The following is a 57,671-nucleotide window of genomic DNA, read 5'->3' on the forward strand; positions in this document are numbered from 1 at the left end:
CGGTCAGCCATAAAAAAACAGCCATCGACGGAATCCGATGGCTGTTTTTGAACCGAAGCCGAAACGAGCGCGCCGGCTTTGTTGAACCCGCGCGCCGGATCTGACTTTAGAACTTGTGACGGATACCGACGATCACGAGTTCCTGGTTGCTCGTACCCGCGAAGCCATACGAACCGATCGAAGCTTGTGCAGCCTGATCGACGCGAACCGTCTGGCCTGCTGCGTTCGTCGTGTACGTAGCTTGCGTGCCGCTTGCGTGCTGATAAGCCGCCACAGCGTACAGGTCCGTACGCTTGGACACCGAGTAGTCCGCGCCAAGCGAAGCCTGGTGGTACTTGGCCGACGTATCGCCGCTTGCCTTCTCGTACGTGTAGCCTGCGCCCAACAGCAGGGCCGGCGTAGCCTGGAAGTTCACGAACGCGTTGCCGATGTTGTACTTCTGCGTTTCCGTGTAAGCCGAGAAACCGTCCGGCTTGTACTGCGCATTGCTGTACGACGCGCCGACCGTTACCGGGCCGATTGCGTACTGTGCAGCAGCGCGAGCGATACCGATCGAGTGAGCCGTGGTGTAGCCGTTGTTGATCGGGCCATCGAACAGCGAATCCGACGACGGGCTGTTCCATGCCGGTCCGCGGCCAGCGCTCGGGTTGCTCGAGTAGAAGTAACCCGCAGCCAAGCCCAACGGGCCGTTGTTATACGCAACGGCGCCCGACCACGTCTGGCCTTGGCCCGTCGTGCCAGCCAGGTTGCTGAAGCCGTACAAACCTTCGACTTGCAGGCCGGCCCAGTTCGGGGACACGTACTTCACAGCGTTCGACGTACGCAGGCTGTTGTCGTAGTTGTCCACGTCGCCCGGGGTTGCGAAAGCCGAACCGAAGTAGTTGTCAGCCGTGATGCCTTGCACCATGTCGACCAGCGGGTCGTATTGACGACCGATCGTGACCGTACCGTACTGGTCAGCGGTCAAACCGACGAACGCCTGACGACCAAATTCGCGGCCGCCTTGGCCCAGACGGCCGGTGCCGATGTCAAAGCCGTTTTCCAACTGGAAAATCGCCTTCAGGCCGCCGCCCAGGTCTTCTTGACCCTTCAAGCCCCAACGATCGCCCGACAGGTTGCCGTTGATCATGCCAACCAGCTTCTCGTTGCCTTGTGCGTTGTGCACGTAGCCGATGCCGGCGTCGATCACGCCATACAGCGTCACGCTATTTTGCGCTTGGGCTGCGCCGGCTGCGCCGAGCAGTGCCAGCGAAAGGGAAGTCAGTGCGATACGTTTCATCGAGTTCTCCACGCGAAGATTTAAATTCGTTGTTGCCGGCGCAGAGAATAACGCAGCGTTACAAAAGTGAAGAACCAGAAAATTAAACATGTCTCGAAAATCAGACACTTTGCGAGCCATGCAGGGGGAAGCCTTGTAGTCAAGCCTGTCAAGGGTTTAGAGCGGTATTCATCTATTGAAATGTGCACGACCGGGTCCGCGAATGAAAGTTCCCATTAATGAACTTTCAGTGGAAGTTGCATCCGAACTTTATTAGTTTTTTACTAATTCGGCGTTATAGCAACGCGTTATGGAGGATTACCAAACCGGGTGTGTTATTGACTGCCCGCGCAATGGGCTTTGCGGGCCAGACGCACTGGCCGAGCACCTGTACGACGCGACCTAATCCATGCGCGGCGGCTGGTCCCGCCCTGATAAAAGCGCGAGTGCAAGACCGGCGCCGCCAGCCAGCAACACGGCACGCCATGGATGGCGCCGCACCAGATCGTTTGCCTGCACAGCCTTTTTCCCGCAACCGAGCATGGCCTGGGCCGTTGCCTTCGTGGCGGTCGTTTCGGCCCGAGCCAGTTTTCGGCTGACCGCGAGCGCCGTACTGATTGCGGAGACTTTTTTCCGCGCCTGTTGAGTCAGCTTTTGTGAGCGCTCGGTGCGTTGTTCTATCGAGGTGCGCGCCGATCCGGGTACGGGCGGGGACACACGGGTTGCAACGGAGATATCGGCGGGGCGCCCGGCAATAGTCGATCCGGCGAGCATTGACCCGATCTTGGCGCGGCTTCCAGGCGGCACGCGCCCGCTTTGTTGGCCCCATGCCCCGCGCGGGTCGTGCAGGCGAGCCCGCGCGGCTGAGAATTCCGCGCCAAGCAGCAACACCGCCGCCGAGAAATACAGCCACATCAGCAGTACCGCGAGAGAGCCCGCGGCGCCGAATGAATTGGCCGTGCCCGCGTGCGTCAGGTAGAACGCAAACAGCTTCTTGCCGACCGAGAACAGGATGGCCGCGACGACGCCGCCCACCAGCGCGTCACGCCATTGCACGCGGGCATCGGGCAGGAATTTCAGCAGTGCGCCAAACGCCAGGGACAGTATGACGAGGCCTACGGCAAGCTGAATCAGGTCGCCGATTATCACGAACGACGAATCGCCCCACAGCCATTTGCCGATAGCCTGGATAGCGGTATCGAGCACGAGCGAGACGATCAGGAGGAAAGCCACGCCCAGCACGAGGCCAAACGAAATCAACCGGACCCGCACCATGGCGAAAACGCTCGATTTTTGCTCGCCGGTAAGCGGCCAGACAAGGTTCAGCGCGGTATTGAGCGATGAAAATGTGGCCGATGCACCCACGGCAAGCAATACGAAGGAAATGATCGCCGCTATTCCCGTACCGCCGCTGCGATGCGCATTTTCGACAATGCTTTGCACGCTCGCCGCCGCCTGATCGCCGAGCATGCCGTTGACCTGGTGGAACAACTGGCCGCGCGCCGCTTCCGCCCCGAACACCCACCCTGCCACCGCGATCACCATGACCAGCGTGGGCGCGAGCGAAAACGCGGAGTAGAACGCGATGCTTGCAGCCATTGCCGCGCATCGGTTCTCGCCAAATTTCTTAAGCGCGCCCATGACCCAGGACGCATCCTTCTTCACTACAGCCTGGATTTTCTCGGTGGACAACGTGCTCATGGCAGCCTCGAATTCATTTGACGATGTGATCTGACGGTTTGTAATGCCTCAGAGCACATTGCGTTCCACCGGTTGATCAGCGGACGTGCGCCGTCGCTGAGGTGGCCTGTGAAGCATCCGTCAGAAGAACACGCGTTGCAATGGGCAAGTGGACGCATCGGCCATTCGGACGAGTCTTTGGCCAGTTTCGACGTGAACGGGAAACGTATGAGCCTGTCGCGCTGGGCCGACCGTCGGTTTGTAGCCGATTCGTTTCGCGTTTCACGCGCGCAGCGTGAAACCGTCGAGATAGGCCGATGGATCCTGTCCGTCCCATTCGCGGCCATCGATCAGACGATCGGCACGGATTTCTTGCGGCACGTGAACGTCCATCAAGGCCGCCGCCTCGCGATACAGCGCCGTCTGGCAGAGCGCGGCGGCGATGGCCGCGTCGTCGTGATCGCCCGCAAGCATGGCCCAGCGGCGAAATTGCGTGAAGAACCAGAGACCATCGGAGGCGCGCGGATAATTCACGGCGCCGTCGTTGAAAAAACTGACGCCTGGAGGCTGCACTGGAAATTGCGCCGGATCGTAGTGGCCGAGCAGCCGCTGCGCGATCAATTCCTGAGGCGCGCCGACCACTTCGGGCGCGGCAAGCCACGCCGATATATCGGTTCGATGCGCGGGGTCGTCGAGCCATCGGCAGGCTTCCAGCATGGTCTGGATCAACGCACGCGATGTATCCGGATAGCGGGCCACAAAGTCGCGGCGGCTCGCGAGCACTTTCTCCGGATGTTCCGGCCAGACCTGGCTCGTGACCGCGACCGTTTTGCCCGCGCCGCGCGCGTCAGCCACCGCGTTCCACGGTTCGCCTACACAGAGGCCGTCGAGTTCGCCTTCTATCAATGCATCGACCATTTGCGGCGGCGGGATCACAACGCTGCGAATATCGCGCAATGGATGCACGTCTTGAGACGCAAGCCAGTAGTACAGCCACATGGCGTGTGTGCCGGTTGGGAAAGTCTGCGCGAACACAGGACGGCGGCCAAGCGTGGCAAGCGCGTCTTTCAGGTTGCCGCGCTGTTCCAATGCTTGAGCGAGCCTGTTCGATAACGTGATCGCCTGGCCGTTGCGGTTGAGCACCATGAGCACGGCCATGTCGCCCTGTGGCCCGCCGATACCCATCTGCACGCCGCACACGAGACCATAGAGCGCGTGAGCGGCGTCTATCTCGCCCGACAGCAGCTTGTCGCGCACCGCCGCCCACGACGGCTGCCTGCACAGTTCGAGCGTCAGCCCGTGACGATGACCGAACTCGAGGACCTTCGCGGCGACGAGCGGCGCGGCGTCGCTCAGCGCTACGAAGCCGAGGCGGATATGGGTCTTCTCGGGCTTGCCAGTGGAAGAAGAGGGCGAGGAAGTGTTCATGTCGTGCGGGCTACCCTAGTAAGTCAGCCATCGATACCAACTGCCGGGCCACTTCAGCAAGCTTCATCCCGTGGTCCATTGCGCGTTTGCGAAGCAGCGCGTATGCGTCCTGCTCGGACATCTTGCGCCGGTCCATCAAGAGGCGCTTGGCCCGGTCGATGTGCTTGCGGTCCGCGAGTTCCGTTTCGGCGTCGGCGAGGCGGCGGCGCAACTGCACTTCGCGCGCGAAGCGCGCAAGCGCCACTTCAAGAATGGGCGCAAGCCGTCCGGCTTCGAGCCCTTCTACAAGGTATGCGCTGACGCCGGCGCCGACTGCGTCGCGGATCAGTTGCTGGTCGGCGTCGTTGCTGAACATGAGGACCGGGCGCGGCGCGGTCTCGTTCATCACGGCGAGCTGTTCGAGCGTGTCGCGCGAAGGCGATTCCGTATCGATGATCACCACATCCGGGCGCTGCTCTTCCACCACTCGCGGCAGCGCAGCCGGCGTCGCGACTTCGGCGAGCATGTCGTAGCCAAGGCGTGCAAGCGCCTGGCGCAGATCGCCGATGGGTTTGTCGGTGTCGGTGACGAGAAGCACGCGAAGCATGGGGCGAGTGCCGGTATTTTTGTTCACGGACAGCGCAGGCACTTCATGGGCGGACCCATCCGGTCAGGCGGCGCGCTGGGCGTCAAAGGGTTCTTGGTTGATCTGGTGAATGGGTGCCGGTTGCGCGACCCATTGCATGGCTTCGCCAATCGCCGGCCCTATGAGGATCACGGCAGGACTGCCGAGGCCGGCATCGGTTGCGTCGATAGCCAGCCGATCAAGCGTTCCGAGCCATCTGCGCTCAGCCTGCGTGCCCGCCCATTGAACGACGGCCGCGGGCGTGCATGCGGGCAATGCGCTCATGAGCGAAGTGCAAAGGCGCTCGATGCGCGTCATGCCCATATAGATGACGAGCGTGGTGCCGGTTGCCGCCAGCGCGGACCAGTCCGGTTCGCCATGATCCTGCTTGTGGGCGGTGATGAAGGTCACGCCCTGGCAATGCTCGCGATGCGTAAGCGACACACCCAGGCTCGCCGCGGCCGCGAAGCCCGACGAGATTCCATTGACGATATCGACAGGAATCCCCGCACGGCGCAACGCAGCGAGTTCTTCTCCTGCGCGGCCGAACAACAGTGCCTCGCCACCTTTCACGCGGACTACGTGCAGGCCCTTGAGCGCATAGCGCTGCATCAGCCGCTCGATAAAAGCCTGGGGCGTCGACTTGCATCCGCCGCGCTTGCCCACGCGAATCACGCGTGCGCGCGGTGCGAGCGACACGATCCCGGGATTCGCAAGATCGTCGAGCAGAACGATGTCGGCGAGCGCGAGCGCTTTCGCTGCCTTGATCGTCAGCAGGTCGAGGTCTCCTGGGCCTGCGCTTAGCAAAGTAATCTTGCCGGTAGTCATGATGGATGATGTCCTTTGGCGGGGTTTCAAAACAAAACGGCATCCGCTCGTGCTCGTGCACGAAGGGACGCCGTTGTCCTGGATCGCCGATGCGCATGTCCGTTCAAAGGACATGCGCAAGAAAGTCAGCGCGCGACGTCGTTGTCAGGCGCTGCTATCCAAATGCAATATCCAGGCCAGAGTTTGGTCGCGAAGCGTTTGTGCCTGCCGCGCGTGCATGCCCGCTTGTACACCTTTCAATGGCCGCACGCGCACAGTGCTGCGGCGCACCGTAGCTGTGCTTTGGTGCATCAAAAGGCGTCGGCGTTAATTGCCAAATTTCCTTCGGAATCCCGGAAAGCCTTGTCATACGGTGCGTTGCTTTGCATGGCATACGCCTTGCATTTGACGTTGCTTGCGGATCAACGGCGATCCGGTCTCCTTGCCTCAAGCACCACCTTATTGCAGCGGCCCTAACGGGCTTCCTGGACAACGGCGTCCCCTGATTCAGTCAAGCGACTGGAATCACGGGACGCCTTTTTGTTTTTGTGGAAACGGCCATGTCAGATAAAGCAACGCGGATCGATCTCTTCAGTTTTCGCACGGCGCCAATGCGCGCATTCCACCTCACGTGGATGGCGTTCTTCGTGTGTTTCTTTGCATGGTTCGCCTGCGCGCCGCTGATGCCGTTGATCCAGCGCCAGTTCGGTCTTTCGATCGACCAGGTCGCGAACATCAACATTGCGGCGGTCGCGGCGACGATCGTGGTGCGGCTGATCATCGGTCCCATGTGCGATCGATACGGCCCGCGCAAGGTCTACACGGCGCTGCTCGTTCTTGGCGCATTTCCCGTGCTCGGCGCGGCGCTCTCGGGCGGCTATACGAGCTTCCTGCTGGCACGCCTCGGCATTGGTGCCGTGGGCGCGAGCTTCGTGATCACGCAGTACCACACGTCGGTCATGTTTGCGCCGAACGTGGTTGGAACCGCCAACGCGACGAGCGCTGGCTGGGGCAACGCGGGTGCAGGCGCAGCGCAGGCGCTCGTGCCGCTGCTGCTGGCGGCAATGCTCGCACTGGGCGCAAGCGATGCATCGGCGTGGCGCTACGCACTCGTGGTGCCGGCTCTCGCCATGCCGCTCATGGCGGTGTTTTATTGGCGCCTGACGCAAGACTGCCCGCAAGGAAACTTCGCGCAATTGCGTGCGCAGGGCATAGCCATCGATGGCGGCAAGAAAGGCGGCTGGGCGAGCTTTCGCGCGGCCTGCGCGAACTATCGCGTATGGATGCTGTTCGTGACTTACGCCGCATGCTTCGGCGTGGAAGTGTTCATTCATAACATCGCCGCGGTCTACTACGTCAATCATTTCCATCTCTCGTTGAAAACCGCGGGTCTCGCAGCAGGCAGCTTCGGCTTGCTGGCGCTGTTCGCGCGCGCGTTGGGAGGCTGGCTGTCAGACAAATTCGCGGCTCGCCGCGGACTCGACGTGCGCTCGACCTTGTTGTTCGCGCTGATCGCGGGCGAAGGTCTTGGCCTGTACTGGTTTTCGCATGAAACCAGCGTCGGCCTGGCCGTGGTCGCCATGCTCTGCTTTGGCCTCTTCACGCATATGGCGTGCGGCGCGACGTATGCGCTGGTGCCGTTCATCGACCGCAAGGCGCTTGGCGGCGTGGCGGGGATTATCGGTGCGGGCGGAAACGTGGGCGCGGTGGCCGCGGGCTTTTTGATGAAAGGCCTGGGCAACGTTCAGCAAACCCTGGCGACGCTTGGCGTGCTGGTCTCGATCTCCGCGTTGTGCGCGCTGGCCGTGCGCTTTAGCACCGAGCACAAGGCACGCGAGGACGAATTACGCGCGCACGCATTGAGCGTCAACAACCGCATTGCAAACTGAGAGCATTCAGATCATGAAAATCGTCGTCATCGGTCATGGAATGGTGGGCCACAAGCTGCTCGAATGCCTCGCTGAAACAGCCGGACATGGGCTCGATATCACCGTGCTGTGCGAGGAGCCGCGGCCCGCATACGACCGGGTGCATCTGTCGGAATTTTTCTCCGGCAAGACGGCGCATGATCTGTCGCTCGTAGAGGCGGGATTCTTCGAGCGCGAGAACGTACGGCTGGAACTCAATGCAAAGGCGGTATCGATAGATCGCGCCGCGCGCACCGTGACGGTATCGAGCGGGGAAGTCCTGAGCTACGACAAGCTCGTGCTCGCGACGGGTTCGTATCCGTTCGTGCCGCCGGTGGCAGGCCGCGATCGTCACGACTGCTTTGTGTACCGGACGATTGAAGATCTGGAGGCGATGAAGGCATGCGGCGCACGCTCGAAGACCGGCACGGTCGTGGGCGGTGGCTTGCTCGGACTCGAATGCGCGAAGGCGCTGCGCGATCTCGGATTGCAGACGCATGTGGTTGAATTTGCGCCGCGCCTGATGGCCGTGCAGGTCGACGACGGCGGCGCGCGCGTGCTGCGCAACAAGATCGAGGCGCTGGGCGTGACGGTCCATACGCACAAGAATACGGTCGCTATCACGGATGGCGAAGCGGGTACGCACCGCATGCAATTCTCCGATGACACGCATCTCGATACCGACATGATCGTGTTCTCGGCGGGCATTCGTCCGCGCGATGAAATCGCTCGCACAAGCGGTCTGGAAGTGGGGGCGCGCGGCGGTATCGTGATTGACGACAACTGCATGACCAGCGACGAAAACATCTACGCCATTGGCGAATGCGCGTTGTGGCAAGGACAGATATTCGGTCTTGTTGCGCCGGGTTACGACATGGCTCGCGTGGTCGCCAGGCAATTGCTCGGCGAACAGCACGCGTTCGCGGGCGCGGACATGAGCACCAAATTGAAGCTGATGGGCGTGGACGTGGCGAGCATTGGCGACGCACATGGCAAGACGCCGGGAAGCCGCGCGTATCAGTTCAGCGACGAACGCAAGCAGGTCTACAAGAAGATCGTGGTGTCCGATTGCGGCAAGTTCCTGCTTGGCGGCGTGATGGTCGGCGACGCGAACGAGTACGGCACGTTGCTGCAGATGATGCTGAACCGCATCGAGTTGCCGGCGTCGCCGGAATTCCTGATTCTTCCTTCGTCCGATGGTCAACAGAAATCCGCGCTCGGTGTCGACGCGCTGCCTGCATCTGCGCAAATCTGCTCGTGCAACGATGTATCGAAGGGACGGATTTGCGAGGCTGTATCTGCGGGCGCAATGAGCATTGGTGCGTTGAAATCGGCGACCAAAGCAGGCACTTCATGCGGCGGATGCGTGTCGCTTGTCACGCAGGTGATGAAGGCGGAGATGAAAAAGCAGGGGCTCGCGGTCAACAATCATGTGTGCGAGCACTTTGCGTTTTCGCGTCAGGAGCTTTATCACATGGTGCGCGTCGAGCGCATCAAAACCTTCGGCGAACTGCTTTCCAGGCATGGTCGCGGACTGGGCTGCGATATCTGCAAGCCGACGGTCAGCAGCATTCTTGCGTCGTGCTGGAACGAGTTCGTGCTGAAGAAGGAGCACGCAAGCCTGCAGGACTCGAACGACTATTACCTTGCGAACATTCAGCGCGATGGCACGTACTCCGTCGTGCCGCGCATGGCCGGCGGCGAGGTGACGCCCGATGGCCTGATCGCAGTCGGACAGGTGGCGAAGAAGTATGGGCTTTACACCAAGGTGACAGGCGGCGCGCGTGTCGATTTGTTCGGCGCGCGTGTCGAGCAATTGCCGTTCATCTGGGAAGAACTGATCGCGGCCGGATTCGAATCGGGTCACGCGTATGGCAAGGCGGTGCGCACGGTCAAGTCGTGCGTCGGCTCCACATGGTGCCGCTTCGGCGTGGGCGATTCAGTCGGCCTCGCGATCGATATCGAAAACCGCTACAAAGGCTTGCGCGCTCCGCACAAGATCAAGTTCGGCGTTTCCGGATGCACGCGCGAATGCGCGGAAGCGCAGGGCAAGGATGTCGGCATCATCGCGACCGAGAAGGGCTGGAATCTTTACGTATGCGGTAACGGCGGCATGAAACCGCGCCACGCTGAATTGCTTGCATCCGATCTGGATGCGGTGACGCTCGTGAAATATATCGACCGCTTCTTGATGTTCTATGTCCGCACGGCTGACCGCTTGCAGCGCACGAGCGTATGGCGCGACAACCTGGAGGGCGGCCTCGACTATCTGATCGATGTTGTCGTGCACGACAAACTGGGTCTCGCCGCCGAGCTCGAAGCCGAGATGCAGCACGTCGCCGACACCTACGAATGCGAGTGGAAGAAAGCCGTCACCGATCCTGAAACCCGCAAGCGTTTCCGTCACTTCGTGAACAGCGACGCGTCGGACAACAACGTGAGTTTTGTCGAGGAACGCGGGCAGATTCGTCCTGCCACGCCCGCCGAGCGCAAATTGATCGGCATTCCTGTGATGGTTGAAACTGTTTGACGGAGCGTCCCATGAACATCGATCGAATCCCGGCTGCATGGGTTCCCGTGTGTGCGCTCAGCGACATCCTGCCGAACACCGGCGTGTGTGCGCTGGTCAACGGCGTGCAGGTCGCGGTCTTCCATCTCGCCGATGACGGCGGCCGCGTCTTTGCCATCGACAACTTTGATCCGGGCTCGCAGGCCTCCGTGCTCTCACGCGGGTTGATCGGCAATCTGGGCGAGCGCATTGTGGTTGCATCGCCCATCTACAAGCATCACTTCGATCTGCGCACAGGCGAATGTCTCGAGATCCCGGAGAACTCGGTCAACGCATTTGCCGCGCGCGTCGAAGACGGACATGTATGGGTCGCCGCTTGAAAACAATCCGGCTTTGACCGACATGAACACCGGCAGCGTCAAGACCGTTTGCCCCTATTGCGGCGTTGGCTGCGGAATGGTCCTGCACGTCGAGGACGGGCAAGTGGTCAAGGTGTCGGGTGACAAGGAACATCCCGCCAACTTCGGTCGGCTCTGCACCAAGGGGCAATCGGCGCATGTCGCGCTACGCCAATCGGGCCGGCTTGAAAGCGCGTTCATTCGCCACGCGCGCGGCCAGGACCCGGCTCCGTTGCCCATGACTCAGGCGCTGACCGATACCGCCCGCCGGCTACGCGCCATACTCGACGAACATGGTCCCGACGCGCTCTCGTTCTACGTGTCCGGCCAGATGTCGATAGAAGCGCAATATCTCGTCAACAAGCTGGCGAAGGGGTTTGTTGGCACGAACAACATCGAGTCGAATTCGCGCCTTTGCATGGCGAGCGCGGGCAGCGGCTACAAGCTCTCGCTGGGCGCGGACGGGCCTCCAGGTTCATATCAGGATATCGACCGGGCCAATCTGTTTTTCGTGATCGGCGCGAACATGGCGGACTGCCATCCCATCTTGTTCCTGCGCATGATGGATCGCGTGAAGGCGGGCGCGAAGCTGATCGTGGTCGATCCGCGCCGCAACGCCACCGCCGACAAAGCCGGCCTTTTCATGCAGATCAAGCCGGGCACGGACCTCGCGCTGCTCAATGGACTGCTGCATCTGCTGCACGAAAACGGGCATACGGATGCGGGTTTTATCCGTGAAGCAACGGAAGGCTGGGACGCGATGCCTGCCTTTCTCGCGGACTATACGCCGGAGAAAGTCGCCGCGATCACTGGTATTGCCGAAGCCGAGATTCGTCTCGCGGCGCAATGGATTGGCGAAGCGCCCGAATGGATGAGCTGCTGGACCATGGGGTTGAACCAGAGCACGCACGGCACGTGGAACACGAACGCGATCTGCAATCTTCATCTGGCGACGGGCAAGATCTGCCGTCCTGGCAGCGGACCGTTTTCGCTTACCGGCCAGCCCAACGCAATGGGCGGACGCGAGATGGGTTACATGGGCCCGGGGTTGCCTGGGCAGCGCTCTGTGCTGGTCGATGAAGACCGGAAGTTCATGGAGGATTTGTGGCGCATTCCCGAAGGCAGGCTCAAGACATCGTTAGGGAAGGGCACCATCGACATGTTCTCGAGTATGGCCGCGGGCGACATCAAGGCGTGCTGGATCATCTGCACCAATCCGGTGGCGAGCGTCGCAAATCGCCAGACTGTGATAGCGGGATTGCAGGCCGCGGAACTCGTCATCACGCAGGACGCCTTCCTCGATACCGAGACCAACCGATACGCCGACGTCCTGCTGCCGGGCGCGCTATGGGCCGAAGCCGAAGGCGTGATGATCAACTCCGAGCGCAACATGACGCTCACGCAAAAGGCCATCGAACCGCCGGGTGCGGCCATGCCCGATTGGCGGATCGTGGCGCAAGTGGCGTGCGAAATGGGTTTCGCCGATGCATTCAGCTATGCGTCGGCGGAAGAGGTTTTTGCGGAGATCGTGCGCACGTCCAATCCAAAAACCGGCTACGACCTTCGCGGCGCGAGCCATGAAAGGCTGCGCGAGACGCCGCTGCAATGGCCCATTGCGCGAGATGGTGCGTCCGACCGCAATCCTCTCCGGTACATCAATGACGGCGTGAATCAAACGCTGAAGGAACAGCCAGACGGCAGGCGTCCACGACTGGTTTTTCCAACCGCCAGCGGCAAGGCCGTGTTTCTTGCCCGTCCGCATGGTCAGCCTGCGGAGATGCCCGACGCGGAGCATCCTATCGTGCTGAACACGGGGCGCTTGCAGCATCAATGGCACACCATGACAAAGACCGGCAAGGTCGCGATGCTCAACAAGCTGAACCCGAACCCCTTCGTTGAGATTCATCCGGAAGACGCGGCGGCGCTTGGCATTGAAACGAAGGATTCCGTCGAGATCAGGTCGCGTCGTGGCCGCGCCGTGTTGCCGGCGGTCGTGACGGACCGGGTGCGCGCCGGCAACTGCTTTGCGCCCATGCATTGGAACGATGTGTATGGCGATGATCTGTGCATCAACGCCGTGACCAACGATGCGGCCGATCCGATTTCGCAGCAGCCCGAATTCAAGTTTTGCGCGGTTACGCTCAGTCGCGTGACGCCCGAACCCGGCACGGCCATATCTGATGATACGCATGATGAATCCGCCGCCGATCACGCGGCCGTCACTCAGGAACTGGACATGTCCCGCATAGATGCGCTCTCCACATTGCTCGGCATTCCAGAGACGCCGCCACCCCAATTAAGCGATGCAGAACGTTTATACGCCGCCGGTTTCATGAGCGGTTTGCATTCGAATGAAGGCCGTGCGGCTCCCGGTGTTCCGGTACTTCCCGCCAGCGCGCCGTTTGCTCCTGCGACCCGTCTATGGTTCGACGGCCTGCTTGCCGGCATGTTCAGCCGCGCCGAAGCGGCCGCTGCGACGTTGACTTCTGTTCAACAAGCGGGGCATGAATCAGGCGTGCGTATTGTCAGGGCGCGGCCGAAGGTCACGTTGCTGTGGGCATCGCAGACAGGAAACATCGAGTCGTTGACCGAGCGCTATGCCACGCAACTGATGGAGTCCGGCTTCGAAATCCGTACTTCGTGCATGGCTGACTACGCGGTATCGGGTCTCGCCAATGCGCAATACGTGTTGCTCATGACGAGCACGTTCGGCGACGGCGATGCGCCGGACAACGGCCAGGCTTTCTGGACCGATCTGCAGGCCGAGCATGCGCCGCGTCTCGACAATCTCCGTTATGCGGTGCTCGCGTTCGGCGATCGCAACTACGATGCATTCTGCGGTCATGGCCGCAAGCTCGATGCGCGCATGCTCGAGCGCGGCGCAAAACGGCTGGCCGATCGCGTGGATTGCGACACCGAATATCAAGCCGCCGCCGACGCATGGATCGAGCGAATCGTCGCGCGTATCAAGGAAGAAGACGAAGCGCTGCATGCCGTTTCCGCCAACGGAATGATTCCCGCGGTGCTGCCTGGAACGGCTGCGTCGAAGACACATCCGGCTGCGTCGCGGCTGGTGAAGAACGTGCGGCTTAACAAGCAGGGCGCGACGAAGGATACGCGCTACTTCTCGCTTGCAAAGGATTCGGGCCTTGAATATGAGGCTGGCGATGCATTGGGCGTCTGGCCGAGCAACTGTCCTGAACTGGTCGATGAACTCATTGGCCTGAGCCATCTTTCGGCGGACGCGCCGGTCACGGTAGCGGGCGCTGGCGAGATGCGTCTTGCCGATGCGCTCGGCAAGCATTACGAAATTGCCCGTCCGAGCGCTGACGCATTGGCGTTTATCGCGGCGCGCGCGGAGAACGGCGCGCTAAGGGAGATGCTCGGAGAGGATCGCAAGGCGGATCTCAAGAAGTGGCTCTGGGGCCAGCAGTTGGCGGACGTCTTGCATGAGTTTCCGGTCAGGCTTTCCGCGAGCGAATTGACCGGGATATTGAAGCGCATGCAGCCGCGTTTGTATTCGATTGCATCGAGTCCCAAGGCGCATGCAAACGAAATTCACCTGACCGTTTCGGCGGTTCGGTACAACAATGGGCGGCGGCATCGCAAGGGTGTGTCGTCGACATTCCTCGCCGATCGAGCGGCCGACGCCAATGTTCCTGTGTTCGTGCAGAAGTCGGCGCATTTCCGGCTTCCACGCAACGGCGATGCACCCATGATCATGGTCGGCCCCGGCACGGGCGTGGCGCCATTTCGTGGTTTCCTGCATGAGCGCGAAGCGCGCGGCGATACGGGCCGCAACTGGCTGTTCTTTGGCGAGCAGCATGCGGCCACGGATTATTACTACGGCGATGAACTCGACGAGATGCGCCGCAAGGGACTGCTGAACCGTCTTGACCTTGCGTTTTCACGCGATCAGGCCAACAAGATTTATGTGCAGGACCGCATGCGCGAGCATGGTGCGCAGTTGTGGGCGTGGCTTGAATCTGGCGCGTATTTCTATGTTTGCGGCGACGCGAGCCGCATGGCGAAGGATGTCGACGCCGCGTTGAAATCCATTGTTGCTCAGGCGGGCGGAATGAGCGAGGACAAGGCGCACGAGTACGTAAGCCGCATGGTCAAGGAAAAGCGCTACGTGCGCGATGTTTATTGAGCGGGCATGGCTTGCGACCAACACCGCGCACTAAAACCACTTCAAGCCTTGGCCAGTGCTTCGCGATGCGCCTGCGCTAGCTCCGCCATGCTTTTGAACTTGAAATCGACTTGAGGCTGTTCGCCCGGATTCATCGTTGCCCCAAAGCCCTGCTGCGCATGCCGCCGGTAAATCCAGCACGACGCCAGTCCAAACGTATTCGCTGGCTTGTGGTCATGAAACAGGCTTTCCGCAGTGTGAAGAATGGCATTCTTTTGAATTCCCATCCCGCTGAGCTTGTCCAGCATGTACTCGAAATTGAGTGGCGACGGCTTGTACGAACCCACGTCCTCGGCGGTAATCACGGCGTCGAACGTGACATCGAGCTTTGCATTGCTATGGGCAAAGCTTTCGTTGTCGACGTTGGACAGAATCACCAGCTTGAAATGCTGCTGCAGGTATTGCAGCGATTGTGCCGAGTCTTCGAACGCGGGCCAGTGTTGAACAGACTGCCCGTAAGTGACGCACTCTTCGCGCGTCACGGGGACATTCCATTCCTCGGCGATCCGCTTGTACACAATGGGAAGCAGGTCGCGATACCGCATTGCGGGCGTATAAAGCTGTTGCGACGATTCGTGGCGCGCGTGCGCTTCGAGTGCGGCATCGCGGGTAAGCGGGTGGCTCGCGCGCTCGATCAGCGGCTGCAAGCCCTTCATGATTCCGCTTTCCCAGTCGATGAGCGTGCCGTAGCAGTCGAACGTGAGCGCCTTGTAGTCGGTGAGTTTCACAATGATCCTTGCCGGTTGGGAACTCCGGGTATTTTATCGCGTGCGCAAACCGGCGCTCATGCCGAACGCATCAGTCCAGTCCGCCCTGGCAAACGTACTTGATCGAGAGGTAGTCATCGAGGCCGTACTTCGAGCCTTCGCGGCCATATCCCGATTCCTTGACGCCGCCAAACGGCGCGGCTTCGCTCGCAAGGGCGCCTTCGTTGACGCCGACAATACCCGCTTCCAATGCACGCGACACGCGGTCGATCCGCTTTACGTCCTGGCTATAAAAATACGATGCGAGCCCGAACGGTGTGTCGTTAGCGGCCTTGACTGCTTCGGCTTCGTCCTCAAAACGAAAGAGCGGGACGACGGGACCAAAGGTCTCTTCTGAACACAGCAGCATGTCCGCTGTCGCATCCGAAATAACGGTCGGCGCGAAATAATTGGGCCCGAGTTCAGGCAGGCGCTTGCCGCCGGCGAGAATGCGCGCGCCGTGTGACGTTGCATCGTCAACGTGACGTGCGATCTTGTCGAGTGCGCGGGAATTGATCATCGGGCCGATCTGCGCGGACGGATCAGAAGCCGGCGCGACCTTGAGTTGTCCGACGCGTTGACTCAGCAGTTCAGCAAACTTTGCATAGACGCCCGACTGCACATAGACACGATTCGGACATACGCACGTTTGTCCGCCATTGCGGAACTTCGCCGCGAGCAGGCCGGCGACGGCGGCGTCGAGATCGGCGTCGTCGAAGACAATAAACGGCGCATTGCCGCCGAGTTCAAGCGACAGCTTCTTGAGCGTATTCGCGGATTCTCGCGCGAGGTATTTTCCAACGGGCGTCGAGCCCGTGAACGTGATCTTGCGCACGCGGGCATCTTCGAGCCAGTTGCCGACCGCGGGCACGGCTTTTTCTCGCGATGCCGTGATCACGTTCAACACGCCCGCCGGCACGCCTGCCTCGTGCGCCAGCAGCGCGAGCGCCAGCGCTGTCAGCGGCGTATCTTCAGCGGGCTTGGCCACGACCGTGCATCCGGCGGCCAGCGCCGGCGCAATCTTGCGCGCGATCATGGCAAGCGGGAAGTTCCATGGCGTGATCGCGGCGACAATGCCAATAGGTTCCTTCACGGCCGTCATGCGCTTGCCACGTTGCTGCTGCGGAATGATGTCGCCATAGATGCGCGTGGCTTCGTCGGCGAACCATGCGACATAGGACGCGCCATACGCGACTTCGCCCCGGCCTTCGGCCAACGGCTTGCCTTGTTCGAGAGAGATGAGCGCGCCCAGGTCGTCCTGATGCGCGAGCATCAGCGCGTTCCACCTGTGGAGAATGGCGGCGCGTTCCTTGGGCAGCAAGTCGCGCCACGCGGGCAGCGCGCGCGCCGCGGCGTCCGTGGCCGCGCGCGCATCGTCGGGACCGCTGTCCGCGACTTCGGTAATGCGTTCGCCGGTTGCCGGATCGGTGACGGCGAATCGCTCACCGCTTGAAGCGGCAAGCCATTGCCCATCGATGAAATTTTTGGAACAGATCAGTTCCTTCCGTTCGAGAACGAGCGCCATGAGAAAGTCCTTTGATTGTGCGGCCCGGCGTGCGCAATGAGCTTGGGATCAGTGGAAGACGCCGGGAGAGGGTTTGTATAAACGCCAATGCTAAGTCCAATCGCGCTCAAGGCCATCCTATGAGTCGCAGTATTAAAGCGGGGATTCATCCATCTAAAAATAGGCCTGGCTTGATAGCGGGGCCACTTGCTGAAGAACGGTCCCAAGAGCGCTGGAACGTGCCGCGCTAACCACGCAATTGTGCGGCCGCGATGTCTTCGAGCGAACGGCCACGCGTTTGCACGCCCATCAGCACGACTGCCAGTGCGCCGACTCCCAGCACAAATGTTGTTGCGCCGAACACGCCGCCGAAGCCGAGGATGGGATACACATAGCCGACCAGGATCGGCGCCGCGATCGCCCCAAGCCGTCCGATGGACGAGGCCATGCCCGCGCCCGTCGCGCGCACGTCGGTGGGGAACACTTCCGGCGTATAGGCATAGACGCCCGCGTACGTGCCGTTCATGAAAAACGATAACAGCACGCCGGACGCCATGATGCCGGCATCGCTTCGCGTAAGCGCGAGGCCCAGCGCCGAGATGCCGCCAAGAACCATGTACGAGGCGATCGTTGCTTGCCGTCCGATTTTTTCATTGAGCCACGCGCCGGAAAAATACCCCGGAATCTGCGCGATATAGATCACCAGCGAATACGAGAAGCTGCGCGTGATCGTCATGCCGTTCTGCACGAGCAGGCTCGGAATCCATGTGAAGAATGCGTAGTAGCTGAAGGTGATCGAGAGCCACATGAGCCACGTCATGGCCGTGATGCGCGCGAGCTTGCGCGACCACAGGGCCTTGACGTTCGCGAGCGCGGATGCGCGTTGCGCGGCGATGGGCACGGCGGGATCGGCGGCCGGATCAGTCTCGGGCAGCGGCTCGAGTTCGACACCCGCGGCCGTCAACTCGGCTTCCGCTCGTGCCACGATCGCCTCGGCTTCGTCATGTCGTCCGCGCGCGACGAGCCAGCGCGGCGACTCGGGCAACGCGCGCCGCCACCAGAGCAACATCACAATCGGCATTGCCGTGATCACCATTACCCAGCGCCATGCATTGGGCGAAAGGGGAATCACGAGATAACCGAGCAATGCAGCCGCCACGAAACCGAACGAGAAGAAGCCCGCGAGGCTGCCGGTAAACGCACCGCGATACCGCCGCGCCACGAACTCCGACAAGAACGGCGCCACGATCGCGCTTTCCGCGCCCGTGCCCAGTCCGGCGACAATCCGCGTCGCGAGAAAAAACGGCCAGTCATGCGCAACGGCACTTGCGAGCGACGCAATGCAATAGATCACGAGCGCATACATCATCACGCGCTTGCGGCCTATCAGGTCGCCGAGAATTCCGGCCAGCATCGCACCCAGAAAATAGCCGATGAACGTGCCGCTGCCGAGCACGCCGGTTTGCACGCTGGAGAGCGCCCACTCCTTGCGCAAGACCGGCAGCAGGAACGCGAGAACAGCCGCGTCCATGGCGTCGAACGTGTAGCCGAGACCGCCCATCAGGAGCAGCCTGCGATGAAACGATGAGAACGGCATACGCTCGATACGGGCGGAAATCGTCGACATGCTTGCATGCCCTCGCTGGCAGAAGTGCGGTTGGGTTTTGGCTTTGTGCCAAGGGGTGTGAATCAGGCGCGTTCGAGTTCGTCGAAATGGATATGGCCGCCTTTCATCACGAATGGAATGTGCTCGCCCTGGCCCAGCAGGCAATCGACGGACTTCAGCGGATCGCCGTCGACCACAAGCACGTCGGCGAATGCACCCGGCGTGATGCGGCCAAGCTTGCCGCTCATGCCGAGCACTTCCGCGCCGACCAGCGTGGCGCTTGCTATTGCTTCCGCTGGCGAAAGAACCTCGGCGCGCAGCCGGAATTCATCGCTTTGCATGTGCTGCGCTTCGCCAAGCAGATCCGTGCCGAATCCCATGCGCACGCCCGCACGCTTCATGATTTCAAGCGACCGCAGGCCGGCCTGATGGACATCGGCCACTTTCGCGAGGCTCGCCTCGGGCAAGCCGTACTGGCCGCCAACGCTTGCGAGCGCTTCGTAGGTGACGAGCGTGGGCACCACGAACGCGTCGTGTTCGACAATGATTCGTGCAGTCTTTTCATCGATAAGATTGCCATGCTCGATGGTTCGCACACCGCACCGCACGGCGCGGGAAATGGCTTCGGGCGTGTAAGCATGCGCGAGCACGTAGGTCTGGCGACCGCGTGCCTCGCCGACGATTGCGCGGATCTCGTCTTCGGAATAACCCCATGCGCCGACGGGATCGGTTGGCGACGCCACGCCGCCCGAGGCCATGATCTTGATCTGGTCCGCACCCATCTGCAATTCTTCGCGCACTGCGCGGCGCACTTCGTCGACGCCATCCGCCACGCGCCCGAGCGCGCCAACACGCACGCAACAGCCGCACGGCGCGTCGGGCGGCATGTAGTCCGTGCGCGTGCGCATGTCGCCGTGACCGCCTGTCTGGCTCAGCGCGCGGCCGGACACGAACATGCGCGGACCCTCCGCAAGTCCCGCTTCGACCGCCTGCTTGAACGGATAGCCTGCGCCGCCTGCATCGCGGATCGTGGTGAAGCCTCGCCGCAGCATGGCGCGCATCAGCGGCACGGCGCGCAGCGTAACGAGGACATTGGGCAGCGTCGCGACCCGCGGCAGGTTGAACTCCACGGCAATGACGTGAACATGCAAGTCGATCAACCCCGGCATCAGCGTGCGGCCTTTCAGGTCGATCACGCGCGCGCTATTCGATTTGATGGGTTGATCGGAGACTTCCTTGATCAATCCGTTTTCCACGAGCACCTCGTGGCCGGTGAGAAGCTCGGCCTGCGTTGGGTCCAGCAGCGAGCCGTTGCGAAATAACACGGACGTATTGACTGACGTCATTCTCGATTCTCCATGGACATTGAACCTGGCCGCGTGAGCTGCTCAAGGCCGACGCGCCGCGTTGCACGGTGAGCAAACTATACGCCGCACGTGGATATTCGTGCCATGTACAGATGCGATGAAAATTTCCGGAGGGGCAGAAAGAGGGGATTACGATTCACCGGCGTTGCATTGAACGCGGCGGGTTTGACGCGGCAAAGCGGACGCTCATCGAGGACGCCGGACATGCAAACCCAATGCAAAAAAGCGCTTCGACACCGTGCTTGTCACTATGGTTCGAGTGCGTGGCATTAGGGCATCATGGAAACAGCCCACGTCATGCGGTCCCGGATCATCGAGCTTGAAAAGAGGAATACTCATGAGCAGCATGGAAGTTGTACGGACGGAACGCGCCCGCGAAATTGCATCGCGTGTTGAAGCTTTTGTGCGGACAGTCGTCATTCCGTACGAACGGGACGCACGCTGCGGCAGCCATGGACCGAGCGAGGAACTCGTGCGCGAACTGCGCGGCAAGGCGCGTGCCGCGGGCGTTCTCACGCCGCACATCCTGGCCGGCGGTGGCCATCTCACGCAACTGGAAACAGCAACGGTCCTCAAATGTTCAGGCTTGTCGCCGCTTGGGCCCGTAGCGGTGAACACAGCCGCCCCTGACGAAGGCAACATGCTCCTGATCGGGAAGACAGGCACCGACGCGCAGAAGGCGCGCTTCCTGGCGCCGCTGGTTGCGGGCGATGCGCGCTCGGCGTTCTTCATGACCGAGCCAGCGGCCGATGGCGGCGCAGGCTCCGATCCATCAATGCTCAAGACTTCCGCCCGTCGCGATGGAAACCACTGGATCATCGATGGAACAAAGGCGTTCATCACGGGCGCAGAAGGCGCATCGGTCGGCATTGTGATGGCGCGCAGCAACGCGGGCGATGACGGCGACAAGGTGAAGGCCACCATGTTCCTGGTCGACCTTCCGAATCCGGCCATACGTCTTGAACGCATTCTCGACACCATCGACAGTTCCATGCCGGGCGGCCACGCGGTCGTGCGTATCGAGGGGCTGCGCGTCCCGGACGATCAGGTATTGGGCGAAGTCCACGAAGGGTTCAAGTATGCACAGGTACGCCTGTCTCCGGCACGCTTGTCGCATTGCATGCGCTGGCATGGGGCGGCCACGCGCGCGCACGAGATCGCGACGCAATACGCGTGTACGCGCCAGGCATTCGGCAAATTGCTGATCGATCACGAAGGCGTTGGTTTCATGCTGGCCGAGAACACGATCGACCTGCAGCAGGCGGAATTGATGATCGACTGGTGTGCAGCCGTGCTCGATGGCGGGTCGCTCGGAACATCGGAGAGTTCGATGGCGAAAGTCGCGGTGGCCGACGCGCTGTTTCGCGTCGCCGATCGCTGCGTGCAGGTCATGGGTGGCACGGGCGTGTCGCGGGATACGATCGTGGAACAAGTGTTTCGCGAGATCCGCGCGTTCCGCATTTACGACGGTCCCACGGAAGTACACAAGTGGTCGCTTGCGAAAAAGCTCAAGCGCGACACACTTGCTGGTTTGCAAACGGATTAGCTCGGGACGCGCGATCCAAAGACGAAACGTGTTGAGAACGTCTCAACCATTTTGCGTGCTGCTCTTGAGATTTCCCGTAGCCGTCAGTCCTTTCAGAACCAGCATCAAATGGAAATAAAGACGTTTGTTAAGTCCGTAGTTATAGGCGTACAAATGCGAAAGCGCGATGCCAAGCGCCGGTACCGGTTGATGATTGCGCGCATAAACAGACACGACAATCGGCACGATGCGCTTGAGCGCGAGTCTGCGCGCCGGCTCGAGGCTCCGGTCCAATGTCAATGACTTGAGGAAGTCATAGGCAAGCACGGCTGCCGCGGTGGTTGACCGCGCGGTGGTCCTGGACATCGATACATCCGTCTTGCGGTAGAACGAAACGTATTCCTTGAGGTAATAAACCTGCCTGGCTGCAATGCAGATCTGCGCGCCGAACACATACTCGCAGCCAATGCCGTATTGCTTTCTATAGCTGATTTTCTTGACCAGGTCCGCGTTCGCGAGCCAGCCGTTATTGGGCATCATTTGAATCAGGCCGGCTCGGCCCGGATCGGGCTGCAGTCCAACCACCGCGTCCGTGCGATGGTAGTCCGTGTTGAGCTTGCGGCTGGCTTCAATGTCGACCACGCCCTTGTCGTCCATCTGATATTGATCGCCGAACGCGATCTCAAGATCCGGGTAGATATTCCACGCCGGCAGCAAGCGTTCTATGCAGTCGGTCTTGAGTGCGTCGTCGTCGTGGATCAGCAGGATCTTGTCGCCGGTCGCGCGTTCGAAGAGGCTGGCAATGTTATCGGCCTGCCCGAGCGCGGGCTCATTCCTCACGTAGATCACGCGCGATTCATGCAGATAGGTCGAATCGATCAGCGCCTGCGTGCGGTGATCCGACGAATCGTCGCCAATCAATATCTCGATGTTCTCGTGCGTCTGTGCAAGGCACGACGCGAGCGACTCCATCAGCAACTCGGGCCGGTTGCACGTCGGCAGGCATATGGATATTTTCGTCGTTCTCATGATGTCGTCACCGGGGCAAGGGTTGCTGGGTACGACTTTTATACGGAGGGCGATTTTTTTCGTCAACGCGATTAAATCCAGACAAGGCGCGAACGATTTATTTTATTTTTTACCCTGCAATCGCTTAAAAGCGGATGCGCTCATTGCCCGTCGAGGTTGTATCCGCTAAAGCCCATCAAACCCGACAGCCGCGACGCCATGTCTCCGACCATCCGGCATACATCGTCGAAGTCCGGGTTGAGTTTTTGATCGATGCGTTCGAGATAAGGCACGTTTACCGCGGCGATCGCATCGCCGTTGCTGCCTATTACCGGGAACGCGACATTCGTCACGCCGCGCATTTGCCGGCTGGGCACGATCTCGTGACCGGCGGCACGGATTTCATCGAGCAGGGCAAGCAGCGCCGCCGGCTCCACGTCGTTCTCGCCCTCCACGCGCGTATGCGCGGCGAGCATGCGCTCGCGCTCTTCCGGGTCGCGGAACGCCATCAGCACGTGGCCCGACGAGGTATCGGTGAGCCCCATGACCGCGCCGACCTTCAGGCCGAACGACCATCGCTCGGGGCTGTCCACCTGCGCGATCACCGCCACGCGTCCGCTGTGATAAATCGATAAATGGCACGACTGCCGCGTGACGTTCGCAAGATCGCGCAGCAACGGCAGCGCCATGGCGGTCAGCGAGCGGATGGGCTGCTGCCTGTGCGCCATTTCAAAGAGCTTGAGCGTCAGCGTATAGCGGTCGTTGTGGTCGCCTTGTACATAACCACGCCGCTCCAGCGTCACGACCATGCGAAAAATCTCGCTGACGGTGCGGCCGAGTTTCACCGAGAGTTCGTTGAGCGTGTAGCCTTCGGCGGTATCGACCAGGACATCGAGGATATCGAGTCCTTTTTCGAGCGCGGGGGCCGCGTAACGCGGGCTTTCGGCGGTATCGGCGGATGCGCTCTTGGATGGCTTCAGGACGGTATTCATGGCGATCAAAAATTGAATGAACTCAAAGCGCCCGATCCCGGTTGGCGATACGCGCGGGCAAGCCAAACAGGATCAGCAGCGCGGCGAGGATCAGCACGGCGGCAATGGCGTAGAGACCGCCCGACGTGGCGCCGGTGATATCCACCACCTTGCCGACCAGATACGGGCTGATGATGCCGCCCAGGTTGCCAATGGAGTTGATCAGCGCAATGCCGCCCGCCGCCGCCGTGCCGCTGAGAAACGCGGGCGGCAAGGTCCAGAACACGGGCAGGCAGCCGATCGCACCCACGGAGGCGATCACGAGCGAGATCATGGCAAGCGTGGTGTCGTGCGCAAAGTACGCGCTCAACGCGTAGCCGATACCGCCCACGGCCACCGCCAGCCCGAGATGCCAGCGGCGCTCGCCGCTGCGGTCCGAGCTTTTCCCCAGCGCAACCATGCCGATACCCGCGGCCGCGTAGGGAATCGCGGTCAGGAGGCCAATGCTCATCGGACTTGTAATGCCGGTGTTCTTGATGAGTTGCGGCATCCAGAACGTGAGGCCGTACAGGCCCATCAGCATGAAGAGATAAATGAGCGAAAGCAGCAGGGTACCGGGCTGGCGCATTGCATCAGCGAATTTGTGCGAAGTGCCTTTGTCTTCACGATCGATATTCGCCTGCAGCACGGCCTTTTCCTCGGCGTTCAGCCACTTCGCGTGGCCGATGCGGTCATCGAGAATCTCAAGCACGAGGAGGCCGAGCAGCGCCGTCGGCAGGCCTTCGAGCAGGAACAGCCATTGCCATCCGGCGAGTCCGAGCGCGCCCGCGAAGCGCGTCATGATGAAGCCCGACAACGGGCCGCCGATCACGCCGGAAATCGATATCGACGTCATGAAAAGCGCGTTGATCCGCGCGCGCCGTTTGGCCGGAAACCAGTACGTGAAGTACAGGATGATGCCTGGCAGGAACCCGGCTTCCGTCGCGCCGATCACGAAGCGCAGCACATAAAACCACGTCTCCGATTTAACGAACATCATCGCGGCCGATGCAATGCCCCACGAGATCATGATCCGCGCAATCCAGACGCGCGCGCCGACGCGGCTGAGTATCAGGTTGCTCGGGATCTCGAAGATGAAATAGCCCACGAAGAAGATGCTCGCGCCGAATCCGTAGGCGGCGTTGGACAGGCCGAGATCGCCCTGCATCTGGAGCTTGGCGAAGCTGATGTTGACGCGGTCGAAGTACGCGAAGATGAAGCAGACGATCAGCAGCGGCACGATCCGCCACACGGCTTTCCGGTACGCGTTTTCTTCGAGCGCGCTCGCGTGGTCCGCGCTTCCGGCGAGTGGAATCGATCCCGGCATGGGCGCTCTCCTGACAGGTGTGATTGTTGTGTTGTTATTCAGACACGCGCGCAGGCACGCGCGCGGCTCAGTTCGACCAGCCGCCGTCGATCATGTGGATCGTGCCAGTGGTGAAGGCGGATTCGTCGGAGGCGAGGTAGGTGACCAGCGCCGCGACTTCCTCGGCACGTCCAACGCGCCCGATGGGCTGGCGCGCGACAAACGCCGCGCGCACTTTTTCTTCGTCCACATTGGAAGCTGCGGCCTGCGTCGCGATACGGCCACGCAGCGATGGCGACTCGATGGTCCCCGGACAGATTGCGTTGCACCGGATCGCCTGGCCGACGAAATCGGCGGCGACGGATTTCGTGAGGCCAATCACCGCCGCCTTCGACGCGCCGTACGCAAAGCGGTTCGGCACGCCTTTCACGCTCGACGCCGCCGACGCCATGTTGATGATCGACGCGCCTTTGCCCGCGTCCAGCATTCCCGGCAAATACGCGCGGATGGTCCGGTACATGGCCTTGACGTTCAGATCGAAGCTGAAATCCCAGTCCTTGTCGTCGCATTTCAAAATGTTGCCGTCGGCCACGTAGCCGGCGCAGTTGAACAGCACGTCGATGGGTCCCGTCTTCGCGGCGAACGCGGTGATATCGGCGGCGTCCAGAACGTTCAGGCGCGCAGTGCGCAAGGTCGAACCTTCGCCCGCGTCACGCGCGAGATCGGCGAGCGCTTCTTCATTGATATCCGTGGCCCAGACCGTCGCGCCTTCAGCCGCCAGCATGAGCGCCGAGGCCCGTCCAATACCGTTTCCTGCCGCCGTCACCACCACATTCTTGCCTTCGACCCGCTTGACCATTGCTGCTCCTTTCACGTTGTCAGGTTGCATCGAACGAGATATGCCATTCAATTTGCACGGCAATTTTCACATATGAAAATGTTTTTTATAAGTGAAGGTAAACGCGAAGTAGGATGATTTCAGGTCGAATCCGCGTTCCCGCCAATCGTCAACACGCACCATAATGTCGTTCGCACGCCACTTAGCCGGACTCTCCGAATGACCGAAATCAAGCTGAATTCCAATCCGTCGCCCCGCCTGACTAGCCTTTCCCACGGCGGCGGCTGCGGCTGCAAGATCGCGCCGGGCCTGCTTGCCGACCTGCTCAAGCGCAGCACGCCAATGGCGCTGTTCCCCGATTTGCTGGTAGGCAACGACACCGCCGACGACGCGGCGGTGTACCGGTTGAATGACGAGCAGGCGATTGTCGCGACCACCGACTTTTTCATGCCGATCGTCGACGACCCGTACGATTTCGGCCGCATCGCCGCGACCAATGCGCTTTCCGACGTCTACGCCATGGGCGGCAAACCTATCCTCGCGCTTGCGCTCGTTGGCATGCCGATCAACGTCTTGCCGCACGATGTAATCGCGGCGGTGCTCAAGGGCGGCGAATCCATTTGCGCCGAAGCGGGCATTCCGGTGGCGGGCGGCCATTCCATCGATTCGGTCGAGCCTATCTATGGTCTGGCTGCAATCGGGCTGGTGCATCCGAAGCGCGTGAAACGCAACGCGGCCGCGCGTGCGGGCGACGTGCTGATTCTCGGCAAGCCGCTGGGCGTGGGGGTTTTGTCGGCGGCCCTGAAAAAGGATCAACTCGATACCGCTGGCTACGCCGCCATGATCGCCGCCACGACCAAGCTGAACCGTCCGGGCGCGGAACTCGCCGCGCTCGACGGCGTGCATGCGTTGACGGACGTGACCGGCTTCGGCCTGCTCGGTCACACGCTCGAACTCAGCCGGGGCGCAAGACTGACCGCGCGGATCCGTTTCAACGATCTGCCGTGGCTGCCCGGCGTCGAGGCATTTGCCAAAGCGGGCGTCATCACGGGTGCATCGGGACGCAACTGGGCAGCTTATGGCAAGGACATCGTGCTTGCGTCGTCATTCCACGATGTGGCACAGGCCCTGCTTACCGATCCGCAGACTTCGGGCGGCCTGTTGGTTTCGTGCGCGCCCGAAGCGGTCGACGAAGTCCTCGCTATCTTTCGCGCGGACGGCTTTGACGAAGCGGCGGTAATCGGTGAAATGGTCGATGGCGAGAGCCGCGTCGAAGTGGTCTGAATCCACGATTCCACCATGCTTGAACATTCACCGGGAGCCCGATGAAAGAAGAATCGCCGAAGGCCATCTTTTATGCGCTCGCCGCCAACTTCGGCATTGCCGTGTGCAAGTTCGGCGCGGCGGCGTTTACAGGTTCAGGTTCCATGTTCGCTGAGGCGATTCATTCGACCGCCGACTGCGGCAATCAACTCCTGCTGCTGTTTGGCCTGAAGCGCTCGCAGGCGCCCGCCGACGTATTGCATCCGCTCGGTTCCGGCCGCGAGATTTACTTCTATTCCATGCTGGTTGCGTTGCTGCTGTTTTTTGTCGGCGGTGCGTTCTCGGTTTATGAAGGCGTGCACCGGATCGCGGTGCACGAATCGGTCACGAATCCAATCGTCGCGCTGGTCGTGCTCGGCATTTCCGTGGTGCTCGAAGCGTTTTCGTTGTCCGGCGCGTTGAAAGAAATCCGCAAGACATCCGGCAACAAATCGCTCTGGCGATGGTTCCGGGAAACGCGCGAATCGGAATTGATCGTGGTGACCGGCGAGGACGTTGCGGCGCTCGCGGGTCTTGCCATCGCGTTCTGCGCCGTGCTGATGACCATGATCACCGGCAACTCTGCTTACGATGCCGCCGGTTCCATCGGCGTGGGCGTATTGCTGATGGTGATCGCGTACCTGGTGGCGCGCGAAGTGAAGTCGATGATCGTTGGCGAATCGGCAAGTCCGGAAGTGCGCCGGGCTATCGATGCGCATTTGCGCGCGCGTCCGGAAATCGTTCGCGTGCTCAACCTAATTACGCTGCAGTGGGGCAAGCAGATCGTGGTCGCGGTGCAGGCGGAGATGGTGGAATACGAAAGCGGACGCGCAATGGTCGACGCAATCAACGTGATTGAAGAGGATCTGCAGCGTACATTTCCGGAAGCGCGCTGGGTATTTTTCGAGCCGGATGTTGCGCGCGTGCCGGACGGCAAAGCCACAGCCGGTCCTGACGCGTTCCACTAAACTGACTGCAAGCCAGGATTGCCGAACGCGTGACGTCGGGCGTCAGGGCAAATGTGCCGGTGGCCGGTCGTGATGCGGTCGGGGAGTATCGGGCGTGGCGGGCAATTCGGTATTGCCGCTCGCCGGAAGTTGTGTGGTGCCTTCGTCCGTTGTCATGATATCGACAGGCTGTGTGACCGATGCCGCCAGGGGCGTGTTGGACCTGGAAACCCGTTCCGTGGTGGAAGTCCTTGCGGCGAAAGCCCGCCCGGGCGCGAGAAGTGCTATCAGCAGTCCGGCCGCGGCAAGCACGGCGGCCGTAGAAATCCTGAAAATTTGCTGGGTCTGGACGCGCATGCGTGAGGTCCGGTGGTTTTGATCAGACCTTTCATGCACGAAGCATTCCAGCTTGTACAGTGATGACCGCAGTCCCAATCGTGCTCGTGGCCGAGCGCATCCGTTGCGGAATCCCTAACAGAGTTCTTCATCCCCGCCTATGCGCAAAATTGTTCTCTCCGCTTCCTTTCTTTTCGCGTTTGTCCTGAACAGCGCGTTTGTTTCCCCTGCAATTGCGGCGTCCGGTTCCGCTGCAGCCAAATCGCCTGCCAGCGCGTCGTCGGCGTCATCGGTTGCCTTGACGCCGGAACAGGCGCGCAACGCGCTCGCCGTGCTCAACGATCCCGCGCGACGCGGCCAGGTCGAAGACACACTACGCGCCGTCGCGGCCGCGGGCGCGCTCGCCACGCCCGCGCAGGCGGTGCCGGCGAGCGCTGCCGCAGCGTCCGCGGCCTCCGCGGCGAGCGGTGCATCGGGCGCTGCGGGCGTGCTGGCGAATTCGCTGACAAGCAACGGGCTTGCGTCGCAGATAACCCATCAGGCCAGCAACTGGCTGGTGGAAATGAGCGGTGGCTTGCGCCGGTCGGTGACAGCGCTGCTCGACTACGGTTCCGTGACCCAGTGGTGGCGCCAGCGCACCGCAACCGAAAGCGGGCGCGCACTGGTCGGCGAGGTGTTCTGGGCCATCGCTATCTCGCTGCTGCCCGCACTGCTGCTCGAATTCCTGAGCACGCGGCTTGTGCGCCGGCCGCGTGCGCGCATCGCGGCACGGGGTATTGTCGATGTCGATGACACGCAACCCGAGCTCAAGAAGGACGAACGCTCCGCTGCACAGGCCGAAGCCGTGGCGGAACGTTCGGGTAACGAGGTTGCCATCGAAATTGCCGGACGCAGGGCCGATACCGCCCGTGGCGTGCGCCACGCCGCGCGTCACTGGACCTTGTTGCAGCGCCTGCCGAGCGCCATTTTGCACAGCTTGCTGGCCGTGCTGCCGCTGATCGTTTTCACCATCGCGGCAGCCGTGCTGATGTCCATTTTTATCGATGAAGGCACGCCTCAGGGCCGTTCGGTCGGCGCGCTGGTCGACGTTTATCTGATTTGCCGCGGCATTGTGATCGCAAGCGGGTTCTTCTTTGCGCCGCGTGCTCCGGGCCTGCGCCTGATTCAAATGAGCGATGAATCGGCGGCTTTCGCGCATCGCTGGCTGGTCGCCATTGTTTCGGTCACGGGCGCGGGCATTGCGTTTGCCGAAGGCGCCGAGCCGCTGGGATTGACCAACGTGGCTCACGATTCGATCGTCAAGGCGGTCGCGCTGGTCGCTCACGTGCTGGTTGCCATTGTGATCCTGAAGTGCCGTGCGCCGGTTGCAGCCTGGATTCGTGACAGCATGCGCGGACACCGTTCGTTTGTGTTGCTCGGCAACTGGGCCGCCGACATTTGGGCCGTCATTGCCGTGTTCCTGGTGATGGCGCTGTGGTTCGTCTGGGCGCTCGATGTGCGCAATGGTTATCGGACGCTGTTCCATCTTCTGGGCGTGTCCCTGCTCGTGATCGTCGCCGCGCGCGTGATCGCGATCGTGGTGTTCGGCGCGCTCGGCAGGATCTTTCATGCGGTGGCCGAGGCGCAGGATCAGGCAACGAGGTCGATCGCTCATCAGCATGCGTATCGCTACTATCCGCTGCTGCGTAGCATCTTGCGGGCGTTGATCATCGTGGGCCTTGTCCTCACGTTGCTGGAGGTCTGGGGCCTGCATGTATTCGCACTCTTTTCGTCGGGCGGCGTCGGTCACCGGCTGGCATCGGCGCTGATCACCATTGCCGTTGCGGCAGTATTCGCCGTGGTGGTGTGGGAAGGCGCGAATGTGCTCGTGGAACAGCGGCTTGAACGGTGGACCGCGAGCGGCGACCGCTTGCGCGCGGCGCGCCTGCAAACGTTGCTGCCCATGATGCGCACCGCGCTTTTCATCGTGATCGCGATGGTGGTGGTCATGACCGGCCTGAGCGAGATCGGCGTGAACACCGCCCCCTTGCTCGCGAGCGCGAGTATCTTCGGCGTGGCGCTCGGCTTCGGTTCGCAAAAACTCGTGCAGGACCTGATTACCGGCATCTTCCTCCTGATGGAGAACGCCATGCAGGTCGGCGACTCCGTCACGCTCGCGGGCGTCTCGGGAACGGTGGAGTATTTGTCGATTCGAACCGTGCGTCTGCGCGGCGGCGACGGATCCCTCTTTACCGTGCCGTTCAGCTCGGTGTCGACCGTGAACAACACGAATCGCGGCATCGGCAATGCGGCCGTGCGCGTGAGCATTGCGATGGGCCAGGATATCGGTCTGGCATCGGATACGCTCAAGGAAATCGGCGCGTCCCTGCGCGACGACGATGCATTCAAGGACGGCATTCTCTCGGACTTCAGCCTCTGGGGCGTGGACGCCGTCGATGGTTCGACGGTCACGCTCGCGGGCCAGATCCAATGCCGCGATACCGCGCGATGGGGCGTGCAGCGCGAATTCAACCGGCGCATTGTGGATCGCTTTGCGCAGCAGGGTATCGAGATTGCCAATCCGCAGCGTAACTTCGTGATTTTCAACAACGCGCGAGGCGATCAGGCCGAGCAGTCGAAGTCGGGCGACGGCGTTGAGGTGTTGAACTCGCCTGCGCCGGCTTCAGAGCATACGGGGCGCGATGTCCAGCGGTCCGATCCGTACAACGACGCCGCAGTCGATAGCGAAGAAACCGGCGAAACCAGTCAGCGGGGCGCACGCACCAGCACGGGCGAGCCTTCGAACTCGCCGCCCGATCGCTCGAAGCCAAGCCGCTCATAAAACGCCTCGAGCGCCGCGCCATCCGGCGCTGCATGATCCGCCGAAAGGGCCTTTAACCCTTGCCCTTTCGGCGTCAATGGCCTCGGCACCAGCGACAGCATCACGCCGTGCCTGTCAGCGAGCGCGACCAGCCGCTCCATGGCCGCGCGCGCATGCCCGCGATGATGCTCCCCTTCCGACCACAGCGCTTCGAGCGCAACGGCGCAGTCGCCATTCGGCTCGAGCCACATCTCGATGTCTTGCCGTTCTTCCACATGGCTTGCATGGAACGCATCGATCATTCTTGAAGCCGCGGTGTCGTGCATAAAGACCCTCAAACGGGTGGAGGATATCCGGCAGGGTAGTGCGTACCAGACATCAGCGGGGCGCCGATGGAAGGTATTCGCGGAACATCGCCGGCATTGTTTCTGTTGATTTTCGGGGCATGAGCCGCTTCTATAATGCGCTTAGCACGATCCTTACATTGTCCTGCCGGTTCGTGCTTCAGTGCATGATTCACCTCGCGTTTCACCTTGTGTTTCCACTTCCACTTTCGGTGCCGCCCAGATGAAATCAATTGTCCGCTCCTCGCCTGATTCAGTGTCTTTTCGCGCCCGCATGTTCAAACACTTTCCGAGCCTGACCGCGGTGGCCGCGACGCTCGCCTTCAGCGCGTGCGCGTCAACCTTTGCACAGGACGCCGATGACTTTCGCGGCAGTAGTCACTCGGGCCAGAACGTAAAGGTCATGATCATCTCCATGTTCGGTCCCGAAGGCCAGGTATGGCTCGACAAACTGGGTCCCTGGAAGACGGTCAGCGTGCCTGGTCTATCGCCGGACTATCCGGTCGTGCATTGCAACAGGCAGGAAATCTGCGTGATGACGACAGGCATGGGGCACGCGAACGCGGCGGCGTCGCTGATGGCGCTCACCTTCTCCGATAAATTCGATCTGCGCCGTACGTATTTCATGATCGCGGGCATTGCTGGCATCGATCCGATTCGTGGAACGATCGGGTCGGCCGCGTGGGCGAAATATCTCGTCGACTTCGGTATCCAGTGGGAAGTCGATGCCCGCGAAAAACCTGATAGCTGGCCAAGCGGTTATCTCGGCATCAATACAAAGAGCCCCGGCGAGAAACCGCCGCTCGACTACAAGACCGAGGTGTTCCAGTTAAACCCGGCGCTGGCCGATGTGGCGTATGCGTTATCGAGGAACGTTGCGCTCTCCGACGGCGCCGAAGCACAGGCCGCCCGTGCGAAGTTCGGCTACGCGCCAGCCAACCAGCCGCCGAAGGTGATCCAGTGCGACACCCTTGCCGGAGACACGTGGTGGTCGGGAAAATATATTGGCGAGCGGGCGCGGGACTGGACAAAACAACTGACCGATGGCAAAGGCGTGTATTGCACCACGCAGCAAGAGGACAACGCGACATACGAAGCGTTGAAGCGCGCGGCGAGCGCCCACAAAGTGGATTTGAACCGCGTGGCCGCTGTGCGGACGGGATCGGACTTCGACAGGCCGTATGAAGGGCAATCCGCCTCCGACAATCTGCTGAACTACGCCGCGCAGGGTGGTTTCGCGCCGGCTATCGAAAATCTTTATCGGGCTGGGAATCCGTTGGTGCAGGACATTGTCACGCATTGGGGCGAATGGCGCGACGGCGTGCCTAGACGTTGAATAGTGGCAATTGTTTCAACAACGCGGACGCATCGGGCGTTCGCGCCAACGTGTGAAATCAACGCGTTAAGTTGAGCGCCATTCAGCTAAATCGCACCCGCCAGTGGTTGGCGCCATCCATAACCTTTCCGAAAAGATGCCGTTCGGCCTGTTACAAACCTCTCGTAACAAGTTCGTCTTGCCCGCCTATGGGAATTTTTTTCTGATGATTTGACACAAAAGAATGAAAGGAAAATGACAGAGCGCCAATGCGGGTTTTCCTTGTGGCGTATTCGCCAATCCAAAGGAAAGTTGTAACAAGCGCTCGCTAAACATAAACCTGTTAATTGTGAAAGCGTGTCAACCGAATCAATGCGGCGTCCGTTTTTTCCTTTGTAAAATCAAGCGCCAAGCAAATTATTTGGCAAAAGACGGCGTACAAAAACAACGGCGCAACGTGGTCATTTTTCCCAGTTACAAACTTCAGAAAAACTTACCGATACCGACTGTTGTTTTATGGAAATTTATTATTGAGATGAGCTTGATTTCCCGATCCACGCTACTTACAATCCGTTTCACAGTGTTGTTACAAGATGTAACGGACTGAAACAAGTTGAATGTAGCCCGACAGAACAAACGTTTGGCTAGGCAAAAAAGAAAGCCGGTAAAAAATCCGGCGCGGTGCTCGGGGTTTATATCGAACGCAGGAACATCATGAACGGTCGCGAAACGCTGGACTCGATTCGAGAAATCAACTTGTCGTACATCATGCTTGCGCAGCGCATGCTGCGTGACGACCGCGCAATCGGGATGTTTCGACTCGGGTTGTCTAAGGAACTTGCCGACCTTCTGTCTGGGCTCACGCTCGCACAGGTCGTAAAGCTGGCGTCTTCAGACCAGTTGCTGTGTTTCTTCCGCTTCAACGATCACACCATGCTGGCAGCACTGACGGCGCCCGCGAAGCACGCGGATATTGCGCCGACGCATGCAGCCATCCTGCTGGCCGGTCAGCCAGCAGAACAGTTCGTCTAAGCACGAGAGCGCCATGCTTAAGAAAAGCCTCACCGAAGACGCACAAGAAGTTTTCCGCGCGATCGCATTGATCGAACTCGGGGCGCGGATGCAAGTGCTCGAAAGTGAACTGACACTGTCGCGCGACCGGATGATCCGGTTGTATCGCGAGGTGAAGGGTGTTTCGCCACCGAAGGGCATGCTGCCTTTCTCGGCGGACTGGTATATGACGTGGCTTGCGAACATCCATGCTTCGCTCTTCTACAACACCTATGTGTTCCTGAAGAAGGAAGCGGGTTGCTCGCACCTCGATGCCCTGACCAAGGGGTATCGGCTGTATCTCGAACATTGCAGGAATAGCGATGTCGAGGCGGTACTCGATTTGACGCGGGCCTGGACCCTTGTGCGCTTTTTCGATGCAGGCATGCTGCAGCTCACCAAATGCTGCCGCTGCACTGGAAAGTTCATTGCGCACAAACATGATTTGCAAGAAAACGTGGTGTGCGGGGCCTGCCAGCCGCCGTCACGCGCGGGGAAGACCAAAAAAGCGGCGGCCGCCAAACAGGCGAGCGAGCAGACCGCGCTGGTGGAGTTGAGTGTTGTTTCGACCAATGAAGTGCCGGAACCGACGGCGCTCGAAAACGCGGCGATGCTACAGCCGCGCACAGAAAGCCTGATTGCACAGGCTGCTTGACGGGAGCGTTGCCGGCAGTCCCGAGGACCGTTTCTGACGGGGTGATTGCCGAAGCGCTGCTGTTACTTTAAAAAAATCAATAAGAACGATTTGGGCTGCCGAGGTTTGGCAGCCCTTTTACTTTTTGGCGAGGGAATCGCCGGCATCCTTTGGAAAGGGCTTGCTGAAGAACTTCGACCCGGCGAGGCCAAAGCGCCAGGGCACGTCCATCGCCCTGGAAATGCCAATCCGCGGTCCGGTTGCGACCGGATAATCTTCATCGGGCATATCGATGTCAAACGGCGCCTCGAGCAGCGACATTCCGTTGTTCTTGTGCGTGATGCCGAGCGCCTGCGCCACACGGCCCGGTCCGGAGCAAAGCAGTTTCAGCGGTTCGAGGCCGCGCCGTTGCCGCATGGCGTCGAGTCCGGTCAGCGGTTCGATTGCGCGGATCAGCACTCCCGCGCCGTGTCCCGCTTCTCGGCAGACAAAGTTCAGGCACCAGTGAATCCCATACGACCGGTACACGTAGGCATGCGCGGGCGGCCCGAACATCACCGCATTGCGCGGCGTGGGGCCGGAAAAACTATGCGATGCCGGATCCTCGCGATCATAGGCTTCCGTTTCCACGATCCTGCCGCCCACGCCATCGACGCTCAGGATCGCCCCGATCAGGCGGCGCGCGACTTCTTCGGACGGCGCGTTGAAATCGTCGGGGGTTGCGGCGCGCAGGGGGAGTGATGTCATGAGCAATGAATGGGCTTGAGCGGATTCGACCGTCACATTAACAAGAATTGCGCTGCTTCATTGCTTTCGATCGTTGTTCTGCGCCGAGAGTCCTTGCAAGGGTGAGGGCAGCGCGTGCTGCCCTGTAATTCCTACACGAACTTAACGCTTCAGTTCGTTTCTTGTCAGCGCGCCGGAATGGGGATCTACGTGGATGTCGTAGAACTGGCCTTGTTTCGTGGCTTCGCCTTCCCAGCGTCCGTCGTCGGCTTCCAGGCGTACCGCGTCATAACCCAGAGCCTTGACCTTCGAGATGGCCGCATCCTTCGATATCCAGTCCGCGCCCGGCTGGTCACGCGCAAACCCTGCGCTACTCGCTGCGAGCGCGAGGACCGCAACTGCGGCAATACCTGTTTTCTTCAACATTGGCTGTCCTTATCGAATCAGATTGAGGAATGGTCAATCTAACATAATGCTTACATTGCGAAGTGCGGCCAATCCTCGCGGTGGTTCAGCCAAGGCGTTGGCATAGGCATTGCAATGCTTTTCCTGTCAGACCAACGACCCTTTTTCAAAGGAGATGCATCATGCCGGAGAAGAAAACCATCGAACGCGCGCACGCTGCCAAACGCGCGGGTAAGTCGTCGAGCACGCAGGCTGGTGCGTTTGTAAAAGAGCAGATCGATCACGTGCGCGAAGGCAAGCACGGAGCCAAGTCGGCGAAGCAGGCAATCGCCATTGGCTTGTCGGAGGCACGCAGATCGGGCGTTGGGGTGAAAGCGCCGAAGAAGGGTGCGACGTCGGAAGCCACTCGCAAGAAAGCTGCGAAGGATTCCGAAGCGGGTCAGCATAAAACCAAACGTAGTGCGAGTACGGAGTCGAAGGCGAAACGTTCAGCCACGTCCACGCGCGTGCTCAAGCGTGAAAGCACGAAGGCCGCGTCGCATACCGCGTTGTCAAGGCAAACGCACGCAAGCGCGAGCCGGCGCTCGGCGGCTGACCGGTCGGCATCGGCGAAAAAAGGCTGGGCCACGCGGCGCAAAGCCGCTTCTTCCAAGGCAAGCGCGGCGAGGCATGCACGTTAGAGCGTGGTGAACGCATGCGTTGCCAGATGCAAGAAGGCCGTTCCAACTGACGCTGGAACGGCCCTTTTTGTTGCCGACGGCGTTATTTGACCGTTTCGAGCACCTTGCGAACCGTGCTGAAAATTTGATCGATCTGGTTGTCTTCAATGATCAGCGGCGGCGAGAACGCGAGGATATCGCCGGTGTAACGCACCAGAACGCCCGCTTCGAAACACTTCACGAACGCTTCGTACGCACGCGCACCCGGAGCGCCATCGCGTGGTTCCAGTTCTATACCCGCGACCAGCCCAAGGTTGCGGATGTCTTTTACGTGCGGTGCGTCGCGCAGTGCGTGAGCCGCCGATTCGAACTTCGCCGCCTTCGACGCCGCGCGCTCGAACAACTGATCGCGCGCATACAGGTCGAGCGTGGCGATGGCAGCGGCGGCGGCCATCGGGTGCGCCGAATACGTATAGCCGTGGAACAACTCGATGCCATTCACGGCGCCCGCGTTGATTACCGTGTCATGCACGTTGCGATGCGCGGCAACCGCGCCCATTGGAATGCTGGCGTTGTTGATGGCCTTCGCGAGCGTCATCAGGTCCGGCGTCACGCCGAAGAATTCAGCGGCGGTCGCCTTGCCGAGACGGCCGAAGCCGGTGATGACTTCATCGAATATCAGCAGGATGCCGTGCTTCGTGCAAATTTCCCGCAGCTTCTGCAGATAACCTTGCGGTGGGACCAGCACGCCGGTCGATCCCGCCAGCGGTTCCACGATCACCGCCGCGATCGTCGATGCATCGTGCAGCGCGACGATGCGTTCGAGTTCCTCGGCGAGATGCGCGCCCCACGCGGGCTGTCCCTTCGAAAACGCGTTGTGGTCGGGCGCATGCGTATGCGGCAGATGGTCGACGCCCGGCAGCAATGCGCCCGAGAACGTCTTGCGATTCGGTCCGATCCCGCCAACTGAAATGCCGCCGAAACCCACGCCGTGGTAGCCGCGTTCGCGGCCGATCAGCTTCGTGCGCTGACCTTCGCCGCGCGCGCGGTGATAGGCGAGCGCGATCTTCAGCGCGGTATCGACGGATTCGGAACCCGAGTTCGTGAAGAAGATACGGTCGAGGCCTTCAGGCATGATCGCCGCGACCTTCGTGGCCGCCTCGAACGCGAGCGGATGGCCCATCTGGAACGTCGGCGCGAAATCGAGCGTGGCGGCCTGTTGCTGGATGGCGGCGACGATTTCATCGCGGCAATGGCCGGCGTTCACGCACCAGAGACCGGCGCACCCGTCCAGGACCTCGCGGCCATCGGTCGCTTTGTAGTACATGCCCTTGGCGCCTTCGATCAGGCGCGGCGCAGCTTTGAATTGCCGGTTGGCGGTAAAGGGCATCCAGAACGACGAAAGGTCGTCGATGACGGGGCGCGAAGTCATGTGAAATCTCCTGTTAGAACACGCAATGTAGTCCTCGATAAAAACCTGCGGCATAGACAGTTGTCCTGTCGCGCGAAGAACTGTGCTGGCAGAATGCTGAAAACTGTATTGGTGATCTGGCCGCGCGTGCTGCACACTGATCCGACCGGTCACCTCCCTGATCATCCTCTTTTCGGCGATTCATGATCGAACTTCAACTGGACCGCGATCGCGCGCAGGCGACGCTGGTCGAGCAGCTTGTAACGGCGTTTTCCAGCGCTATCGAACAGCAGGCGCTGCGCGCCGGCGCGTTGCTCCCGTCGGTGCGTCAGCTTGCGCAGACCGAGCGGCTGAGCACGTTCACGGTAACCGAAGCATATGGACGGCTTGTGTCGATGGGGCTCGTGGTCGCGCGGCGCGGCTCGGGGTATCGCGTGGCCACGCGTGCGGCGGCCGCCCCCAGGCGCAGCGTGGCGTGGCAACCGCCGAGCCTGACCGCGACGTGGTTGTTATCGGACGTATTCGCGGACCATTCCGTGCCGATCAAGGCCGGTTGCGGCTGGCTTCCGAACGAGTGGGTCAACGAAAGCGGGCTGCACCATGCGTTGCGCTCGGTGAGCCGGGTGCCCGCCGCGCGCATGGCGGACTACGGGCATCCGTACGGCTTTGCGCCGCTGCGAGAGCGCATTGCCGAGCAACTCGATCGCCATGGCCTGCCGGCGGACCCCGCCGCGAACGTGTTGTTGACGGCGGGCGCCACGCAGGCGCTCGACCTGATCGTGCGCACGCTGCTGCGTTCCGGCGACAAGGTCGTGGTCGAAGATCCGGGTTATTGCAATCTGCTGCAGATCCTGCGGCTCGCCGGGCTGGTTGTATTGGGCGTGCCGCGCACGCCGGCGGGTATCGATACCGACGTGCTCGAGCGGCTCGTTCTTGAACACGGTCCCAAGGCCATTTTTCTCAACACGACGCTGCAAAATCCCACGGGCGCGACCTTTGGCATGGCGGCGGCGTTTCGTCTGCTGCAGATCGCCGAGCGGCATGACCTGTGGGTGGTGGAAGACGATGTCAGCCGCGAACTCGTGCCGCCCGGCGCACCGCTTCTGGCCGCAATGGAAGGGTTGAACCGCGTGCTTTACGTCGGCGGATTTTCAAAGACGATCACGCCGGCATTGCGCTGCGGTTACGTGGTCGCCGAACGCGATGTGTTGCGCGAACTGGCACGCACGAAGATGGCGGTGGGGTTGACTTCATCGGCGGCGACAGAGCGGATCGTTGAAAAGGTGCTGACCGAAGGACGCTACGCGCGGCACGTGGATGCGGTGACGGAGAAGTTGAAAGACGCGCATATGCGCGTCGAGGAGCGCATGGATGGGCTCGGGCTCGAGGTGTTTTGCAAGCCGCGCGCGGGTTTGTTCCTGTGGGCAAGGTTGCCGGTCGAGCCCGCGCACGCAATTGATCTGGCGACACATGCGCTGGAAGATGGAATCTGGCTTGCGCCGGGATCGTATTTCCGTCCCGGCGATGCCGCAAGCGACTGGTTTCGTTTCAACGTTCCATATTCCACCGAGGATGCGTTGTGGAGTTTCATCGAAAAATGGCTAGGACGGTGAACCAAACCGTTTTTGATGAATGCTTCTAATAATTTGCATAATAGGAGCAATCGCGTAGTTCGTTTCGTTTATGAAGCACACCATTGCCCCGCAAATCAATTGATAACCGCAGAGGAGCAGTTGATTGCGCGCGTGCGACAGAGCTCGACCCAGCGTCGGTTTTGATGCATGACATTTCAATAAAAAAGAGGGCAAAAAAATGGCATTTCAAACTCGCGATCCTTCGCAAGCGATCATCACGTCGGTCGGATCGGCGCTCAACGGTGACGTCTTGTTCGATACGTTGCCGGTCATCAGGGGCACGGCTGACGCTGGAAACGTCGTCGAGATTTATGATGGCGTGCGATTTCTCGGCACTACCGTTGCGGCAGCCGACGGTGTCTGGTCGTTCACGCTCGTGATCCCGCTTAAGGCCGGTCTTCACAAGTTCGCCTCCATTGGCGTGGACAGCGAGAACAACCGCGGCGCATCGTCAGAACTGCTGAGCGTCGTGCTCAGCCTGCCAGTGGTTCCGGCGCCGTCAATAACGGGCTTTCTCGATCACGCCGGACTGTCGATTGTATTTGACAGCGCGACGACAGATTCGCATCTGCAAGTGACTGGAACCGGCAGGCCCGCGGACGTGATCACCGTCTTCGATGGCGCGCATCTGATCGGCTCCGCCGTGACGGATAGTGCGGGTGCGTGGTCGCTCACTCCTGCCGTGGCCTTGACCGACGGCACGCATGACTTTCACGCGGTGGCGTCGAATGCAGCGGGGTCACAAAGCGCTCAATCGAACCACGCGGGGATCAGCATTGACACCAGCACGCCCGGGCGGGCAATCATCAACGCGGTCACCGACAATGTGGGTCCCATCCAAGGGCCGGTCGACAGGGGAGGCTTGACGGACGACGCGCTTCCCATCATTAGCGGAACTGGCAAGGCCGGCAATATCATCACCTTGTATGACCAGACCACGTTGCTGGGAACCGCTCATATTGACGCGAACGGAATCTGGTCGATACAACCCGCCAATTCCTTGGCGCCGAGCGTTCATGCGTTGACAGCGATTGAATCCACCAAGGCTGGCACGCAGGGCACACCCTCCGCCATCTTTATCTTTTTCGTGGACACGGCGCATGTTTTATCGGCTCAAGCGTCGGTCTTGCATGACGTGGCGCCTGATGGTCCGCTTGACAGCGGGCACACATCAGGCACGGTGAGCAGCCATCACGTTTTCGATACTGCGCTCGGATTGAAACTCGCGACCACGAAGAGTTCGATAGTTGACCCTGAAATTGGACAGCATGGCGCGCTCAAGCTGTCGCTCGCCGATGTCTTGCCGCCAGCCGAAAGCGGCCTATTTCAGCGCGCAGAGCCTGACCAGGTGAGAGCGCTGGACAAGTCCAGCTTGCACATTGAAGGGCTGGACGAAGCACAATGGCGGCTCGGCGGCATGCCGAAGGATTGCGGGGCCATGCGCGACGACAACGGGCATTTGGTTGTGCAAGTTGACTTGCTGCCGCAATCGGGCGTTGACATTGTGTTTCACTAAAGTGTCAGACGCACGCCGCCATGTCATGGTGTGACATGGCGGCGTCAATCCAGTGACAAAAAAGCGCGAGCATGCTCGCGCTTTTTTGCATCCTAGCAACGGCGCCCTCGATTTACGGGCGCCGAGGCTTCATCGCCTGAACACGCCGAGCAGCAACGTAGCCAGAAAGATCACGATGAAGATGAAGAACAGGATCTTCGCGATTTCGGTTGCGCCGCTCGCGATACCGCCGAAGCCGAAGAATGCCGCGATGATCGCGATGATGAAAAAGATGACAGCGTATCGAAGCATGAAGCCCTCCAAAGGGTCGATTTATCGGATTGATTTGCGCGCTGGCTTTGACGCCCGGCCGCTTTGATTGCTTGAACTGCCATTGTGTCCTGCAGCGCCGATGGTAGAGCAACTCTCATGCCCAATGGGTCACAAATCGTCAACGCGATGTGCGGCACGCAGGACGTCCGTAAAAAAGCCGCACTGCGTTGCGCATGTGCGGCTGATGGAACGCGCCCGAGATGCGCGTAAAAGTGGCGCAGAGATGTTATCGGCGGGGTGTGCCGGTGTCGGGTTCGTCGTCGAGATCGTCTTCGTCGGCGTGATTTAGCGCGTCCGGCAGGTTGTTCTCGAGTTCATCGCGTTCAATCTGATCGGCGAGGTCGAGGGACTTGCGTGTTGCGGGACCGGACGGGCGGTTAGCTCCAGACATGGCGACTCCTTGGGAGATTTCAAAGCCGCGCCAACAAGGCGCGAGTTGATCAGGAAGCAAGCTTCGTACATGCCTGTCGATCCCCGGGTACGGTGGAACGCGCGCAGTTCTTGCCGCTTTGAACGGCTAAAGTTGCAATGAGGCTGCATATTTTGCGCGGCGGCAGGCGAGTCCAGTATGCGCCGCTTAGGAAAAAATAGGCTGAATCCGACAAACCGGATGGTTAAATCCGCGCGAGGATTGCAACGAATGAATCAGTGGCTACACAAACGCGCGTTCCACAATCGGATACAGGGACAGCACGAGCAGCGCAGCCATGGTCCAGTTGAACGCGCGCAACCAGCGCGGTTTCGTGAGCAGCCGGCGCATCGATGTGCCGAACGCCGCCCACAAGATGATGCAGGGCATCCCGACCACGATGAACACGATTGCCATGAGCACGGCGTTCATCGAGATGCTTGAATGCAGATGAATGGTGGTCGCGGCGGTGAGGACCATCATCCAGGCCTTCGGATTGATCCATTGGAACGCGGCGGCTTCGATGAACCGCATGGGCCGGCGCTCGCCGTCGCGGACCTGGACGGCCGAGGAGGTCGCGATCTTCCACGCCAGGTACAACAGGTACGCCACGCTGAGCGTTTCGAGCACGGTGTACGCCCATGCGAAGTGCTCGAACGCCTGCGCAACGCCGAGCCCCGCAAGAATCATCAGGATCGCGACGCCCACGCTGATGCCGAATACATGAGGCATGGTTCGCCGCAATCCAAAGTTGACACCAGATGCAAGCAGCATGGTGTTGTTCGGGCCGGGCGTGATGGAAGTGACGAGCGCGAAGAGCAGGGCGGCGGGCAGCGCGGTCATCAAAGCGGTATTGAGTTGCATGGTGTTCCTGGTCGAGCCTTTCTAAGATCGGTCGCGCCAGTTTATGAGAATGGATCGGTACAGTACCGGTACAGATTGGCGGATCGTTTCCTGTACGGTGTATTGCTGGCTAAACGAGTTGATTTTTGCCGCACTGCAGTGCCGGGCACATTGCTTGCAAAATTTTTTCGATGACCCCGATCAATCGCCTGTCTTTTCCTCGCCGCCCGACGCATGAGCAATGAAGCGTTTTTTCAACCCGGCCGCAATTGCGACAGCGTGCGCCACGCCGATCGCTTTAGCCTGCTGATCGACGGGGCGGACTATTTTCGTGTGCTGCGCGAAGCCATCACGCGCGCGCAACGCACGGTGTTCATTCTGGGCTGGGATATCGACAGCCGCATGAAGCTCACGCCCGAAGGCGCCGACGACGGTTACGCCGACGCTCTCGGTGAATTCCTGCACGACGTCGCGGCGACCAGGAAACGGCTGCGCATCTACATCCTCGCGTGGGATTTCGCGATGCTGTACGCGTTCGAGCGCGAATGGCTGCCGGTCTACAAGATGGGCTGGCGCTCGCACCGGCGCGTGGCGTTCGAGATGGACGGCAAGCATCCAATGGGCGGATCGCACCATCAGAAGGTGGTGGTGATCGACGACAAACTGGCGTTCGTAGGCGGTCTGGATCTCACGCGTTCGCGCTGGGACACGCGCCGGCACGACGCCCAAGACCCGTTGCGCCGCGATGCGAACGGCGAGCCGTATCAGCCATTCCACGACGTCCACACGATGTTCGACGGCGACGCTGCGCGCGCGATGGGCCTGCTTGCGCGCGAACGCTGGCGGCGTGCATGCGGGCGGCGTTTTGCAATCCGCTCGCATCGCGCGATGAGCGGGAGCGATCCCTGGCCGCCGTCGCGCGCGGTGGATCTCGAAGACGTGGATCTTGCCATCTCGCTGACCGAACCCGCATTCGACGGCCGTCCCGGCGTGCGGCAGATTCGCCAGCAGTACCTCGACGCCATCGAACGTGCGCAGCGCAGCATCTATATAGAGAACCAGTATTTCACGGCGGGTTCCATTGGCGCGGCGCTCAAGAGCATGCTCGAAAAGCCCGATGGTCCCGACATCGCCATCGTCGCGCCGCGCATGCAAAGCGGCTGGCTGCAGGAAATGACAATGGGCGTCCTGCGCGCGCGGCTGCACCGCATGCTGGAGGGCGCGGACACGCACGACCGGTATCGGCTGATGTCGCCTGCCGTGCCGGGGCTGGAGACGGGGTGCGTGAACGTGCACAGCAAGCTGATGATCGTGGACGACGACCTGTTGCTCGTGGGATCGGCAAATCTCAACAACCGGTCGATGGTGCTCGACACCGAATGCAACATCGCTATCGACGCCAATGGCGACCCGCGCATCCAGGCCGCGCTCGCCGGCATGCGCAACTCGCTGCTTGCCGAGCATCTCGGCTGCGAGACCGAGGAATTTGCCCGTGCACTTGAAGGGCGCCGCCTGAACGACGCCATCGCGGTGTTGATGAAAGACGCCGCCGAACACCGCACGCTCGAGCGCCTGAACCCGACGGTCGCGCCGGATGTCGATCGGCTGGTGCCGCCCGAAGCGTTGATCGATCCGGAAAAACCGGTCGAAGCCGATCAGCTTGTTGAGCAGTTCGTGCCGGTCGACAAGCCGCACCGGCTGATCGGGCGGTTTGCATTGCTAGGCGTGCTGGCGTTGCTGATTGTGGGATTTGCCGCCGCATGGCACTGGACGCCGCTTGCCGATTACCTGAATCTCGCGGCGCTCTCGCGCCAGACGCGGCGCATCGACACCCTGCCGCTCGCGCCGCTCTGGATTCTGCTGGCTTATGTGCTTGCCGCGGTTGTATCGATACCGGTCACGCTCCTGATTGCAACCACCGGTCTGGTTTTCGGCGCAGCCTGGGGCAGCTTTTATGCGCTCGTGGGCACGCTCGCCGCGGCGGCCGTCACGTATTTGCTGGGCGAATGGCTCGGCCGCGATGTCGTACGCCGCCTGGCCGGCGCGCGCGTGAACAAGCTCAGCGAGCGCGTGGCGAAACGAGGGCTGGTCGCGGTTGTCATCCTGCGCATCTTGCCGGTTGCGCCTTTCACCATCGTGAATCTGGTTGCGGGCGCATCCATGATCGGCCTGCGCGATTTCATGCTTGGCACGCTGATTGGCATGGGACCGGGCATTTTGCTGACGGTCGCGTTCGCGCATCAACTCGTGGCTTCGCTGCGGCATCCGACGGCCATGTCCTTTGCCGTGCTGATCGGAATTGGCGTGGCGCTGGTGGCCGTATCGGTGCTGCTGCAGCGGTTTCTCGGCCGCAAGGAGCGCGCGGAGCACGACGAGCGGCAGCGTGAGCGTGCAGCACGGCCGCCGCATGAGCGTGTTGTCGACGTGGAAGTGCAGGCGTCGAAAGAAGCAATACACGAGGCACGGCAAGCCGGCGAGGTGGACTCATGACGTCGATGCACGAGGTTCGCATCGAACCGCCTTCACTTTCTTCGCGCGGCCTCCGGATCGCCACTTACAACGTGCATGGCGCGGTCGGTGTGGATGGCAAGCTCGCGCCGGAACGCATCGCGGCGGTGCTCGCCGAAATCGACGCCGATATTTTCGCGCTCCAGGAAGTGCCCTTGGGCGGCAGCGCCGCGCCCAATGTGCTCGCGGCCCTTCAGCGCATGACCGGCCTTCACGCGGTCGCAGGCCCGACACTCGATACCCCCGCGCGCCGCTACGGCAATGCGGTGCTGACCCGCTTTCCCGTGCGCGCGGTGCGCACGCTCGATCTGTCGTTCAGGAGCCGCGAACCGCGTGGCGCGCTGGATGCGGATATCGATTGCGCCGGAGAGACGTGGCGCGTGGTGGCGACGCATCTCGGGCTGGCATCGAGTGAAAGGCGCGCGCAAGTCGAGCAGGTGTTGCAACGTTTCGATACGCCGGAACTACCCGTCATTCTTCTTGGCGACCTCAACGAATGGTTTGTGTACGGGCGCACGCTGCGCCGACTGGTATCGCATTTTTATCGCGCGCGTTCTCCGAAGACTTTTCCTACGCGATATCCGTTGTTTGCACTGGACCGGATCTGGGTGCATCCGGGCGAGCGCCTCATGAAGGTCGAGGTACACAAAAGCGCATTGGCGCGGGTGGCGTCGGATCATTATCCGTTGATTGCACATTTATCCGCGCGAGCCTGAAGTGTGAGGTTAAGGCACGAGGTTTGCTACAGCACACCGCTTGCGCTGAACCGTTTACGGTAGAGAAATTGCCAGCGCCCCAACTCCATTTCTGTCGACCTCTTGCCTGACGTTGAGGATCTGATCCCGCGCGTTTCAGGCTTGAACGAGTGAGAGAAGCCTGATGCCCGATCAAGACGAAAAACCCGACCACGACTCCGACCGTTCCGACGATAAAAAGGAAGACCCAAAAAACGATTCCGGCAAGGACAAGAACGAAGGCAAAAGCGACGACAAAGACGACAAGAAGGATCAAGACGGCAAGGACGAGAAAAACGGCAGCAAGAAAAACGGCCTTGGAAAAAAGCCGCTGATCATTCTTGCGATAGTCGTGATCCTGATCATTGTCGCGGGCGTGATCTGGTGGTTCGCGACCCGCAACCAGGTCAGTACCGACGACGCTTACACCGACGGCGATACCGTCACCATCGCGCCGAAAGTATCGGGTTATGTGGTGGTCATGAATCTGGGCGACAACAAGTTCGTCCACAAGAACGATCTCCTGATCAAGATCGATCCTCGCGACTATCAGGCGCAACTCGATCAGGCGAATGCGCAGCTTGGACTTGCAAAGGCCCAGCTCAACGCGGCCGAAGTACAACTGGCCATCGCGAAGGTTCAGTATCCGGCGCAACTCACCCAGGCCAAGGCGCAGGAGCAAAGCGCGCAAGCCAGCCTGACGCAAAGCCGCGCGGCCTATGAGCGCCAGCATTCGGTGGACATTCGCGCAACGTCGCAGCAAAACATCGATACAGCGAACGCGCAGCAACAAAGCGCGCTTGCCAACGTCGCGCAAGCTCGTGCGCAGGTCAAGACGGCAAGCCTCGTGCCGCAGCAGATCAGTCAGGCCCAGGCTACCGTCGATGAACGCCGCGAACAGGTTCATCAGGCAGAAGCGCAAGTCGAAGCGGCCCAGCTCAATCTCTCTTACACCGAATTGCGCGCGCCCGCCGACGGCTGGGTCACCAGACGCAACGTGCAATACGGGACCTTCCTTCAGGCGGGCACGTCCATCTTTTCGCTGGTGACGACGACTGTCTGGATCACCGCGAACTTCAAGGAATCGCAACTCGAGCGCATGCGTCCGGGCGACGCGGTGGATGTGTCCGTCGACGCCTATCCCGACCTGAAATTGCACGGCCATGTCGACAGCATCCAGCTTGGCAGCGGTTCGAAATTCTCGGCATTCCCTGCTGAAAACGCGACGGGCAATTTCGTGAAGATCGTGCAGCGTGTGCCGGTAAAGATTCTGATCGATAACGGCACGCAACCCGACTTGCCGCTGCCGCTCGGTCTTTCGGTCGTGCCGAAGGTGATGCTGAAATGAGCGAGCGTGCCGACTGGAAACCGAAGTCCAATCCATGGCTGATCGCGGTTGTCGTCACGCTTGCGGCGTTCATGGAAGTGCTCGACACAACCATTGTCAACGTCGCGCTGCCGCACATTTCGGGTGCGATGTCGGCAAGCTACGACGAAGCAACGTGGACGCTGACCGCGTATCTGGTGGCAAACGGAATCGTGCTGCCGATCTCCGCGTTTTTCTCGAAACTGCTGGGACGCAAGCGCTATTTCCTGATCTGCATTGCTGCATTCACACTCTGTTCGCTGCTGTGCGGCCTTGCCACGGACCTGTGGCAACTGATCATTTTCCGGGTGCTGCAAGGGTTCTTCGGCGGTGGTTTGCAGCCCAACCAGCAGTCCATCATATTGGACACGTTTCCACCGGAACAACGGGGCCGTGCGTTTTCCATTTCCGCCGTAGCCATCGTCGTCGCGCCCGTGGTCGGACCTACGCTCGGCGGCTGGATTACAGACAACCTCACGTGGCGCTGGGTGTTCCTGATCAACGTGCCCATTGGCGTGATCACCACCATTGCAGTGATGCAGTTTGTGGAAGACCCGCCGTGGGAGCGCAAGCAGGACCGGAAGAAACTCGGGCTGGATTATGTTGGTATCGGCTTGATTGCGCTGGGTCTGGGGTGTCTGCAGGTGTTCCTCGACCGCGGCGAGGACGACGACTGGTTCAAGTCCGGCTTCATCACCACGTTCGCGATCCTCTCGTTGATTGGCATTGTGGGCGCTGTCTTCTGGCTGCTATATGCGAAAAAGCCGGTCGTCGACCTGCGCGTGCTGAAAGACAAGAACTTCGCGCTGAGTTCCATTTGCATGGTCGGCTTCGCCAGCATCCTGTACGGCAGCGCTGTACTCGTGCCGCAACTCGCGCAGCAGCAACTCGGATACACCGCAACGCTCGCGGGCCTCGTGCTGTCGCCCGGCGCAATGATGATCGTTGCGATCATTCCTGTTGTCAGCAAACTCATGCCGATCATACAAACGCGCTTTCTCGTGGCGTTCGGTTTCTTCCTGATGGCCTGTGCATTGTTCTTCTCGCATCACCTTGTGCCGAACATCGACTTCAAGACGCTGACCATCATGCGAAGTTCGCAATCCATCGCAATTGCATTCCTGTTCGTGCCCATCACGACGCTTGCTTACTTGACGCTCAAGCCATCGGAGAATGCGGATGCCTCCGCACTCTTCACCATGTTCCGCAACGTCGCGGGATCCATTGGCATCTCGCTTTCCACCGCGATGATCATAGAGCGCACGCAGGCGAACATGGCGCATATGTCAGTGCATATGACGCCGCTCAGCCAGAACTATAACGATTCCATACAACGCCTCACACACACATTGATGGACATGGGCCAGACAATGCAGCAAGCCATGACGACAGCGACCGGCCTCATGTACAAGCAGTTCATCTCGCAGTCCACCATTCTGGCGTACACCGACGTGTTCGGCGCGGTGGCGATCTTTGCGCTGTGCTTCGTGCCGGTGACGTTGTTCTTTTCGCCGGTAAAAGCCTCGGGCGGCGGGGGAGGGCACTGAGATGAGCAAACGCCTGACTTCGCTGACGCTTGCCACACTATTCATGAGCGCGTGCTCCGTCGGTCCGAATTTCACACAGCCTGATGCAAAAGCGCCTGAGAACTGGCGCGACTTGCAGCGCGTGCAAAACCCGCCGGACGACATGCGCATTCCACACGCCAACGTGCCGACGATCATCGATACAAATGCCGACCCCGACCCGCGATGGTGGCGCGACTTTCACGACGCCACGCTCGACTCGCTGATCGATCGCGCTATTGCGGGAAATCTCGATCTGCAGAGCGCCGTGCTGCGGATCACGGGGGCGCGGGAACAAGCGGTCGCAGCCGGTGCGCAGGGCTTGCCGCAAGTGAGCGCAAACGCGAGCTACATGCGCGAGCAGCTTGGCCTGAAAGGCATACTCGAATCGCAGGGCGCGTTCGACCAGATCAACGCGCTCGGCGCGAACGCACCGCGCGTGCGCAGCGCAATCGATTCGGCGACCGGTCCGGTCAATCTCTTCCAGGATGGCTTCGATGCATCGTGGGAACTCGATCTGTTCGGCCGCGTGCGGCGCTCGGTGGAATCGGCGAATGCGCAGACGCAATCGGCTATCGAAAATCGTAACGACGCGCTTGTCTCGCTCGAGGCCGAAGTCGCGCAGACCTATTCGCAATTGCGGGGCGCGCAGTTGCTCAAGCAGATCACGCTCGCCGAAATCGATTCCGAACAGCAGATCCTCGATTTGACGCGGGAGCAGGCGCGTGTCGGCCTGACGAGTCAAAGCGATGTCCAGAGCGCGACGGCGCAAGTCGGCTCGCTCCAGGCGCAGCTTCCCCAGTTCGATGCACAGATCGCGCAGGCCATGAACGGCCTCGCGGTGCTGACCGGCAGCGCGCCCGGCGCACTCGATGCCGAACTGGAAACGCCCGGCGCCGTGCCGCCCGCGCCGCCGAGCGTGCCGGTTGGTTTGCCGTCGACGCTGGCGCGGCGGCGGCCGGATATCCGTCGTGCGGAAAGCGACCTGCATTCTGCTACGGCTGAAGTCGGCGTGGCGGTCGCGCAGATGTATCCGGATATATCGTTGACGGGCAGCGTGGGGACGCGCGCCACGCGGGCGCGTTATCTCGCGCACTGGTCGAGCCTGTTCTATTCCGTGGGTCCGAGCATTTCGCTGCCGATCTTCGAAGGCGGCGCGTTGCGGGCGAACGTGCGGATCGCGAAATCGCAAGCGGCGGAAGCGGCGCTGCAATACCGGTCGACCGTGCTGAAGGCGCTGCAGGACGTGGATAACGCGCTGGTGTCGTACAGGACGGACCAGGACCGGCGCGAGGCGCTCACGCGAACCGTGGAGGCCAACCGCATCAACCTGCAACTGGCAACGGACAGCTACAGAAAGGGACTGGTCACCTTCATCACGGTGCTCGATGCCGAACGGCAACTCGCTTCGACACGCCAGCAACTCGCGCAATCGACGGTCAGCGTCACAACCGACCTGATAGCGGTGTACAAGGCGCTGGGCGGCGGGTGGGAGCAAGGCGGCACGGGCTGACGCGAAAATTACTTGCGTTGGGCGGCGTGCTGGGTTCTTCTTTGGGTCCTTGTGCGCTGCATGCCCGTCCTGACCTTTACGTTCATGAAGACTTTCCTGCTTTACGTTGTCACCGCCATTGCCGAGATCGTGGGCTGTTATCTTCCGTATCGATGGCTCAAGGAGGACGGCTCGCCGTGGCTCCTCGTGCCGGGTGCGGTGTCGCTGGCGCTGTTCGCGTGGCTTCTCACGCTGCATGCGAGCGCGGCCGGCCGCGTTTATGCGGCGTACGGCGGCGTGTATATCGCGGTCGCGATCATGTGGCTTTGGGCCGTCGAGCGGATTCGTCCGTCGAGCTGGGACTGGGCCGGGATGGCGATCGCGCTGGTCGGCATGGGCGTGATCGCGTTCCAGCCGCGCGGCTAGGGTTTCAGGTTCAGGCTTCCAGCGCCAGCAGCGCGAACGTGGCAAGCCAGTGTTCGCCCATGTAGTCGCCCGCCACATGCGCGAGTCCTGCGCTCAGGTGTTCGTTGGCCGTGGCTTCGAGCACGCCGATTCGCGCGTCGCCGGCTTTCAGCGAGCGCGCAAGCGACCGCTGGCACCACGCGCGGCTGAGATTCAATCCGTCGAGGTGCGCGAGCTTGCCGTCGCTTCTGTCCGTGACCGTGGCAGGCGTGAACAGCGTAGCCGGTTCACGCGCGCCAAGCCGCGGTAGGAACCGGTCGAACCAGCCTTCGAACTCGGTCGCGCTCAACACGCGCCGCATCAACTCGGCTTCCATCAGCGACGACGATAAAAACTCATCGCCGGCCGGTTCCCACGCCTGGCACGCGGCATCGTGGAGATACCAGCGGCGGGCGGTATCGATGATCAACGTCTCGAACGCCGTGTCGCAGACCTGCCGCGCATAACCCGCCGCAAGCGTCAGCGCGAACGCCGTGTTGAAGTGCGTACCCACGCGCAGCGGATACGTGGACTTCGGCAAGAACACCGTGAAGCGTTCCACAAAGGCTTGTGCGAGCGGCTTGAGCGCTTGAGCCCAGCGTTGGCCGTCGGGCGTTTTCATCGATTCGAGCTGGCCAGCAAGGGCGAGCAGCCACGCCCAGCCATAGGGACGCTCGAACCCGCGCGCTTCCGGGCGCTCGAGGTACGCGACTTCGGCGGCAACGTTCGCCGGCGTGAAATGCGCATCGATCAACGCGCGGATTCGAGGTGCTTCCGGCAAATCGGGAAACCGGTCGATGAGCCGTGCGATTAGCCAATACCCGTGAACGCAGGAATGCCAGTCGAAGCTGCCATAGAAGATGGGATGCAGCGCGCGCGGACTCTGGACATCGGCGGCGCTGCCCATCACGTGTTCGAGCTTGTTCGGATATTCGCGCGTGAGATGGCCCAAGGCCAGCGCGGCAAATTTCGATGCAAGGGCGGTGTCGAGCGTCAGGTTCGATGACTGCGGGTTCATGCGGTTCTCCAGAAAAGTCGGGCGTCCGCAATTATGGCAATAGTTGGCGCAGGCGTTGGCCTCGTGTTTTTCGTCTCATCAGGGTAATTCCCAAGCGCTGGCGCGGGGTGCCGCGGCGACCGGTTGTAAGCTTTGGGCGCTTGTGCCGCAACACCTGCTCAATGCGCCGCAAACCGTTGATGCGCCTGAGATCATTGCTGTCAAAAGGAATGACGCGGACCAGCGCTGGGCCCATCCTGACGTCAATCTTTCGCGCCAAATCGTGCTGTAAGCATAAATACGGCTGACTGTCATCCCGCGCCAAGCCGTCCTGCGTCGTATAAACTTGCGCCCGAACGCCTTCAGCGTCATTCGGGGCGTCATCTTATTGACCGGCATTCGTCCGGTTCAAGAGCGGCCGCAAGCCGCCGTTTTCGCCGTTTTCATTACGCGACAGGAGTCCAATCAGCATGGCCGAACTAGCCCTTTCCACATCAGCCGACACCCGGCGTCGCGTTCTTGCGATTGTCGGCGCGTCGTCGGGCAATCTCGTCGAATGGTTCGACTTCTATATTTACTCGTTCCTCGCGCTGTACTTCGCGCCTGCTTTTTTCCCGAGCGGCAATTCGACCACGCAGTTGCTCAACACCGCCGGCGTGTTCGCCGCGGGTTTCCTGATGCGGCCTATCGGCGGCTGGATGTTCGGTCGGATCGCCGATAAACACGGCCGCCGCACGTCCATGATGATCTCCGTGCTGATGATGTGCGCGGGCTCGCTCGTGATCTGCTTCCTGCCGACGTATTCGAGCATTGGCGCATGGGCGCCGTTTTTCCTGTTGATCGCGCGGCTGTTCCAGGGTTTGTCGGTGGGTGGCGAGTACGGCACGAGCGCGACTTACATGAGTGAAGTGGCGCTGCAAGGGCGGCGGGGCTTTTTCGCATCGTTCCAGTACGTGACGCTGATTGGCGGCCAGCTTGCCGCGTTGCTGGTGCTCGTCATACTGCAACAAGTGCTGAGCGCGGAAGAGCTGAAAGCATGGGGATGGCGCATTCCGTTTGGCATCGGTGCGCTTGCGGCGCTGGTCTCGCTGTATCTGCGTAAATCACTCGATGAAACCACGACCGCCGAAACCCGCAAGCTGAAGGAAGCCGGCACGCTGCGCGGCCTCATGCAGCACAAGACCGCGTTTTTGACCGTGCTCGGTTTTACGGCCGGCGGATCGCTGATCTTCTACACGTTCACCACCTACATGCAGAAGTATCTGGTGAACACGGCGGGCATGCACGCCAAGACGGCGAGCAACATCATGACCGCCGCGCTGTTCGTCTACATGATCATGCAGCCGGCTTTCGGCGCGTTGTCGGACCGGATCGGCCGGCGGACGTCGATGATCTGGTTCGGCGCGCTTGCCACGCTCTGCACCGTGCCAATCCTGCATGCGCTGAAAGATGTCACGAGCCCGATCGTGGCGTTCGTGCTGGTCGTGATCGCGCTCGCGATCGTCAGCCTCTACACCTCGATCAGCGGCCTGATCAAGGCCGAGATGTTCCCCGCGGAAGTGCGGGCGCTGGGCGTGGGATTGTCGTATGCAGTGGCGAACGCCGTGTTCGGCGGCTCGGCAGAATATGTGGCGCTGTTTCTGAAATCCGTTGGCAGCGAGTCCACGTTCTATTGGTACGTGACAGCGCTGTGCGCGATTGCGGGAATCGTCTCGTTCCGGATGCGCGATTCGTCGAAGGAAGGCTATTTGCGCGACGTGCCTTGATCGACGTGCCTTGATCGACGTGCCTTAACGAGCGGGTATTGAAGGATTCCGAAGGAAAGCGCCGGGCATCGTTGCCACGGCGCTTTTTTATTTCTCCGGCATGGCTTCGAGTGTGGCTGCCGCGCGGCGAAGCCCTTCGAAGATGCGATCGGAGACTTTGGCGGGGAAACCTTCCGGCAACTGCGCCGCCACTTGCTCGATCACGCGCGGCGTTTCTTCGATCAGGCGGCGGATGATCGGCTCTGCATTGCTGCCGTACGAACACCTTGGCGCCATTGCGTTGAAGTGCCGGCGCTGGATATCGCGAATAGCATAGTGACGATGCTTGCCTGCCACGGCCATCGCCAGTTTCGCCTTGAACCACGACCATTGGCTCGCGCCCTTGCCTTCCACCGGCCAGATCGACATGACGTCGTAGAGCGGCGTCAATCTGAACTGTCCGCGCGGTAGAAGCCGAATGCTGAAATTTTTCGCGTGGCCGTCGGGTGCGGCGAGCAACCAGAAAAGAATCTGCGCGGTCAGCAAGGTTTCGATGTCGTCACTGGCCTCGTTGGATTGCTGGAGCACGCGGGCCAGATCGATCACGCCCGGACCGCCTTCGTTCTCGTATTTCTTGTGCGAAGGCAGCCCCATCACCTGACAGAAATCTTCTTGCGGAAGCCGCAGCAGCCATTTGCCGCTCGAATGCATCTGGCGATCAAAGCGCTTCACGCTCAGCACGCGCTGCTTGCCGAATGTCTCGATACTCGTTTCAGCGACCGGCAAACCGTACGCGCGCAATAGATGCATGCACAGCCATTCGTTCTCGATGGATGTTGTCAGATCCGCGCGCCGGTTTCCAACCAGGCCGAGCGGAAGCTTCAGGATATGCGTGGTTGGCGTCGCGCCATGGGGTTTCATCCACTGGCCTTCGTGCCAGAGCAGCGCGGTCTTTTCCTGCGCGCCGGCAAGCGAGATCCGGAAATCGTCTTCGTCGTCCTGAGCACCGAAAGTGAAGCTGCCCGCTGTCTGGGTCAGCAAGGCATCGATCTCAGGTTCGGTCAGCGGCGTTCCATCGATTTGTTCAACGCCGACCGGTTCTTCATCGATGCCCAGAAGCTGGACCGCGCCCACACAATCACGCCCGATTGCCTGCAGCAGATCGAACGTATCGAGCGTCCCGGTCCGGAAACGCCGGCCGATGCGTTGCCGGATGGCTTCACTGTCGGGCAGCAGGTTATCGAAGTAGTTCAGCACGCGCTCGCCCTTGAGCGGGGCGTTGTCGATTGGGATGGGAAGCGAAAGCGACAACGGCCGGCCGATGTTGGACGTGGTCCAGGCCGGGTCGTACTCGAACTCCATGGGCCCGCGAGTGGGAATCCGCCAGACGCCCACGCGCACGCCGTTGGCCCATACGGACAACGCCCGGGAATGCGCCTTGCGCCCGGTCGTTACCATTCCGGTGTGGAATCGAAAGATGGTTCAGGGGTGGCGTCCCTGTCCTGCACTTGCAGTTGCAGGCCGTACGCGCCGAAAAGCGCAAGCAGCTGGTCAAGCGTCAGTGCGCCTGAATTTCCTTCGAGCGTTGAGATGCGGCTTTGGCTTACGCCAATACGCATGGCGGCTTCAGCCTGAGTAAGGCCTGCGCGCCGTCTTCCCGCTGCCATGATTTCGCCCAGTTGGTGAGGTGTAGCGATAGTCTGCCGCATGGCTATTTATCTGTGACACGAATAAAGAAATTTTATTCGTGTCACAGATAAACGTCAAATATTCGTTTAACGAATAAAAGCAAAATATCTCTGATGCGAATAATTGCAATTTATTTGTATTGCAGATATCAGCAAGATGGCATGGATGCGTCGTGTGCATGGCGAATGGCGGGACTCAGGAAGCACCAGCCGCGGAAAATCCGTCAAATTGACCGGTTTTCGATGATTCCGCGGGTTTTCACGCTTCTTCAGACAAAACGCAGGTTATTGAGATGACGGTAAGATGCGGTCAGATGCCCACCCGGCGACGCCATCGACCATGATGCGGCGCGCCGTTGCAAGGACGGGCTCGCCAGGACCCGAGCGTCGAGCGCATGTGCCCCGCTGCGCGACGCTTGCGAGTCCGTCTGCTTGGAGACTAGCCCATGGAAGATTTCGATGAAACGTTGTACGTTGTGTGGCGAGCCAACTTGAACGTGCTGGCGGGTTCTCCCGCTGGCGGTGCGCGGATTGCGCGCATGATGAGTTTTTCGCCGTCGCACATGAAGCTGATCCTGGCCGGCAGGCGCGATTTCAGCGAAGAGTTTATCCGCGGCGTGGAAACGGTGACCGGCCTGCCGCCGCGCTGGATGGACGACCGCCACGACCGGCGCGACATTCCGCCTGAAACGCAACGCGCGATGGATGAAGAAGCGCCTGCCGCGATTTTTCGCGGCAATGCGCATCCGGCGCCCAAACGGCCCGTACTGCGTGGACCTGAACCGCTGCTGTCGCAGACAGAAGCGACCCGGCGCATTGCCGACCAGGCATTGCAGCAAGGCGAGACGTTACGCCGCGACCAGATTTTCAGGCGCAACCGCGATCTGCTTCTCACCGACTTGCGTCGCGTGGAGCGGCAATTGTCCATGGTGCAACTCGAGAACATCAATGCGCGAGCGGAGGACCTGCGTGCGTCGGGCAAGCTGGATGATCCCGTACGCGCCGATCTTGCGGGGCGTATCGAGCAGATCGACAAACACCGGGCAATGCTTATGCAGCACGTCGAAAAACTGGCGACGCTGTTGACCGGTCTCGAAGATTAGCGCCCTGCTATTGCGACGGATTTTTGTGCGGCCCGGAGTCGTGATCCACCGAAATGGCGACCGGGTCGCTTGCGGGGAAGCTGTCATCGAGCGCTTCGTCAAGCGCCGCCTCTCTATTGTCGGCGTCCGGGGGCGTTTGATCCGGCTCTCGATTCGGTTTTGCTTTCGGTTGCGACATGACGGCTCCTAGTGTGAACCAGCAGGGTTTCACTATAGCGGTTCTGTCACGCCATGCACTGCGCGATAAGCCGTCGGCCGCACGCCCGTCCACTTCTTGAACGCACGGCGAAACGCGCTCGGTTCGGCGAACCCGAGCGCATGCGAGATTTCCGCGATGGTCTCGGCCGTATCGGCGAGACGTGCAATGGCGAGATCCCGCCGCAATGCATCGCGAATGGTTTGATAAGTCGTGCCCTCCTGCCTGAGACGCCGGCGCAGCGTGGCTTCAGCCATGTTCAGCGTTGCCGCGAGCCGCTCGCTATCCGGCCAGTCGCCGGGCGGTGTTTCCCGCAATTCACGACGAATCCGCGCCGCAAGCGAATCCGTATTGCGATACTTCACGATGAAATTCGCGGGCGCTTCACGCAGGAAGACCTTGAGCGTGGCGCTTGTCTGGACCGGCCTCAAGCGCGCGCAATCCGGCGCGAGATCAACGTACGACACAGCTTGCCCAAAGCGCATGTCGTCGCAGAACATCAGCCGGTACTCGTCGGCGGCGCGCGGTTCGGGGCAGCGCAAACTTGCGGCGAGGATGGGAATACGCCGCCCCAGGAGCCAGCACAACAGGCCGTAGATCATGATGAACGCGGTCGCGTAGGCGAACATCGGACGCGGAGTGTTGCTGTTGGAATCGACGAGGCGGATCCTTACGTGCGTCGCGCCGACTTCGAACTCGCAGCGCAAGTCGTCCAGCACCAGCCGCAAGAACCCGGCAATGCGTGCGAGCGCTTGAGCGCCATCGCGCGAATCGAGCGCGGCGTGACAGAGGAGCGCGAAGCTGCCTCGGCGCATTGGATGACTGTCCTGGCCGAAGAATTCGTCGTCGAGCGCGTCGGCAATGGCGCTCCACAGGCGCCCGTATTGCGCCGCCGACACGCGCGCGAGCGGCGCCGCGAGCGCTGCGCTCTGAATGCCCGCTTGTTCAAGCAACGCACTGCGCGGGAGTCCGCGACGCCCGGCGCAACGCAGGGCTTCTTCGACGAAATCAACCGCGATGGTCCCGCGTTCACCGCTTTCGCGGCGCGGCGTCCTGGACGCGGACGGCGCCATGGCACCCTGCGCGCGCGAATCTTTTAGCCGTGGTTTTTCCGTGGTTCGGGTAGTCACTGGTGGCAAAATCGCTCAGGAAGCTTGATCGTTTCAGGCATCGCCGGGGCAGATTGCAGCGCCTACACTCCGGGGCGATGGCGCGGCATTTCAAGCGCGCGCTTTTCCAAGTATTCCACACGAGCCAGACCGCCATGATCGACAGTTTCCTCACCGATGACCAACGCATGATCCGCGACGCCGCGCGCGACTTCGCCACCGAGGTGCTTGCGCCGCACGCGGGTGAATGGGACCGCGCCGCGCGTCTGCCCGACGAGGTCGTGCGGCAACTCGGCGAACTCGGACTGCTGGGCATGATCGTTCCGGCGGAATGGGGCGGTACGTTCAGCGACTATGTGGCGTACGCGCTCGCCATTGAAGAGATCGC

The 57,671-nt window shown here is 61.0% G+C and carries 49 protein-coding genes (1 of these 49 running past the window's edge); 23 read left to right on the plus strand and 26 right to left on the minus strand.

What is annotated here, in order from left to right; all coding sequences use genetic code 11:
* Positions 1-106: 106 nt before the first annotated feature.
* The 5 genes from AWB64_RS10045 to cobA all read right to left on the minus strand — a co-directional run bounded on the left by AWB64_RS10045 (position 107) and on the right by cobA (position 5,798).
* Entirely contained in the window at positions 107-1,279 is a 1,173-nt protein-coding gene (locus AWB64_RS10045; RefSeq protein WP_060818558.1) for a porin, read from the minus strand.
* A 381-nt stretch (positions 1,280-1,660) separates the two neighbouring features.
* Entirely contained in the window at positions 1,661-2,959 is a 1,299-nt protein-coding gene (locus AWB64_RS10050) for a YihY/virulence factor BrkB family protein (protein ID WP_060818559.1), read from the minus strand.
* Between the two features lie 261 nt (positions 2,960-3,220).
* Complete coding sequence (locus tag AWB64_RS10055) at positions 3,221-4,366, minus strand: CmpA/NrtA family ABC transporter substrate-binding protein (RefSeq protein WP_060818560.1); 1,146 nt, start codon at positions 4,364-4,366, stop codon at positions 3,221-3,223.
* Between the two features lie 10 nt (positions 4,367-4,376).
* A complete protein-coding gene (locus tag AWB64_RS10060; protein WP_060818561.1) occupies positions 4,377-4,952 on the minus strand; it encodes an ANTAR domain-containing response regulator in 576 nt (191 codons plus the stop codon).
* Between the two features lie 63 nt (positions 4,953-5,015).
* A complete protein-coding gene (cobA, locus tag AWB64_RS10065) occupies positions 5,016-5,798 on the minus strand; it encodes a uroporphyrinogen-III C-methyltransferase (RefSeq protein ID WP_082850424.1) in 783 nt (260 codons plus the stop codon).
* A 539-nt stretch (positions 5,799-6,337) separates the two neighbouring features.
* On the opposite strand from cobA, the gene AWB64_RS10075 reads away from it, so the two are divergent.
* Genes AWB64_RS10075 through AWB64_RS10090 form a run of 4 tightly spaced genes read left to right on the plus strand, consistent with a single transcriptional unit; the run spans position 6,338 to position 14,744 of the window.
* Positions 6,338-7,666, plus strand: a complete 1,329-nt coding sequence (locus AWB64_RS10075) for an MFS transporter (protein ID WP_060818563.1) — start codon at positions 6,338-6,340, stop codon at positions 7,664-7,666.
* 13 nt (positions 7,667-7,679) lie between these two features.
* A complete protein-coding gene (gene nirB, locus AWB64_RS10080; protein ID WP_060818564.1) occupies positions 7,680-10,214 on the plus strand; it encodes a nitrite reductase large subunit NirB in 2,535 nt (844 codons plus the stop codon).
* 11 nt (positions 10,215-10,225) lie between these two features.
* Entirely contained in the window at positions 10,226-10,573 is a 348-nt protein-coding gene (gene nirD / locus AWB64_RS10085) for a nitrite reductase small subunit NirD (protein WP_060818565.1), read from the plus strand.
* A gap of 22 nt (positions 10,574-10,595) precedes the next feature.
* On the plus strand, positions 10,596-14,744 hold the full coding sequence (locus tag AWB64_RS10090) for a bifunctional nitrate reductase/sulfite reductase flavoprotein subunit alpha (RefSeq protein ID WP_060818762.1): 4,149 nt from the start codon (positions 10,596-10,598) through the stop codon (positions 14,742-14,744).
* A gap of 41 nt (positions 14,745-14,785) precedes the next feature.
* Here the strand turns inward: AWB64_RS10090 and AWB64_RS10095 are convergent, their stop codons facing one another.
* From AWB64_RS10095 to AWB64_RS10110, 4 genes are all read right to left on the minus strand, one after another.
* Positions 14,786-15,511: a haloacid dehalogenase type II gene (locus AWB64_RS10095; RefSeq protein WP_060818566.1), complete on the minus strand. Its 726-nt coding sequence runs from the start codon at positions 15,509-15,511 to the stop codon at positions 14,786-14,788.
* Positions 15,512-15,581: 70 nt separating this feature from the next.
* The gene (locus tag AWB64_RS10100) at positions 15,582-17,054 is read right to left on the minus strand and encodes an NAD-dependent succinate-semialdehyde dehydrogenase (protein WP_060818567.1); all 1,473 of its coding nucleotides are present in this window, start codon (positions 17,052-17,054) and stop codon (positions 15,582-15,584) included.
* Positions 17,055-17,280: 226 nt separating this feature from the next.
* On the minus strand, positions 17,281-18,660 hold the full coding sequence (locus AWB64_RS10105) for an MFS transporter (RefSeq protein WP_060818568.1): 1,380 nt from the start codon (positions 18,658-18,660) through the stop codon (positions 17,281-17,283).
* A 62-nt stretch (positions 18,661-18,722) separates the two neighbouring features.
* Complete coding sequence (locus AWB64_RS10110) at positions 18,723-19,985, minus strand: metal-dependent hydrolase family protein (RefSeq protein ID WP_060818569.1); 1,263 nt, start codon at positions 19,983-19,985, stop codon at positions 18,723-18,725.
* Positions 19,986-20,352: 367 nt separating this feature from the next.
* On the opposite strand from AWB64_RS10110, the gene AWB64_RS10115 reads away from it, so the two are divergent.
* Positions 20,353-21,552 carry an acyl-CoA dehydrogenase family protein gene (locus AWB64_RS10115; protein ID WP_060818764.1) on the plus strand — a complete coding sequence of 400 codons (1,200 nt, stop codon included), beginning with the start codon at positions 20,353-20,355 and terminating at the stop codon, positions 21,550-21,552.
* Between the two features lie 42 nt (positions 21,553-21,594).
* Here AWB64_RS10115 and AWB64_RS10120 read toward each other — a convergent pair whose 3' ends face one another.
* The 4 genes from AWB64_RS10120 to AWB64_RS10135 all read right to left on the minus strand — a co-directional run bounded on the left by AWB64_RS10120 (position 21,595) and on the right by AWB64_RS10135 (position 25,714).
* The gene (locus tag AWB64_RS10120; RefSeq protein WP_060818570.1) at positions 21,595-22,560 is read right to left on the minus strand and encodes a glycosyltransferase family 2 protein; all 966 of its coding nucleotides are present in this window, start codon (positions 22,558-22,560) and stop codon (positions 21,595-21,597) included.
* A 140-nt stretch (positions 22,561-22,700) separates the two neighbouring features.
* Positions 22,701-23,531, minus strand: a complete 831-nt coding sequence (locus AWB64_RS10125) for an IclR family transcriptional regulator (protein WP_060818571.1) — start codon at positions 23,529-23,531, stop codon at positions 22,701-22,703.
* Between the two features lie 22 nt (positions 23,532-23,553).
* Positions 23,554-24,876: an MFS transporter gene (locus AWB64_RS10130; protein WP_060818572.1), complete on the minus strand. Its 1,323-nt coding sequence runs from the start codon at positions 24,874-24,876 to the stop codon at positions 23,554-23,556.
* 67 nt (positions 24,877-24,943) lie between these two features.
* The gene (locus tag AWB64_RS10135; RefSeq protein WP_060818573.1) at positions 24,944-25,714 is read right to left on the minus strand and encodes an SDR family oxidoreductase; all 771 of its coding nucleotides are present in this window, start codon (positions 25,712-25,714) and stop codon (positions 24,944-24,946) included.
* Positions 25,715-25,912: 198 nt separating this feature from the next.
* Between AWB64_RS10135 and selD the strand changes: the two genes are divergently transcribed.
* Together selD and AWB64_RS10145 are read left to right on the plus strand one after the other, a co-directional pair.
* A complete protein-coding gene (selD, locus tag AWB64_RS10140; protein WP_060818574.1) occupies positions 25,913-26,977 on the plus strand; it encodes a selenide, water dikinase SelD in 1,065 nt (354 codons plus the stop codon).
* A gap of 41 nt (positions 26,978-27,018) precedes the next feature.
* Entirely contained in the window at positions 27,019-27,963 is a 945-nt protein-coding gene (locus AWB64_RS10145) for a cation diffusion facilitator family transporter (protein ID WP_060818575.1), read from the plus strand.
* Between the two features lie 42 nt (positions 27,964-28,005).
* Here AWB64_RS10145 and AWB64_RS10150 read toward each other — a convergent pair whose 3' ends face one another.
* Positions 28,006-28,299 (minus strand): hypothetical protein, encoded by a 294-nt coding sequence (locus tag AWB64_RS10150; RefSeq protein WP_060818576.1) that lies wholly within the window; start codon positions 28,297-28,299, stop codon positions 28,006-28,008.
* A gap of 139 nt (positions 28,300-28,438) precedes the next feature.
* Here AWB64_RS10150 and AWB64_RS10155 point away from each other — a divergent pair, with 139 nt between their 5' ends.
* The gene (locus AWB64_RS10155) at positions 28,439-31,099 is read left to right on the plus strand and encodes a mechanosensitive ion channel domain-containing protein (protein WP_060818577.1); all 2,661 of its coding nucleotides are present in this window, start codon (positions 28,439-28,441) and stop codon (positions 31,097-31,099) included.
* Here the strand turns inward: AWB64_RS10155 and AWB64_RS10160 are convergent.
* A complete protein-coding gene (locus AWB64_RS10160) occupies positions 31,024-31,404 on the minus strand; it encodes a GNAT family protein (RefSeq protein WP_060818578.1) in 381 nt (126 codons plus the stop codon). The genes AWB64_RS10155 and AWB64_RS10160 overlap by 76 nt on opposite strands.
* A gap of 292 nt (positions 31,405-31,696) precedes the next feature.
* Between AWB64_RS10160 and AWB64_RS10165 the strand changes: the two genes are divergently transcribed.
* From AWB64_RS10165 to flhC, 3 genes are all read left to right on the plus strand, one after another.
* On the plus strand, positions 31,697-32,758 hold the full coding sequence (locus AWB64_RS10165; RefSeq protein ID WP_060818579.1) for a purine-nucleoside phosphorylase: 1,062 nt from the start codon (positions 31,697-31,699) through the stop codon (positions 32,756-32,758).
* A 693-nt stretch (positions 32,759-33,451) separates the two neighbouring features.
* Positions 33,452-33,769 carry a flagellar transcriptional regulator FlhD gene (gene flhD / locus AWB64_RS10170; RefSeq protein WP_060818580.1) on the plus strand — a complete coding sequence of 106 codons (318 nt, stop codon included), beginning with the start codon at positions 33,452-33,454 and terminating at the stop codon, positions 33,767-33,769.
* A gap of 13 nt (positions 33,770-33,782) precedes the next feature.
* Positions 33,783-34,442 carry a flagellar transcriptional regulator FlhC gene (gene flhC, locus AWB64_RS10175; RefSeq protein ID WP_060818581.1) on the plus strand — a complete coding sequence of 220 codons (660 nt, stop codon included), beginning with the start codon at positions 33,783-33,785 and terminating at the stop codon, positions 34,440-34,442.
* A gap of 117 nt (positions 34,443-34,559) precedes the next feature.
* Here flhC and AWB64_RS10180 read toward each other — a convergent pair whose 3' ends face one another.
* A complete protein-coding gene (locus AWB64_RS10180; protein WP_060818766.1) occupies positions 34,560-35,168 on the minus strand; it encodes a DNA-3-methyladenine glycosylase in 609 nt (202 codons plus the stop codon).
* A 141-nt stretch (positions 35,169-35,309) separates the two neighbouring features.
* Positions 35,310-35,573, minus strand: a complete 264-nt coding sequence (locus tag AWB64_RS10185) for a PepSY domain-containing protein (RefSeq protein WP_060818582.1) — start codon at positions 35,571-35,573, stop codon at positions 35,310-35,312.
* A 161-nt stretch (positions 35,574-35,734) separates the two neighbouring features.
* On the opposite strand from AWB64_RS10185, the gene AWB64_RS10190 reads away from it, so the two are divergent.
* The gene (locus tag AWB64_RS10190; RefSeq protein WP_060818583.1) at positions 35,735-36,232 is read left to right on the plus strand and encodes a DUF6496 domain-containing protein; all 498 of its coding nucleotides are present in this window, start codon (positions 35,735-35,737) and stop codon (positions 36,230-36,232) included.
* A gap of 82 nt (positions 36,233-36,314) precedes the next feature.
* On the opposite strand, the gene aptA is transcribed toward AWB64_RS10190, so the two are convergent.
* The gene (gene aptA / locus AWB64_RS10195) at positions 36,315-37,643 is read right to left on the minus strand and encodes an omega-aminotransferase AptA (RefSeq protein ID WP_060818584.1); all 1,329 of its coding nucleotides are present in this window, start codon (positions 37,641-37,643) and stop codon (positions 36,315-36,317) included.
* Positions 37,644-37,825: 182 nt separating this feature from the next.
* Between aptA and AWB64_RS10200 the strand changes: the two genes are divergently transcribed.
* Positions 37,826-39,235 carry an aminotransferase-like domain-containing protein gene (locus tag AWB64_RS10200; RefSeq protein ID WP_060818585.1) on the plus strand — a complete coding sequence of 470 codons (1,410 nt, stop codon included), beginning with the start codon at positions 37,826-37,828 and terminating at the stop codon, positions 39,233-39,235.
* 199 nt (positions 39,236-39,434) lie between these two features.
* A complete protein-coding gene (locus AWB64_RS10205; RefSeq protein ID WP_060818586.1) occupies positions 39,435-40,772 on the plus strand; it encodes an Ig-like domain-containing protein in 1,338 nt (445 codons plus the stop codon).
* A gap of 129 nt (positions 40,773-40,901) precedes the next feature.
* Here AWB64_RS10205 and AWB64_RS30835 read toward each other — a convergent pair whose 3' ends face one another.
* The 3 genes from AWB64_RS30835 to AWB64_RS10210 form a co-directional block, all read right to left on the minus strand.
* Complete coding sequence (locus AWB64_RS30835; protein ID WP_031363615.1) at positions 40,902-41,063, minus strand: DUF1328 family protein; 162 nt, start codon at positions 41,061-41,063, stop codon at positions 40,902-40,904.
* 247 nt (positions 41,064-41,310) lie between these two features.
* Positions 41,311-41,475: a hypothetical protein gene (locus tag AWB64_RS31540; RefSeq protein ID WP_157766605.1), complete on the minus strand. Its 165-nt coding sequence runs from the start codon at positions 41,473-41,475 to the stop codon at positions 41,311-41,313.
* 261 nt (positions 41,476-41,736) lie between these two features.
* Positions 41,737-42,357, minus strand: a complete 621-nt coding sequence (locus AWB64_RS10210) for a LysE family translocator (RefSeq protein ID WP_060818587.1) — start codon at positions 42,355-42,357, stop codon at positions 41,737-41,739.
* Between the two features lie 213 nt (positions 42,358-42,570).
* Between AWB64_RS10210 and AWB64_RS10215 the strand changes: the two genes are divergently transcribed.
* The 6 genes from AWB64_RS10215 (at position 42,571) to AWB64_RS10240 (ending at position 50,427) form a co-directional block, all read left to right on the plus strand.
* Positions 42,571-44,826, plus strand: coding sequence for a VTT domain-containing protein (locus AWB64_RS10215; RefSeq protein WP_082850425.1), 2,256 nt, complete (start codon positions 42,571-42,573; stop codon positions 44,824-44,826).
* Positions 44,823-45,560 (plus strand): endonuclease/exonuclease/phosphatase family protein, encoded by a 738-nt coding sequence (locus AWB64_RS10220; protein ID WP_060818588.1) that lies wholly within the window; start codon positions 44,823-44,825, stop codon positions 45,558-45,560. The genes AWB64_RS10215 and AWB64_RS10220 overlap by 4 nt, the downstream gene beginning before the upstream one ends.
* A gap of 163 nt (positions 45,561-45,723) precedes the next feature.
* On the plus strand, positions 45,724-46,926 hold the full coding sequence (locus tag AWB64_RS10225; RefSeq protein ID WP_060818589.1) for an HlyD family secretion protein: 1,203 nt from the start codon (positions 45,724-45,726) through the stop codon (positions 46,924-46,926).
* Positions 46,923-48,491: a DHA2 family efflux MFS transporter permease subunit gene (locus AWB64_RS10230; RefSeq protein ID WP_060818590.1), complete on the plus strand. Its 1,569-nt coding sequence runs from the start codon at positions 46,923-46,925 to the stop codon at positions 48,489-48,491. Before AWB64_RS10225 ends, AWB64_RS10230 begins: the two co-directional genes overlap by 4 nt.
* Position 48,492: 1 nt before the next feature.
* Positions 48,493-50,022: an efflux transporter outer membrane subunit gene (locus AWB64_RS10235; RefSeq protein ID WP_060818591.1), complete on the plus strand. Its 1,530-nt coding sequence runs from the start codon at positions 48,493-48,495 to the stop codon at positions 50,020-50,022.
* Positions 50,023-50,106: 84 nt separating this feature from the next.
* Positions 50,107-50,427, plus strand: coding sequence for a YnfA family protein (locus AWB64_RS10240; protein ID WP_060818768.1), 321 nt, complete (start codon positions 50,107-50,109; stop codon positions 50,425-50,427).
* A gap of 10 nt (positions 50,428-50,437) precedes the next feature.
* Here the strand turns inward: AWB64_RS10240 and AWB64_RS10245 are convergent, their stop codons facing one another.
* On the minus strand, positions 50,438-51,463 hold the full coding sequence (locus tag AWB64_RS10245; protein WP_060818592.1) for a DUF2891 domain-containing protein: 1,026 nt from the start codon (positions 51,461-51,463) through the stop codon (positions 50,438-50,440).
* A 449-nt stretch (positions 51,464-51,912) separates the two neighbouring features.
* On the opposite strand from AWB64_RS10245, the gene AWB64_RS10255 reads away from it, so the two are divergent.
* Entirely contained in the window at positions 51,913-53,208 is a 1,296-nt protein-coding gene (locus AWB64_RS10255) for an MFS family transporter (RefSeq protein ID WP_060818594.1), read from the plus strand.
* A gap of 87 nt (positions 53,209-53,295) precedes the next feature.
* Here AWB64_RS10255 and AWB64_RS10260 read toward each other — a convergent pair whose 3' ends face one another.
* The gene (locus tag AWB64_RS10260; RefSeq protein WP_060818595.1) at positions 53,296-54,645 is read right to left on the minus strand and encodes a type II toxin-antitoxin system HipA family toxin; all 1,350 of its coding nucleotides are present in this window, start codon (positions 54,643-54,645) and stop codon (positions 53,296-53,298) included.
* Complete coding sequence (locus tag AWB64_RS10265) at positions 54,639-54,896, minus strand: helix-turn-helix domain-containing protein (protein WP_060818596.1); 258 nt, start codon at positions 54,894-54,896, stop codon at positions 54,639-54,641. Before AWB64_RS10265 ends, AWB64_RS10260 begins: the two co-directional genes overlap by 7 nt.
* 425 nt (positions 54,897-55,321) lie before the next feature.
* On the opposite strand from AWB64_RS10265, the gene AWB64_RS10270 reads away from it, so the two are divergent.
* Positions 55,322-55,978 carry a hypothetical protein gene (locus AWB64_RS10270; RefSeq protein ID WP_060818597.1) on the plus strand — a complete coding sequence of 219 codons (657 nt, stop codon included), beginning with the start codon at positions 55,322-55,324 and terminating at the stop codon, positions 55,976-55,978.
* Between the two features lie 7 nt (positions 55,979-55,985).
* Here AWB64_RS10270 and AWB64_RS31910 read toward each other — a convergent pair whose 3' ends face one another.
* Positions 55,986-56,156 carry a hypothetical protein gene (locus tag AWB64_RS31910; RefSeq protein WP_167353912.1) on the minus strand — a complete coding sequence of 57 codons (171 nt, stop codon included), beginning with the start codon at positions 56,154-56,156 and terminating at the stop codon, positions 55,986-55,988.
* A gap of 32 nt (positions 56,157-56,188) precedes the next feature.
* Positions 56,189-57,247, minus strand: a complete 1,059-nt coding sequence (locus AWB64_RS10275; RefSeq protein ID WP_060818598.1) for an AraC family transcriptional regulator — start codon at positions 57,245-57,247, stop codon at positions 56,189-56,191.
* A 194-nt stretch (positions 57,248-57,441) separates the two neighbouring features.
* Here AWB64_RS10275 and AWB64_RS10280 point away from each other — a divergent pair, with 194 nt between their 5' ends.
* Positions 57,442-57,671: the beginning of an acyl-CoA dehydrogenase gene (locus tag AWB64_RS10280; RefSeq protein WP_060818770.1), read on the plus strand. 904 nt of this gene lie beyond the right edge of the window; 230 of the gene's 1,134 nt are visible here — the first part of the coding sequence; it begins with the start codon at positions 57,442-57,444; its stop codon lies beyond the right edge, outside the window.

Origin of the sequence: Caballeronia sordidicola (genome assembly GCF_001544455.2) — a bacterium.
Taxonomy (GTDB): Bacteria; Pseudomonadota; Gammaproteobacteria; order Burkholderiales; family Burkholderiaceae; genus Caballeronia; species Caballeronia sordidicola.

Coding starts and splice junctions, on each gene's coding strand:
- AWB64_RS10045 (WP_060818558.1), bottom strand. CDS start 1,279: ATGAAACGTATCGCACTGACTTCCCTTTCGCTGGCACTGCTCGGCGCA.
- AWB64_RS10050 (WP_060818559.1), bottom strand. CDS start 2,959: ATGAGCACGTTGTCCACCGAGAAAATCCAGGCTGTAGTGAAGAAGGAT.
- AWB64_RS10055 (WP_060818560.1), bottom strand. CDS start 4,366: ATGAACACTTCCTCGCCCTCTTCTTCCACTGGCAAGCCCGAGAAGACC.
- AWB64_RS10060 (WP_060818561.1), bottom strand. CDS start 4,952: ATGCTTCGCGTGCTTCTCGTCACCGACACCGACAAACCCATCGGCGAT.
- cobA (WP_082850424.1), bottom strand. CDS start 5,798: ATGACTACCGGCAAGATTACTTTGCTAAGCGCAGGCCCAGGAGACCTC.
- AWB64_RS10075 (WP_060818563.1), top strand. CDS start 6,338: ATGTCAGATAAAGCAACGCGGATCGATCTCTTCAGTTTTCGCACGGCG.
- nirB (WP_060818564.1), top strand. CDS start 7,680: ATGAAAATCGTCGTCATCGGTCATGGAATGGTGGGCCACAAGCTGCTC.
- nirD (WP_060818565.1), top strand. CDS start 10,226: ATGAACATCGATCGAATCCCGGCTGCATGGGTTCCCGTGTGTGCGCTC.
- AWB64_RS10090 (WP_060818762.1), top strand. CDS start 10,596: ATGAACACCGGCAGCGTCAAGACCGTTTGCCCCTATTGCGGCGTTGGC.
- AWB64_RS10100 (WP_060818567.1), bottom strand. CDS start 17,054: ATGGCGCTCGTTCTCGAACGGAAGGAACTGATCTGTTCCAAAAATTTC.
- AWB64_RS10105 (WP_060818568.1), bottom strand. CDS start 18,660: ATGTCGACGATTTCCGCCCGTATCGAGCGTATGCCGTTCTCATCGTTT.
- AWB64_RS10110 (WP_060818569.1), bottom strand. CDS start 19,985: ATGACGTCAGTCAATACGTCCGTGTTATTTCGCAACGGCTCGCTGCTG.
- AWB64_RS10115 (WP_060818764.1), top strand. CDS start 20,353: ATGGAAGTTGTACGGACGGAACGCGCCCGCGAAATTGCATCGCGTGTT.
- AWB64_RS10120 (WP_060818570.1), bottom strand. CDS start 22,560: ATGAGAACGACGAAAATATCCATATGCCTGCCGACGTGCAACCGGCCC.
- AWB64_RS10125 (WP_060818571.1), bottom strand. CDS start 23,531: ATGAATACCGTCCTGAAGCCATCCAAGAGCGCATCCGCCGATACCGCC.
- AWB64_RS10130 (WP_060818572.1), bottom strand. CDS start 24,876: ATGCCGGGATCGATTCCACTCGCCGGAAGCGCGGACCACGCGAGCGCG.
- AWB64_RS10135 (WP_060818573.1), bottom strand. CDS start 25,714: ATGGTCAAGCGGGTCGAAGGCAAGAATGTGGTGGTGACGGCGGCAGGA.
- selD (WP_060818574.1), top strand. CDS start 25,913: ATGACCGAAATCAAGCTGAATTCCAATCCGTCGCCCCGCCTGACTAGC.
- AWB64_RS10145 (WP_060818575.1), top strand. CDS start 27,019: ATGAAAGAAGAATCGCCGAAGGCCATCTTTTATGCGCTCGCCGCCAAC.
- AWB64_RS10150 (WP_060818576.1), bottom strand. CDS start 28,299: ATGCGCGTCCAGACCCAGCAAATTTTCAGGATTTCTACGGCCGCCGTG.
- AWB64_RS10155 (WP_060818577.1), top strand. CDS start 28,439: ATGCGCAAAATTGTTCTCTCCGCTTCCTTTCTTTTCGCGTTTGTCCTG.
- AWB64_RS10160 (WP_060818578.1), bottom strand. CDS start 31,404: ATGCACGACACCGCGGCTTCAAGAATGATCGATGCGTTCCATGCAAGC.
- AWB64_RS10165 (WP_060818579.1), top strand. CDS start 31,697: ATGTTCAAACACTTTCCGAGCCTGACCGCGGTGGCCGCGACGCTCGCC.
- flhD (WP_060818580.1), top strand. CDS start 33,452: ATGAACGGTCGCGAAACGCTGGACTCGATTCGAGAAATCAACTTGTCG.
- flhC (WP_060818581.1), top strand. CDS start 33,783: ATGCTTAAGAAAAGCCTCACCGAAGACGCACAAGAAGTTTTCCGCGCG.
- AWB64_RS10180 (WP_060818766.1), bottom strand. CDS start 35,168: ATGACATCACTCCCCCTGCGCGCCGCAACCCCCGACGATTTCAACGCG.
- AWB64_RS10185 (WP_060818582.1), bottom strand. CDS start 35,573: ATGTTGAAGAAAACAGGTATTGCCGCAGTTGCGGTCCTCGCGCTCGCA.
- AWB64_RS10190 (WP_060818583.1), top strand. CDS start 35,735: ATGCCGGAGAAGAAAACCATCGAACGCGCGCACGCTGCCAAACGCGCG.
- aptA (WP_060818584.1), bottom strand. CDS start 37,643: ATGACTTCGCGCCCCGTCATCGACGACCTTTCGTCGTTCTGGATGCCC.
- AWB64_RS10200 (WP_060818585.1), top strand. CDS start 37,826: ATGATCGAACTTCAACTGGACCGCGATCGCGCGCAGGCGACGCTGGTC.
- AWB64_RS10205 (WP_060818586.1), top strand. CDS start 39,435: ATGGCATTTCAAACTCGCGATCCTTCGCAAGCGATCATCACGTCGGTC.
- AWB64_RS30835 (WP_031363615.1), bottom strand. CDS start 41,063: ATGCTTCGATACGCTGTCATCTTTTTCATCATCGCGATCATCGCGGCA.
- AWB64_RS31540 (WP_157766605.1), bottom strand. CDS start 41,475: ATGTCTGGAGCTAACCGCCCGTCCGGTCCCGCAACACGCAAGTCCCTC.
- AWB64_RS10210 (WP_060818587.1), bottom strand. CDS start 42,357: ATGCAACTCAATACCGCTTTGATGACCGCGCTGCCCGCCGCCCTGCTC.
- AWB64_RS10215 (WP_082850425.1), top strand. CDS start 42,571: ATGAGCAATGAAGCGTTTTTTCAACCCGGCCGCAATTGCGACAGCGTG.
- AWB64_RS10220 (WP_060818588.1), top strand. CDS start 44,823: ATGACGTCGATGCACGAGGTTCGCATCGAACCGCCTTCACTTTCTTCG.
- AWB64_RS10225 (WP_060818589.1), top strand. CDS start 45,724: ATGCCCGATCAAGACGAAAAACCCGACCACGACTCCGACCGTTCCGAC.
- AWB64_RS10230 (WP_060818590.1), top strand. CDS start 46,923: ATGAGCGAGCGTGCCGACTGGAAACCGAAGTCCAATCCATGGCTGATC.
- AWB64_RS10235 (WP_060818591.1), top strand. CDS start 48,493: ATGAGCAAACGCCTGACTTCGCTGACGCTTGCCACACTATTCATGAGC.
- AWB64_RS10240 (WP_060818768.1), top strand. CDS start 50,107: ATGAAGACTTTCCTGCTTTACGTTGTCACCGCCATTGCCGAGATCGTG.
- AWB64_RS10245 (WP_060818592.1), bottom strand. CDS start 51,463: ATGAACCCGCAGTCATCGAACCTGACGCTCGACACCGCCCTTGCATCG.
- AWB64_RS10255 (WP_060818594.1), top strand. CDS start 51,913: ATGGCCGAACTAGCCCTTTCCACATCAGCCGACACCCGGCGTCGCGTT.
- AWB64_RS10260 (WP_060818595.1), bottom strand. CDS start 54,645: ATGGTAACGACCGGGCGCAAGGCGCATTCCCGGGCGTTGTCCGTATGG.
- AWB64_RS10265 (WP_060818596.1), bottom strand. CDS start 54,896: ATGCGGCAGACTATCGCTACACCTCACCAACTGGGCGAAATCATGGCA.
- AWB64_RS10270 (WP_060818597.1), top strand. CDS start 55,322: ATGGAAGATTTCGATGAAACGTTGTACGTTGTGTGGCGAGCCAACTTG.
- AWB64_RS31910 (WP_167353912.1), bottom strand. CDS start 56,156: ATGTCGCAACCGAAAGCAAAACCGAATCGAGAGCCGGATCAAACGCCC.
- AWB64_RS10275 (WP_060818598.1), bottom strand. CDS start 57,247: ATGGCGCCGTCCGCGTCCAGGACGCCGCGCCGCGAAAGCGGTGAACGC.